The 56648-nt window shown below is 66.7% G+C and carries 50 protein-coding genes and 1 tRNA gene (2 of these 51 only partly in view); 23 read left to right on the top strand and 28 right to left on the bottom strand.

The window, feature by feature from the left end:
• Positions 1-203, top strand: the 3' end of a protein-coding gene (locus WT24_RS21245; RefSeq protein ID WP_060035770.1) for a CHAD domain-containing protein. The gene continues 1414 nt to the left of window position 1, outside the view; only the last 203 of its 1617 coding nucleotides appear in the window; the start codon falls outside the window, past its left edge; its stop codon occupies positions 201-203.
• Positions 204-256: 53 nt separating this feature from the next.
• Positions 257-1093, top strand: a complete 837-nt coding sequence (locus WT24_RS21240; RefSeq protein ID WP_060035809.1) for a TOBE domain-containing protein — start codon at positions 257-259, stop codon at positions 1091-1093.
• 165 nt (positions 1094-1258) lie between these two features.
• On the opposite strand, the gene WT24_RS21235 is transcribed toward WT24_RS21240, so the two are convergent.
• The 4 genes from WT24_RS21235 to WT24_RS21220 all read right to left on the bottom strand — a co-directional run bounded on the left by WT24_RS21235 (position 1259) and on the right by WT24_RS21220 (position 4324).
• Positions 1259-1960 (bottom strand): sulfate/molybdate ABC transporter ATP-binding protein, encoded by a 702-nt coding sequence (locus WT24_RS21235; protein WP_060035769.1) that lies wholly within the window; start codon positions 1958-1960, stop codon positions 1259-1261.
• A 64-nt stretch (positions 1961-2024) separates the two neighbouring features.
• Complete coding sequence (gene modB / locus WT24_RS21230) at positions 2025-2702, bottom strand: molybdate ABC transporter permease subunit (protein WP_059501220.1); 678 nt, start codon at positions 2700-2702, stop codon at positions 2025-2027.
• A 10-nt stretch (positions 2703-2712) separates the two neighbouring features.
• Complete coding sequence (gene modA / locus WT24_RS21225) at positions 2713-3507, bottom strand: molybdate ABC transporter substrate-binding protein (RefSeq protein WP_059793877.1); 795 nt, start codon at positions 3505-3507, stop codon at positions 2713-2715.
• 118 nt (positions 3508-3625) lie between these two features.
• Entirely contained in the window at positions 3626-4324 is a 699-nt protein-coding gene (locus WT24_RS21220) for a phosphatase PAP2 family protein (RefSeq protein WP_059501218.1), read from the bottom strand.
• A 257-nt stretch (positions 4325-4581) separates the two neighbouring features.
• Between WT24_RS21220 and WT24_RS21215 the strand changes: the two genes are divergently transcribed.
• Positions 4582-5691 (top strand): PHB depolymerase family esterase, encoded by a 1110-nt coding sequence (locus tag WT24_RS21215; RefSeq protein ID WP_059501217.1) that lies wholly within the window; start codon positions 4582-4584, stop codon positions 5689-5691.
• Positions 5692-5765: 74 nt separating this feature from the next.
• On the top strand, positions 5766-5942 hold the full coding sequence (locus WT24_RS33260; RefSeq protein WP_080747669.1) for a DUF3563 family protein: 177 nt from the start codon (positions 5766-5768) through the stop codon (positions 5940-5942).
• A gap of 109 nt (positions 5943-6051) precedes the next feature.
• On the opposite strand, the gene WT24_RS21210 is transcribed toward WT24_RS33260, so the two are convergent.
• The 5 genes from WT24_RS21210 to WT24_RS21190 form a co-directional block, all read right to left on the bottom strand.
• Positions 6052-6471, bottom strand: coding sequence for an organic hydroperoxide resistance protein (locus WT24_RS21210; RefSeq protein ID WP_048988685.1), 420 nt, complete (start codon positions 6469-6471; stop codon positions 6052-6054).
• Between the two features lie 155 nt (positions 6472-6626).
• Positions 6627-7079, bottom strand: a complete 453-nt coding sequence (locus WT24_RS21205; RefSeq protein ID WP_060035768.1) for a MarR family winged helix-turn-helix transcriptional regulator — start codon at positions 7077-7079, stop codon at positions 6627-6629.
• 192 nt (positions 7080-7271) lie between these two features.
• Positions 7272-8081, bottom strand: coding sequence for a BPSS1780 family membrane protein (locus WT24_RS21200; RefSeq protein WP_059501215.1), 810 nt, complete (start codon positions 8079-8081; stop codon positions 7272-7274).
• Positions 8072-9070, bottom strand: a complete 999-nt coding sequence (locus WT24_RS21195) for a homoserine kinase (RefSeq protein ID WP_059501214.1) — start codon at positions 9068-9070, stop codon at positions 8072-8074. Before WT24_RS21195 ends, WT24_RS21200 begins: the two co-directional genes overlap by 10 nt.
• 99 nt (positions 9071-9169) lie before the next feature.
• Positions 9170-9565, bottom strand: a complete 396-nt coding sequence (locus WT24_RS21190) for a hypothetical protein (RefSeq protein WP_006479446.1) — start codon at positions 9563-9565, stop codon at positions 9170-9172.
• Positions 9566-9694: 129 nt separating this feature from the next.
• Between WT24_RS21190 and WT24_RS21185 the strand changes: the two genes are divergently transcribed.
• Entirely contained in the window at positions 9695-11221 is a 1527-nt protein-coding gene (locus tag WT24_RS21185; RefSeq protein WP_034205241.1) for an AMP nucleosidase, read from the top strand.
• Between the two features lie 114 nt (positions 11222-11335).
• On the opposite strand, the gene WT24_RS21180 is transcribed toward WT24_RS21185, so the two are convergent.
• Positions 11336-11626, bottom strand: coding sequence for a hypothetical protein (locus tag WT24_RS21180; RefSeq protein WP_059501212.1), 291 nt, complete (start codon positions 11624-11626; stop codon positions 11336-11338).
• 380 nt (positions 11627-12006) lie between these two features.
• Positions 12007-12765 carry a TIGR00730 family Rossman fold protein gene (locus WT24_RS21175; RefSeq protein ID WP_059501211.1) on the bottom strand — a complete coding sequence of 253 codons (759 nt, stop codon included), beginning with the start codon at positions 12763-12765 and terminating at the stop codon, positions 12007-12009.
• Between the two features lies 1 nt (position 12766).
• Here WT24_RS21175 and polA point away from each other — a divergent pair, with 1 nt between their 5' ends.
• From polA to WT24_RS21160, 3 genes are all read left to right on the top strand, one after another.
• Positions 12767-15520 carry a DNA polymerase I gene (gene polA, locus WT24_RS21170; protein ID WP_060035767.1) on the top strand — a complete coding sequence of 918 codons (2754 nt, stop codon included), beginning with the start codon at positions 12767-12769 and terminating at the stop codon, positions 15518-15520.
• A gap of 277 nt (positions 15521-15797) precedes the next feature.
• Complete coding sequence (locus tag WT24_RS21165; protein WP_059501209.1) at positions 15798-17132, top strand: NAD(P)/FAD-dependent oxidoreductase; 1335 nt, start codon at positions 15798-15800, stop codon at positions 17130-17132.
• Between the two features lie 368 nt (positions 17133-17500).
• A complete protein-coding gene (locus WT24_RS21160) occupies positions 17501-18376 on the top strand; it encodes a dienelactone hydrolase family protein (protein ID WP_059501208.1) in 876 nt (291 codons plus the stop codon).
• Positions 18377-18460: 84 nt separating this feature from the next.
• Here the strand turns inward: WT24_RS21160 and WT24_RS21155 are convergent, their stop codons facing one another.
• Both WT24_RS21155 and WT24_RS21150 read right to left on the bottom strand, forming a co-directional pair.
• Positions 18461-19330: a sulfurtransferase gene (locus WT24_RS21155; protein WP_059501207.1), complete on the bottom strand. Its 870-nt coding sequence runs from the start codon at positions 19328-19330 to the stop codon at positions 18461-18463.
• A gap of 116 nt (positions 19331-19446) precedes the next feature.
• Positions 19447-20553: an aromatic ring-hydroxylating dioxygenase subunit alpha gene (locus WT24_RS21150; RefSeq protein ID WP_059501206.1), complete on the bottom strand. Its 1107-nt coding sequence runs from the start codon at positions 20551-20553 to the stop codon at positions 19447-19449.
• A gap of 270 nt (positions 20554-20823) precedes the next feature.
• Here WT24_RS21150 and WT24_RS21145 point away from each other — a divergent pair, with 270 nt between their 5' ends.
• The 4 genes from WT24_RS21145 to folE2 all read left to right on the top strand — a co-directional run bounded on the left by WT24_RS21145 (position 20824) and on the right by folE2 (position 24949).
• Positions 20824-21117 (top strand): exodeoxyribonuclease VII small subunit, encoded by a 294-nt coding sequence (locus WT24_RS21145; RefSeq protein WP_006479428.1) that lies wholly within the window; start codon positions 20824-20826, stop codon positions 21115-21117.
• A complete protein-coding gene (locus WT24_RS21140) occupies positions 21114-21998 on the top strand; it encodes a polyprenyl synthetase family protein (RefSeq protein WP_059501205.1) in 885 nt (294 codons plus the stop codon). Before WT24_RS21145 ends, WT24_RS21140 begins: the two co-directional genes overlap by 4 nt.
• A gap of 81 nt (positions 21999-22079) precedes the next feature.
• The gene (dxs, locus tag WT24_RS21135) at positions 22080-23984 is read left to right on the top strand and encodes a 1-deoxy-D-xylulose-5-phosphate synthase (protein ID WP_059501204.1); all 1905 of its coding nucleotides are present in this window, start codon (positions 22080-22082) and stop codon (positions 23982-23984) included.
• A gap of 155 nt (positions 23985-24139) precedes the next feature.
• A complete protein-coding gene (gene folE2, locus WT24_RS21130; protein WP_006479422.1) occupies positions 24140-24949 on the top strand; it encodes a GTP cyclohydrolase FolE2 in 810 nt (269 codons plus the stop codon).
• Between the two features lie 91 nt (positions 24950-25040).
• On the opposite strand, the gene tsaD is transcribed toward folE2, so the two are convergent.
• Positions 25041-26081: a tRNA (adenosine(37)-N6)-threonylcarbamoyltransferase complex transferase subunit TsaD gene (gene tsaD, locus WT24_RS21125; RefSeq protein WP_059501203.1), complete on the bottom strand. Its 1041-nt coding sequence runs from the start codon at positions 26079-26081 to the stop codon at positions 25041-25043.
• A 121-nt stretch (positions 26082-26202) separates the two neighbouring features.
• On the opposite strand from tsaD, the gene WT24_RS21120 reads away from it, so the two are divergent.
• The 7 genes from WT24_RS21120 to WT24_RS21090 all read left to right on the top strand — a co-directional run bounded on the left by WT24_RS21120 (position 26203) and on the right by WT24_RS21090 (position 34924).
• The gene (locus tag WT24_RS21120; protein WP_257127272.1) at positions 26203-27432 is read left to right on the top strand and encodes an NAD(P)/FAD-dependent oxidoreductase; all 1230 of its coding nucleotides are present in this window, start codon (positions 26203-26205) and stop codon (positions 27430-27432) included.
• Between the two features lie 104 nt (positions 27433-27536).
• Positions 27537-27749 carry a 30S ribosomal protein S21 gene (rpsU, locus tag WT24_RS21115; protein ID WP_006479415.1) on the top strand — a complete coding sequence of 71 codons (213 nt, stop codon included), beginning with the start codon at positions 27537-27539 and terminating at the stop codon, positions 27747-27749.
• 194 nt (positions 27750-27943) lie between these two features.
• Positions 27944-28390, top strand: coding sequence for a GatB/YqeY domain-containing protein (locus WT24_RS21110; RefSeq protein ID WP_006479409.1), 447 nt, complete (start codon positions 27944-27946; stop codon positions 28388-28390).
• A gap of 70 nt (positions 28391-28460) precedes the next feature.
• The gene (gene dnaG, locus WT24_RS21105) at positions 28461-30338 is read left to right on the top strand and encodes a DNA primase (protein ID WP_059793965.1); all 1878 of its coding nucleotides are present in this window, start codon (positions 28461-28463) and stop codon (positions 30336-30338) included.
• Between the two features lie 88 nt (positions 30339-30426).
• Positions 30427-32844 (top strand): RNA polymerase sigma factor RpoD, encoded by a 2418-nt coding sequence (rpoD, locus tag WT24_RS21100; RefSeq protein ID WP_080747667.1) that lies wholly within the window; start codon positions 30427-30429, stop codon positions 32842-32844.
• Positions 32845-32982: 138 nt separating this feature from the next.
• Positions 32983-33061, top strand: a tRNA-Ile gene (locus WT24_RS21095).
• A gap of 312 nt (positions 33062-33373) precedes the next feature.
• Positions 33374-34924 carry a phospholipase D family protein gene (locus tag WT24_RS21090; protein ID WP_060035766.1) on the top strand — a complete coding sequence of 517 codons (1551 nt, stop codon included), beginning with the start codon at positions 33374-33376 and terminating at the stop codon, positions 34922-34924.
• Between the two features lie 7 nt (positions 34925-34931).
• Here WT24_RS21090 and WT24_RS21085 read toward each other — a convergent pair whose 3' ends face one another.
• Positions 34932-36428, bottom strand: coding sequence for a PLP-dependent aminotransferase family protein (locus WT24_RS21085; RefSeq protein WP_060035765.1), 1497 nt, complete (start codon positions 36426-36428; stop codon positions 34932-34934).
• A gap of 236 nt (positions 36429-36664) precedes the next feature.
• Between WT24_RS21085 and WT24_RS21080 the strand changes: the two genes are divergently transcribed.
• Positions 36665-37315 (top strand): pyridoxamine 5'-phosphate oxidase family protein, encoded by a 651-nt coding sequence (locus WT24_RS21080; RefSeq protein ID WP_060035764.1) that lies wholly within the window; start codon positions 36665-36667, stop codon positions 37313-37315.
• Positions 37316-37457: 142 nt separating this feature from the next.
• Here WT24_RS21080 and WT24_RS21075 read toward each other — a convergent pair whose 3' ends face one another.
• A complete protein-coding gene (locus WT24_RS21075; RefSeq protein ID WP_060035763.1) occupies positions 37458-39293 on the bottom strand; it encodes a protease pro-enzyme activation domain-containing protein in 1836 nt (611 codons plus the stop codon).
• Positions 39294-39358: 65 nt separating this feature from the next.
• Between WT24_RS21075 and WT24_RS34535 the strand changes: the two genes are divergently transcribed.
• A complete protein-coding gene (locus WT24_RS34535; protein WP_156441854.1) occupies positions 39359-39781 on the top strand; it encodes a hypothetical protein in 423 nt (140 codons plus the stop codon).
• A gap of 143 nt (positions 39782-39924) precedes the next feature.
• Here WT24_RS34535 and WT24_RS21070 read toward each other — a convergent pair whose 3' ends face one another.
• The 5 genes from WT24_RS21070 to WT24_RS21050 all read right to left on the bottom strand — a co-directional run bounded on the left by WT24_RS21070 (position 39925) and on the right by WT24_RS21050 (position 47095).
• Complete coding sequence (locus WT24_RS21070; RefSeq protein WP_257127539.1) at positions 39925-40482, bottom strand: histidine kinase; 558 nt, start codon at positions 40480-40482, stop codon at positions 39925-39927.
• A 62-nt stretch (positions 40483-40544) separates the two neighbouring features.
• Positions 40545-41237 (bottom strand): response regulator, encoded by a 693-nt coding sequence (locus WT24_RS21065; protein WP_059501193.1) that lies wholly within the window; start codon positions 41235-41237, stop codon positions 40545-40547.
• Between the two features lie 101 nt (positions 41238-41338).
• A complete protein-coding gene (locus WT24_RS21060) occupies positions 41339-42769 on the bottom strand; it encodes an efflux transporter outer membrane subunit (protein WP_059501192.1) in 1431 nt (476 codons plus the stop codon).
• 4 nt (positions 42770-42773) lie between these two features.
• Positions 42774-45917, bottom strand: a complete 3144-nt coding sequence (locus WT24_RS21055; RefSeq protein WP_060035761.1) for an efflux RND transporter permease subunit — start codon at positions 45915-45917, stop codon at positions 42774-42776.
• 20 nt (positions 45918-45937) lie between these two features.
• Complete coding sequence (locus WT24_RS21050) at positions 45938-47095, bottom strand: efflux RND transporter periplasmic adaptor subunit (protein ID WP_060035760.1); 1158 nt, start codon at positions 47093-47095, stop codon at positions 45938-45940.
• 260 nt (positions 47096-47355) lie between these two features.
• Between WT24_RS21050 and WT24_RS35110 the strand changes: the two genes are divergently transcribed.
• Complete coding sequence (locus tag WT24_RS35110) at positions 47356-47580, top strand: hypothetical protein (protein WP_060035759.1); 225 nt, start codon at positions 47356-47358, stop codon at positions 47578-47580.
• 51 nt (positions 47581-47631) lie between these two features.
• On the opposite strand, the gene WT24_RS21040 is transcribed toward WT24_RS35110, so the two are convergent.
• From WT24_RS21040 to WT24_RS21015, 6 genes are all read right to left on the bottom strand, one after another.
• Positions 47632-47997: a VirK family protein gene (locus WT24_RS21040; RefSeq protein WP_257127538.1), complete on the bottom strand. Its 366-nt coding sequence runs from the start codon at positions 47995-47997 to the stop codon at positions 47632-47634.
• A gap of 185 nt (positions 47998-48182) precedes the next feature.
• Positions 48183-48794: an ankyrin repeat domain-containing protein gene (locus WT24_RS21035; protein WP_059793900.1), complete on the bottom strand. Its 612-nt coding sequence runs from the start codon at positions 48792-48794 to the stop codon at positions 48183-48185.
• 77 nt (positions 48795-48871) lie between these two features.
• A complete protein-coding gene (locus tag WT24_RS21030) occupies positions 48872-50407 on the bottom strand; it encodes a catalase (RefSeq protein WP_059501187.1) in 1536 nt (511 codons plus the stop codon).
• Positions 50408-50631: 224 nt separating this feature from the next.
• Complete coding sequence (locus WT24_RS21025; RefSeq protein WP_060035758.1) at positions 50632-52119, bottom strand: efflux transporter outer membrane subunit; 1488 nt, start codon at positions 52117-52119, stop codon at positions 50632-50634.
• Between the two features lie 13 nt (positions 52120-52132).
• Positions 52133-53719, bottom strand: coding sequence for an MDR family MFS transporter (locus WT24_RS21020; protein ID WP_059793904.1), 1587 nt, complete (start codon positions 53717-53719; stop codon positions 52133-52135).
• On the bottom strand, positions 53712-54830 hold the full coding sequence (locus WT24_RS21015) for an HlyD family secretion protein (RefSeq protein WP_059793906.1): 1119 nt from the start codon (positions 54828-54830) through the stop codon (positions 53712-53714). The genes WT24_RS21020 and WT24_RS21015 overlap by 8 nt, the downstream gene beginning before the upstream one ends.
• 91 nt (positions 54831-54921) lie before the next feature.
• Between WT24_RS21015 and WT24_RS21010 the strand changes: the two genes are divergently transcribed.
• Positions 54922-55755, top strand: coding sequence for a CerR family C-terminal domain-containing protein (locus tag WT24_RS21010; protein ID WP_060035757.1), 834 nt, complete (start codon positions 54922-54924; stop codon positions 55753-55755).
• Positions 55756-55782: 27 nt separating this feature from the next.
• Here the strand turns inward: WT24_RS21010 and WT24_RS21005 are convergent, their stop codons facing one another.
• On the bottom strand, positions 55783-56648 hold the 3' portion of the coding sequence (locus WT24_RS21005; protein ID WP_060035756.1) for a mechanosensitive ion channel family protein. The gene runs 1597 nt beyond the window's last position; 866 of the gene's 2463 nt are visible here — the last part of the coding sequence; its start codon lies beyond the right edge, outside the window; its stop codon occupies positions 55783-55785.

Below are 56648 nucleotides of genomic sequence, written 5' to 3'. Positions count from 1 at the left end.
CGCTGGCGCGCGTACAGAGCGTGCTCGGCGAGGCGAACGACGCGATGGTCGCGCTGCATCATCTCGAGCAACTCGCGGCGCCGCCGTACCAGCTCGGTTTCGTGCGCGGCTACGGCGCCGCGCTCGAACAGCGGGCGGCACGCGACGCCGAGGCGCTACTGGCCAGCCTGCGGGCGCCGAAGCTCGGCGGCAAGCCGGGCTGAGCGCCGCGCGTCGCCCCTATAATGGCCGCCCGTTTCCCGCACGCATGCCGATGATGACCGACGCACCGCATTCTTCCTCGTCCGCCGGGCCGCTCGAACTGGGCGGCGAGCTGTGGCTGCGCGCCGGCGAACAGACGCTCGGCGGCGCGACGCGCATCGCGCTGCTCGCGGCGATCGGCGACACCGGTTCGATCACGCGCGCGGCGAAGGCCGTCGGTCTCAGCTACAAGGCCGCGTGGGACGCGGTCGACACGATGAACAATCTTGCCGGCGAGCCGCTCGTCGCGCGTTCGACGGGCGGCAAGGGCGGCGGCGGCACGACGCTGACGCCGCGCGCGACGTCGCTGATCGCCGCATTTCGCACGATCGAGCGCGAGCATCGCCGCTTCATCGAGGCCGCGAGCGCGGCCGTGGCCGGCTTCGACGTCGACTGGGCGCTGATCGGCCGGATCGGGATGAAGACGAGCGCGCGCAACCAGTGGTTCGGCAAGGTCGCGTCGATCGTGCGCGGCACCGTCAACGACGAGGTGACGCTTGCGCTGCCGGGCGGGCAATCCGTCGTCGCCGTGCTCACGCACGAAAGCGCCGAGGCGCTCGGGCTGCGGGAAGGCGCGAGCGCGTGCGCGCTGGTGAAGGCGTCGTGGGTCGTGCTCGCGGTCGACGATGGCGGGGCCGAGCTGAAGGTGTCCGCGCGCAACCGGCTGCGCGGCAGCGTCGAAGCTGTCGCGGCGGGCGCGGTGAACAGCGAGGTGACGCTGGCGCTCGACGGCGGCGGGACGCTGACGGCCGTCGTGACCAACGACAGCGTCGACGCGTTGCAGCTCGAAGCCGGCCGGCGCGCGATCGCGCTGTTCAAGGCGTCGAGCGTGATTCTGGCGGTGACGGGCTGACCGGGCGGGCAGCGCGGCTCGCCGCAGGGGCGGGGCGAAGCCGGTGCCGCATTCGTCTGCATCGCACCGGCTTCGTTTCCGCTTTCAGCATGTGCCGCGGGCGCGGCGTCTCTCAGGCTTCAACGTGGCGGCCAGCGCCACGGTCACGACCACGGCGTCGCGCGTTCAGGTGACGCGCGTCGGCCACTCGGCGTGCGGCGCACTCGCCTGCACGCGTCCTTCGCTCAACTGCACGACCTGGTCGCCGAAAGCGGCGACGTCGTCGGGGTCGTGCGAGATCAGCACCATCGGGATGTCGAGCCGCGCCTGCAGTTCGGCGAGCTCATGACGCATGCGCTGGCGCATCGCGCCGTCGAGCGCCGCGAACGGTTCGTCGAGCAGCAGGATGCGCGGCTGCGCGACCAGCGCGCGCGCGAGCGCCACGCGCTGCTTCTGCCCGCCCGACAACTGCGACGGGTACTGCCCCGCGAGCGATTCGAGGTCGAACGCGCGCAGCCAGTACGCGACCTCCGGCGGCGCCGTTTTCGCACGCGGGTTGCGCAGCCCGGACGTGAGCCCGAACGCGATGTTCTGTCGCACGTTCAGATGCGGAAACAGCGCGTAGTCCTGGAACAGGTACGCGACACGGCGTTCGCGGGTCGGCACGTCGATGCGGCGCGCGGCGTCGAACAGCGGTTCGCCGTTCAGCACGATCGCGCCTTCGTCGGGCGTCAGCAGTCCCGCGACCGCTTGCAGCGTCATGCTCTTGCCCGCGCCCGACGGTCCGAACAGCACGACGCGCTGCGTCGCCGCCGTGAACGACATGTCGAGCGTGAAGCGCCGCTCGGCGTTCGCATAGGTCTTGCGGATATCGACGACGAGGCTCATTCGACCCTCCGCCGAGGCAGGCACGCTGCCGGACGGCGCCGGCGATACGGACGGGACGGGTGCTTCATGTCAGTTGGCTCCGCCTGGCGCGCGACGGCACGAGCCAGCCGGTCGCGAGCAGCACGAGCACGCAGGTGATCGACGTCACCAGCACGAGGAAGTTGGCCGTGGCGTCGTCGCCGGCCTGCACGGCTGCGTAGATTGCGACCGACAGCGTCTGCGTGCGGCCGGGCAGGTTGCCGGCGATCATCAGCGTCGCGCCGAATTCGCCGAGCGCACGCGCGAACGCGAGCAGCGCCCCCGCGAGGATCCCGCGCGCGGCGAGCGGCAGCGTCACACGGAAGAACACCGCCCCTTCGCCGAGCCCGAGCGTGCGCGCGGCGCGCTCCAGATGCGGATCGACGCCCTCGAACGCCGCGCGCGCCGATTTCAGGATCAGCGGAAACGCGACGACCATCGACGCGATCACCGCACCCTGCCACGTGAACACCAGCGCGATGCCGAGCGTGTCGAGCCACGCGCCGAACACGCCGCGCCGGCCGAGCAGCACGAGCAGGTAATAGCCGAGCACCGTCGGCGGCAGCACGAGCGGCAGCGTCAGCACGGAATCGACGACGTCGCGCAGCGGCGAGCGCCAGCGCGCGAGCACGAACGCGGCCGCGACGCCGAGCACGATGTCGAGCGCGGTCGCCCAGCCGGCCACCTTCAGCGACAGCAGCAGCGGGACCCAGGCGTCTTGCATCGCGATACGCTCACTTGGCGGGCTTGAAGCCGAACGTCGACAGCACGGCCTGGCCCTGCGGCGACGCGACGAAATCGATGAACGACTGCGCCTGCGCGGCGTGGCGACTGTCCTTGACCACGGCGATCGGATAGGTGATGGCCGTCTGGGTCGGCACCGTCAGCGCGACCTTCACGCGGCCCGGCATGATCGCGGCGTCGGTGCCGAACACGAAGCCCGCGTCGACCTCGCCGCGCGCGACGTAGTCGAGGCTCTGGCGCACGTTGGCGGCGAGCACGCCCTTCGCGCTGACGGCGTCCCACACACCGGCCGCGCGCAGTGCGCCCTCGGTGTAGCGGCCGACCGGCACCGAGGCCGGGTCGCCGTACGCGATGCGCTTCACGCCGGGCGCGGCGAGGTCGTTCAGCGACGTCGGCGCGGCCGCGCGGCTATCCGCCGGCACGATCAGCACGAGCGAGTTCGCGGCGAAATCGCGGCGCGTGCCGGGCACGATCACCTTCTCGTTTACCGCGCGATCCATCGCCTTCTGGTCGGCCGACGCGAACACGTCGGCCGGCGCGCCCTTGGCGATCTGCTGCATCAGCACGTCCGATGCACCGAAATTGAACAGCACCTTGGTGTCGGGATGCTGCTTCTCGTACGCGTCGCCGACGGCCTTGAATGCATTCGTCAGGCTGGCGGCCGCCGACACGACCAGTTCGTCGGCGGCGGAAGCGGGCGCGCTGAACGCGACCCCGGCGGCAAGCGTGGCGATCGGCAGCAGGCGAAGCAGGGCGCGGCGAAGCGGACGGACGGTTGAGCGCATGGGATTCGTTTCGAATGGGGTGGAAACCGTAATCGTAATATAGGGCGGGTTATAACGCTCGGCATACTGCTCATGCGAAGGTGCGCATGAAACGGTCAGACGTGGAAAGCGGCGCCCGTCACGCGTGAAGCGTATGCGGCGCCGATTGGGTGCGCTGCAGCGACGACGGCTGCGACGCAGGGTGGTAGTTCGGATTGGCCTTCCAGCGCGCGCGGACGAACGGGCGCTCGTGGCCCGACAGTTGCAGCGCGACCTTGGTGACCCAGCGGTGCGACGGCACCGTGAGGCCGTGCAGCGCCACGGTGACGAGCGCGAGGCTCGCGACGACCGCCGGCACCGACCAGCGGTGCGGCGCCGCGCGCCACGAGCCGGCGATGAACGCGAGCGCGGCGATCGCGCCGACGATGCAGCCGGTGATCGATTCGGACGGCGAATGCGCGGCGAGTGCGACCCGCGACACGCCGACCGCGACGCCGGCCGCGAGCCCGAGCGCGATGCCGGCGATCCGCACCGGCGTGCGCGTGCGGATCAGCGCGAGGAAAATCGCCACCGGATACACCGACGTCGACAGCATCGCATGCCCGCTGAACCCGGTGAAATCCCACGCGCGGATGCCGATGCCCCAGCCGAGGAACGCGATCTTCGTGAGCGCCACCACGCCGATCGCGGCCGCGAGCACGCCGAGCCATGCGGCCGCGCGCTGCCACGAGTAGCCGAGCGCGAGCCAGACGGCGATCGTGATCGCGAGCGGCAAGGTCAGGCCGGCGCCGCCGAACGCGGTGATCATGATCCACAGGTGAGCGGGCAGGTCGAACATCGGGAAGGGGCGGACGAAGCGGGGACAATGCTTAAATCAACGCGCGAGCCGGGAAGAACGACTACAACGGATACAAGCGACGAAGCCTCAGTATAGCGCCGCGTCCGCATGAGGCCCGTTTTTTGCACCATCGGGAACGATCGGCGCGCAGGAAAAATCCTGGAAACAATGCTATGGTGCATTGCACAAAGTCGAACGATGCATCCGTTGCGGTGCTCTGATGGCGCCCCTATTTTTCCTGACTGCGAGCCCGATCGATGACCAAAAGTCTGACCAAGGTGTGGCTGGGCGGCATGAAACGCATGCTGTCTCCGGTCGCCAAGCGAGCGGCGCGCGATGCGCAGCGCATCACCCGCGATGCACTCGAGGCCGTGGCCTCTCCTGCCGTGCCCGATCCGTCCCAGCCGCGCGAATCGCGCGTGCGGCCGCGCGCGGCCGCCTGGGCGGCGGGCGAATGGACGCGCGGCGAACATCCGATGGCGCCGGCGCTCGGCCGCCTCGTCCAGAACCTCGCGTACGGGCTCTATGTGCCGCCCGGCCGCCGGCGGGACGCGATGCCGCTCGTCGTGATGCTGCACGGCTGCAAGCAGTCCGTCGACGAATTCGCGCAGGGCACGCGGATGAACCTGTTGGCCGACAAGCACGGTTTCGCGGTGCTGTATCCGGAGCAGTCGCTGCGTGCGCACGCGCATGGTTGCTGGCACTGGTATGAGGACACCGACCGCGCGGGGCGGGGCGAGGCGGACGCGGTGGCGTCGCTGGTCGACGCGCTGGTCGACGAGCACGGCTTCGACGCGTCGCGCGTCTATGTCGCGGGGCTGTCGGCTGGCGCGGGCCTCGCGTCGCTTCTTGCGCTGCACCATCCGGACCGCTTCGCGGCGGTCGCGTTGCACTCCGGCCCCGCGCTGGGCGAGGCGAATTCCGGCATCACGGCGATGGACGTGATGCGGCGCGGCCTGCGGCAGAACCCGGCGGCGGCGGTCGATACGCTGGTCGACGCCGGCGCGTATCCGGGCATGCCGGCCTTGATCGTCCAGGGCGACGGCGATCGGGTCGTCGCGCCGAAGAATGCCGACCAACTGGCCGTGCAGTTCATGCGCCTGAACGGGCTCGCCGACAGCCGGGGTGCATTGCGCGGCGGCGAGCGGGTCGAGACGCGCGAAACGGGCGCCCGGATTACCGACGTATGCCGCGACGGCGAGCCGGTCGTGCGGCTTTGCCACGTGAAAGGGCTCGATCACGCATGGGCCGGCGGCGACGAAGCCGTGCCGTTTCACGCGGCAGTCGGCCCCGACGCAAGCGCTATGATCTGGGCCTTTTTCGAAACCAATCGTCGCACTGTGGCGACCGAACGACGCACCGTTTGATCGATGCTGGCCAAAGACTAGGGTTTTCCCTATAATTCGGGAAAACCCTAGTCCAGACCTTTGCGAGATCGAACATGTACCTGCTGAGCCACCTCTTCCTGATGCTGACCAAGAATGCTGAAAAGGCCGCGAAAGAACGCGCCGACGCGTACCTGGCCGAAGCCACCGACATCTACGATCTCGAATTCCGCATGCGCAAGATCGATCGCGACGCGGCACTGAACCGCCCGTATTCGTTCGGCGCGCGCTAAGCGGCGCACGCGGGCCTGCCGGCCCGCCATTTCGACGATTCGCGCAAAAGGGCGCGTGCGGCATGGTGCCGCACGCGCCCTTTTTGCATTCTGCTGAACCTGCGTCGCGTCAGACGACCGTCAGGCGCACCGGTACGTTGTTGCGTGTGGCGTTCGAATACGGGCACACGTGGTGGGCCTTGTCGACCAGCGCCTGCGCGTCGGCCTTGTCGAGCCCCGGCAGCGATACGCGCAGTTCGATGTCGAGCCCGAAGCCGCCGGCATCGTTCGGGCCGATGCCCACTTCCGCCGTGACCTGCGTATCGGCCGGCAGCGTCTGCTTGTTCTGACCCGCGACGAATTTCATCGCGCTCAGGAAACAGGCCGAGTAACCTGCGGCAAACAGTTGCTCCGGATTCGTGCCTTCCGCACCCGTGCCGCCGAGTTCGCGCGGCGCGGCGAGCTTCACTTCCAGCTTGTGGTCGGCGGATACCGCGCGGCCGTCGCGGCCGCCCGTGCTTGTGGCGCTGGTCTTGTACAGAATGTTCATCGTGCAGTTCCTGTCGGGAAAAGGGGAGAAAAGCAGTCCGGCAAGACGGGGCGTCGCCGGCCACGAGAAAAATATAGAACACAAATCATTAGTGTGCAAATGAAATTTGAAAGAAAAACCCGATGGCGCCGCTCAGATCGCTCGGCGCTCGAACGTCAGCGTTCGTTGGCTGCCGACAGCGCGTCGCGCAATTGCTGGAGATCGGCGCGCAGCCTGATCAGGAACTCGGGGGTTTGCTGCATCGCGCAAAAGAGATCGGCGGGCACCGAGCGCGCGCGATCCTTCAGCGCACGGCCTTCCGGCGTCAAGCGCACGTTGACGACGCGCTCGTCGGCCGCGCTACGCACGCGTTCCACGTAGCCGAGCGCTTCCAGCCGCTTGAGCAGCGGCGTGACCGTGGCCGGATCGAGATCGAGCCGCGCGGCGATGTCTTTCACGGCCATGTCGTCGCGTTCCCATAGCACGAGCATCGCGAGATATTGGGGATAGGTCAGCGACAGCTTGTCGAGCAGCGGCTTGTACGCCTTCGTCATCGCGTGCGAAGTCGAGTAAAGCGCGAAGCACAGTTGCTCGTCGAGCGTCTGGGGCAGCGGAGGCAGGCGATCCATGATTCGGGGAAACGCGGCGGATGCGCGAACGATTTGTACGCAAATTATTTTGCGCCCAAAAGACCGGATTGAATAGGGGCGACCGGATGCGGGTCGATAGCGGAAAAAGGAGAGAGGTCAAGGCGCGCCGGGCGACGAGCCGGCGCGAGAAACGGCGAGATGGCCGGCGACATGCGCCGGCCGGGAGAAGGGTCAGCGGCCCGACATCGTCGTGGTCGCGCCCGGTTCCTGCACGCCGAAGCAGCCGCGATAGGTCGCGTAGAACGAGCAGTACAGCATCGTGACGATGATGATCGTCACCGGCATCATGATCGTCAGCGCATACGCGCCGGCGCCGAGCGCCTGCAGCAGCAGCGACAGCGCGAGCGACGTGCCGAGCGCGACGCCGAACCACAGCGCGCCGTACACGACGAACGCGCCGCGATTGCGCCAGCAACTGACGACGCTGAAGAACAGCGCCTTCGCGGGCGGGACGTCATGCCACGCAACCAGCACCGGCGCGAACCAGAACAGCATCGAGACCGGCAGATAGAGCAGCGTCGCGAAGAACAACGCGCCGAGCGTGCCTTGCGCGGCCAGCGTCTCGGGCGTCGTGTTCGCTTCGTCGGCCGCGCCCATCATCACGTGGAACAGCGCGCCGCCGTCCACGAACGACGAAGCGGCGAACACCAGCACCATCGACGCGACGTAGATCGCGCCGAGCGCGAGCAGCCGCTGGGTCGCGACGGTGCCGTACGAGCGAAAGCCGTCGACGAGAATCGTCGGCATCACGGTCTTGCCGGCCACCGTGTCGCGGCACGCGGCCATGAAACCGACCGCGATGCCGGGAATGAACACCAGCGGCAGCGCCGAGCCGATCACGGGCACCTTCGACACCAGCGTAATGGCGAGCAGGTACGTGAAGAACAGCGTGATGAACGCGAGCGGATTCCGGCGGAACAGCCAGATGCCTTGACGGAACCAGACATAGCCCGTTTTCGCGGGCACTTCGATCAGTTGCATGCGGTTTGGATCTCGGGAAGCGCGGGCGTATGCGCGATACGCTCCCGCAGGATGCGTTCGAAATGGCCGGGGTCGTGCGGCTTGAGCATCTCGGCCGCGCGCGGCAGGTAGAAGTCGTACAGGCGCGACACCCAGAAGCGGTATGCGCCGGCGCGCAGCATGTCGCTCCAGTGGCGCCGTTCCTCGGCCGTGAACGGCCGGACCGTCTGGTATGCGCGCAGCAGCGCATCGGCGCGCGCGACGTCGAGCACGCCGCTCGCGAGGTCGACGCACCAGTCGTTGACGGTCACCGCGACGTCGAACAGCCACTTGTCGCAGCCCGCGAAGTAGAAGTCGAAGAAGCCGCCGAGGCGTACCTCGTGGCCCGTGCCGGGCGCCGCATGGGCGAACAGCACGTTGTCGCGGAACAGGTCGCAATGGCACGGCCCGCCCGGCAGCGCCGCATAGTCGTCCGACGCGAAGAAGCCGGCCTGGTGCGCGAGCTCGCCTTCGAGCAGCGTGCGTTGCGCGTCCGTGATGAACGGCACGATGGCCGGCACGTTCTCCTGCCACCACGGCAGGCTGCGCAGGTTCGGCTGGCTGCGCGGGTAGTCGCGCCCGGCGAGGTGCAGACGCGCGAGCATCTGCCCGACCTCGATGCAGTGTTCGACCCCCGGTGCGAGTTCGGCCGCGCCGTCGAGCTTCGTGACGATCGCGGCCGGCTTGCCGTGCAGTTCGCCGAACAACGCGCCGTCGTCGCGCGGGACCGGGTCCGGCACCGGCACGCCGTGGGCGGCCAGATGGCGCATCAGGTCGAGATAGAACGGCAGTTGCTGCGCCGTGAGCTTTTCGAAGATCGTGAGGACGTATTCGCCGCGCGTCGTCGTCAGGAAGAAATTGCTGTTTTCGATACCGGACGGAATACCGCGGAACGCAAGCACGTCGCCCAGTTCGTAGTGGCGCATCCATTGCGCGAGATCGGAGTCGGAAACAGCGGTGAAAACGGCCATGCGGGATGCGTCAGGTCAGGGTGTCGGCACGCGGGCGGCGTGCATCGCGACAGCAGGTGAAGGGGCGGCGCGGCGCGATCGGTGCGCGGCGCCACGGAATCAGTAGCGCAGGTTCAGCGACGGCAGGCGCGTGATCGGGATGCCCGCGTCGTGCGGCTTCGGCGACGTGTCGGGCGTCGAGCTCATCTGGTAGCGCGTGCCGAAGTTCGACTTCACGTCGATCTCGACCGGCTTGCCGCGGTCGCGGTACTCGGTGACTTCGGTGCCGTTCTTGCTCTTTTCGTGGAAGCTCGGCGTGCGGCGGATGTCGGCGAAGTCGACTTTCGACGTGACTTCGGCGCCCGGCCGGTTGATCTTGCGGAGATCGGGCAGGCCGGCGGCTTCGTTGGCCTCGGCCCGGGCCTGCGCGTCGGCGTCAGGCGTGCCGCCGGCGGCGTGAGCGACGCTGGCGGCGGCAAACGCGACGGCAGCGGCGACGAAAATGAGCGGCTTCATGATGAGTCTCCAGTGAACCCACCGATTTTAGCAAATACTGCGCGCCATCCGGCCCTGGCGCGCGCAGGGGCAGCCATAAAGGCGACGGGGTTCCGTGGTAATGTCGTCGGATCAGACGAGGTGATGAAAATGAAGAACGATTTGAGCCGCCGGCACCGTGTGCTGTCGCCCGAAAGCCCGTCGGTCGAGGCTTTCGACGATCCGATCGCCGCCGTTGCGCGGCTGTCCGCCATTTACGACACGAATACGGGCTTCCTGCGCGATGCGTTTGCGCGCTATCGCCGCCACGAACCGATCACCGAGCACGTGCGCGCGTGCTATCCGTTCGTGCGGATCCGCACCGACGTCAACACGCACGTCGATTCGCGCCGCTCGTACGGCTTCGTCGCGGGCCCCGGCGTATTCGAGACGACGGTCACGCGCCCCGATCTCTTCGCGAACTACTACCGCGAGCAACTGCGCCTGCTGTCGAAGAACCACCATGTGAAGATCGAGATCGGCGTGTCGTCGCAGCCGATTCCGATCCATTTCGCCTTTCCGGAAGGCATTCATCTCGAGGGCGAACTCGATCGCGACCGCCTGCTCGCGATGCGCGACATCTTCGACACGCCCGATCTGTCGTATCTCGACGATCGTATCGTCAACGGCACGTTCGAACCGGCCCCGGGCGAGCCGCATCCGCTCGCGCTGTTTACGGCCGCACGCGTCGACTTCTCGCTGCACCGGCTGCGCCACTACACGGCGACGTCGCCCACGCACTTCCAGAACTACGTGCTGTACACGAACTACCAGTTCTACATCGACGAGTTCGTGAAGCTCGGCCGTACGCTGATGACGGAAAGCGACGACCCCGAGGTGCGCGCGTACCGCAGCGAGTACAGCGCGTTCGTCGAGCCGGGCGACGTCGTCACGTACAACGCGAACCTCGGCGGCGAACCGGCCGAGGGCACCGCACCGCCGCGCCTGCCGCAGATGCCCGCGTATCACCTGAAGCGCGCGGACGGCAGCGGGATCACGATGGTCAACATCGGCGTCGGCCCGTCGAACGCGAAGACGATCACCGATCACATCGCGGTGCTGCGTCCGCACGCGTGGGTGATGCTCGGTCACTGCGCGGGGCTGCGCAACACGCAGCGTCTCGGCGACTACGTGCTCGCGCACGGTTACGTGCGGGAGGATCACGTGCTCGACGCCGACCTGCCGCTGTGGGTGCCGATTCCGGCGCTGGCCGAAGTGCAGCTCGCGCTCGAGCGCGGCGTGGCCGAGGTCACGCGGCTCGAAGGCGCGGAACTGAAGCGCGTGATGCGCACCGGCACGGTCGCGAGCGTCGACAACCGCAACTGGGAGCTGCGCGACCATCGCGAGCCCGTGCAGCGGCTGTCGCAGAGCCGCGCGATCGCGCTCGACATGGAAAGCGCGACGATCGCCGCGAACGGCTTCCGCTTCCGGGTGCCGTACGGCACGCTGCTGTGCGTGTCGGACAAGCCGCTACACGGCGAACTGAAGCTGCCGGGCATGGCCGACACGTTCTATCGCGGGCAGGTCGACCAGCATCTGCAGATCGGCGTGAAGGCGATGGAGATCCTGCGCACGAACGGGCTCGACAAGCTGCATAGCCGCAAGCTGAGAAGCTTCGCGGAAGTGGCGTTTCAGTAACGACACCGCGCAACGGCGTCCGTCACGACAAAGGCCGCACGCGAACCCGGGTTCGCGTGCGGCCTCGTTCTTTTCGTTTCGATACGAAGGCCGGATGGCCCCGTACTTGGGCGCTCAGCACTCGCCCTTTTTCGCGTGCCCCGGCGGGCAGTGATAGCCGCCATGACCGCGATGACGCTCGTGATCTTCCCACTCGCGGCGTTCCCAGTAGCGGCGGCCATCCCAGTAGCGGTCGCCGTGCCAGCCGACGATGACCGCCGGCGCTGGTGCGACCACGACGGGTGCGGGCGCGACGACGACCGGCGGGGGCGTGCCGATGTTGACGTCGACGTTGACGGCGTGAGCGAGGCCGGACAGCGAAAGGCCGAGGCCGGCGAAGGCGAGGGCGATCAGCGAGCGTTGCATGTTCTTTTCCGTGGTGGGGTGATGAATGGGCCGGCGCGACGCGATGGAAGCGAGGGGGACCGTTCCACCGGGGGATCGCCGCGCCGACACGATGAAGTGTGCTGGCGCGCGATGGAAAAGGCGAGTCGTGATTATTACGGAGGATTGGCGGTGCGCAGGCGGGCGACCGGTCATCCATTTGACAGTGACGGGCCGCCGGTATGGGCGATCCCGCGACATGGCGCAGCGCCGACTGCGGGGATTTGACATTCGACCGCGCGCGGCGGCGAACGGGCATTAACCTCGCGTTACAAAATCACGCCCGGCGGGCCGCCGGATCGCGAGGTCCATAGTTGAAAAGCACGACACCGGCCGTCGGGCCGGCTGTCGTCATTGACCGGTTACAAATAGAACATCCGGTCTTCTTCCGGGCGCGGCGGATGATCTTCGTCATCCGAGCCTTCTTCCTCGCCGCTGTCCTCGTAGAACGCGAGCACGGCATCCAGCACCTGGTCGGGATCGTCGATCACCTGCATCAGATCCATGTCTTCCGGATTGATCAGGCCCATCGGAATCAGTTGATCGCGGAACCATTGCAGCAGCCCCTGCCAGAACTCGCTGCCGACGAGGATGATCGGCACGAGGCGCGACTTCTTCGTCTGGATCAGCGTGAGCACTTCGGACAGCTCGTCGAGCGTGCCGAAGCCGCCCGGCATCACGATCACCGCATCCGAATTCTTCACGAACGTGACCTTGCGCGTGAAGAAGTGGCGGAAGCGCAGCGAGATGTCCTGATAGTGATTGCCCGCCTGCTCGTGCGGCAGCTCGATGTTCAGGCCGACCGACGGTGCCTTGCCGGCGTGCGCACCCTTGTTCGCGGCTTCCATGATGCCGGGGCCGCCGCCGGAGATCACGGCGAAGCCGGCGTCCGACAGCTTGCGCGCGATCTGCGCGGCGAGCTTGTAGTGCGGCGTGTCGGGTTTGAGGCGGGCAGAACCGTAGATGCTGACGGCCGGGCGGATCTCCGACAGGTACTCGGTCGCCTCGATAAACTCTGCCATAATCGTGAACATCTGCCACGATGCGCGCGCCTTCTTGGCCGTCGCGCGTTCTTGATCTGCGAGCGAACGCAGACTCGGAATCACTTTTCTCTTGTTCATAATGCCTGAAGAACGAAATCTGGAAGGTAAGACCCTGCTATTGGTTGACGGTTCGAGCTATCTGTATCGGGCTTACCATGCGATGCCTGATTTGCGTGGCCCTGGCGGGGAGCCGACCGGAGCGCTCTACGGAATCATCAACATGCTGCGCCGTATGCGCAAGGAAGTCAGTGCAGAGTATAGCGCTTGCGTGTTCGATGCAAAGGGCAAGACGTTCCGCGACGACCTTTATGCCGACTATAAGGCAAACCGTCCGTCGATGCCGCCCGACCTCGCATTGCAGGTCGAGCCGATCCACGGCGCCGTGCGCGCGCTCGGCTGGCCGCTGCTGATGGTCGAAGGCGTCGAGGCCGACGACGTGATCGGCACGCTCGCGCGCGAAGCGGAGCAGCACGGAATGAACGTGATCGTGTCGACCGGCGACAAGGATCTCGCGCAGCTCGTGACCGAGCGCGTCACGCTCGTCAACACGATGACCAACGAGACGCTCGACCGCGACGGCGTGATCGCGAAGTTCGGCGTGCCGCCCGAGCGGATCATCGACTACCTCGCGCTGATCGGCGACACCGTCGACAACGTGCCGGGCGTCGAGAAATGCGGGCCGAAGACGGCCGTGAAATGGCTGTCGCAATACGACAGCCTCGACGGCGTGATCGAACACGCGGCCGAGATCAAGGGCGTGGTCGGCGACAACCTGCGCCGCGCACTCGATTTCCTGCCGCTCGGTCGCAAGCTCGTGACGGTCGAGACGGCCTGCGATCTCGCGCCGCATCTCGAATCGATCGAAGCATCGCTGAAGAGCGACGGCGAGGCGCGCGAGCTGCTGCGCGACATCTTCGCGCGCTATGGCTTCAAGACCTGGCTGCGCGAAGTCGACAGCGCACCCGCGGAAGGCGGCGGCGCCGATGCGCCGGAAGGCGAGCCGGCACCGGTGATCGCGACCGACGTCGTGCGCGAATACGACACGATCCAGACGTGGGAGCAGTTCGACGCGTGGTACGCGAAGATCGATGCGGCCGCGCTGACCGCGTTCGACACCGAGACCACCGCGCTCGACCCGATGCTTGCGCGGCTCGTCGGCCTGTCGTTCTCGGTCGAGCCGGGCAAGGCGGCCTACCTGCCGGTCGCGCACCGCGGCCCCGACATGCCCGAGCAGCTTCCGCTCGACGAAGTGCTCGCGCGCCTGAAGCCGTGGCTCGAATCGGCCGATCGCAAGAAGGTCGGCCAGCACCTGAAGTACGACGCACAGGTGCTCGCGAACTACGACATCGAACTGAACGGCATCGAGCACGACACGCTGCTCGAATCGTACGTGGTCGAATCGCATCGCACGCACGACATGGACAGCCTCGCGCTGCGTCATCTGGGCGTCAAGACGATCAAGTACGAGGACGTGGCCGGCAAGGGCGCGAAGCAGATCGGCTTCGACGAAGTGGCGCTCGCGCAGGCCGCCGAATACGCGGCCGAAGACGCCGACATCACGCTGCAGCTGCATCACGCGCTGTATCCGCAGGTCGCGCGCGAGCCGGGCCTCGAGCGCGTGTATCGCGAGATCGAGATGCCGGTGTCGCTCGTGCTGCGCAAGATGGAGCGTACGGGCGTGCTGATCGACGATGCGCGCCTGCAGGCGCAGAGCACCGAAATTGCGACGCGTCTGATCGAGCTCGAAGGGCAGGCGTACGAACTGGCGGGCGGCGAATTCAATCTCGGCTCGCCGAAGCAGATCGGGCAGATTTTCTTCGAGAAGCTGCAGTTGCCGGTCGTGAAGAAAACGCCGAGCGGCGCGCCGTCGACCGACGAGGAAGTGCTGCAGAAGCTGGCCGAGGACTACCCGCTGCCGAAGCTGCTGCTCGAGCATCGCGGGCTGTCGAAGCTGAAGTCGACCTATACCGACAAGCTGCCGCGCATGGTGAACCCCGCCACCGGCCGCGTGCACACGAATTATGCGCAAGCGGTCGCGGTGACGGGCCGCCTTGCGTCGAACGACCCCAATCTTCAGAACATTCCGGTGCGCACGGCCGAAGGCCGGCGCATCCGCGAGGCGTTCATCGCCGCGCCGGGCCACCGGATCGTGTCGGCCGACTATTCGCAGATCGAATTGCGGATCATGGCCCATATCTCGGGCGACGCGTCGCTGCTGCGCGCGTTCTCGCAGGGCGAGGACATCCACCGCGCGACGGCCGCCGAAGTGTTCGGCGTGACGCCGCTGGAGGTCAATTCCGACCAGCGCCGGATCGCGAAGGTGATCAACTTCGGGCTCATCTACGGGATGAGCGCGTTCGGGCTCGCGTCGAACCTCGGCATCACGCGCGACGCGGCGAAGCTCTATATCGACCGCTATTTCACCCGCTATCCGGGCGTCGCGCAGTACATGGAAGACACGCGCGCGACCGCGAAGGAGAAGGGCTACGTCGAAACCGTTTTCGGTCGCCGCCTGTGGCTGCCAGAGATCAACGGCGGCAACGGGCCGCGCCGCCAGGCGGCCGAGCGCGCGGCCATCAATGCACCGATGCAGGGCACGGCGGCCGACCTGATCAAGCTGTCGATGATCGCGGTGGACGACTGGCTCACGCGTGACCGGCTTGCGTCGCGGATGATCATGCAGGTGCACGATGAACTGGTGCTCGAGGTGCCCGAAAGCGAGCTGTCGCTGGTGCGCGAGAAATTGCCGGAAATGATGTGCGGCGTCGCGAAGCTGAAGGTGCCGCTGGTCGCCGAAGTGGGCGCCGGCGCGAACTGGGAAGAGGCACACTGACGCACCCCCGAGCGCGCCCCGTTTCCTGCGGCATATTGTTGCAGGGATGCCAAATATCGAGATGGTTTGCTTGTGGTCAACGCGCAAGCTCCCGGACAATGCATGTCAGTCATGTCATTGACGCGGGGCGGCGCGCCCGCGTTCCGGATCGGCCGCATCGAGGTGTTTCGAACTGCACATCGATGATGTCCGAACCGGTTAATCCACCGGACGGCGCGAATGCATCGCGTTTGCTTCATCCGGCGGCAGCAGTTTCGAATCGCAAAGGGGGAATCGGATGCATCGGATCATCATCGTAGGCGGAGGCGCGGGCGGCCTGGAACTGGCGACGCGGCTCGGCGATCGTTACGGCGCGCGCGGCAATCGTCCCGCGCGTGCGCTTGTCACGCTCGTCGACCGCAATCCGACACACATCTGGAAACCGCTGCTGCACGAGGTCGCGGCCGGCAGCATGGACCCGTTCACGCAGGAGCTCGAATATGCGGCGCAGGCGCGCTGGCACGGCTTCGAGTTCCAGCAGGGCGAGTTGTCCGGGCTCGACCGCGCGGCGAAGCGTCTCATGCTGTCGCCCCTCAACGACAGCGACGGCGCGGAACTGTTGCCGGCGCGCGAGCTGGAATACGACACGCTCGTGATCGCGATCGGCAGCACGACCCACTTCTTCGGCGTGCAGGGCGCACCGGAAAACGCGATCGCACTCGATACGGTCGGGGAGGCCGAACGCTTCCGCAAGCGGCTGATCGCGGCATGCATGCGTGCCGAGCACCAGGCGCCGGTGCCGACCGCGCCCGGCGGGGCGGCCGAGCCGCGCATCCAGGTCGTGATCGTCGGCGGCGGCGCGACGGGCGTCGAGCTGTCGGCGGAACTGCGCAATACCGCGCAGGTGCTGTCCGCGTACGGGCTGCACAAGCTCGATCCGCGCAACGACGTCGGCATCGTGCTGATCGAATCGGGGCCGCGGATTCTGCCGGCACTGCAGGAGCGCGTGTCGGCGGCGACGGCCGAACTGCTCGAGAAGCTCGGCGTGCGGCTGATGCTCGGCGAGCGCGTGACCGAGGTGGCGCCCGGGTTCGTGCATACCGCGAGCGGCAAGGTCGTGCGCGCGGACCTGACGGTCTGGGCGGCCGGCATCAAGGCGCCGTCCGTGCTGTCGCACCTCGATGGCCTCCAGGTCAACAAGCTCGGGCAGCTCGACGTGCGCCGCACATTGCAGACCTTCACCGACGACAACGTGTTCGCACTCGGCGATTGCGCGGCCTGCGCATGGCCCGGCAACGAGCGCAACGTGCCGCCGCGCGCGCAGGCGGCGCACCAGCAGGCGAGCTTCCTGCTGAAGGCGATCGGCTGCCGGCTCGAGGGGCGCCCGCTGCCCGAATTCACGTATCGCGATTTCGGTTCGCTCGTGTCGCTCGGTCACTTCAGCGCGGTCGGCAATCTGATGGGCGGGCTGATCGGCGGCAACATGCTGATCGAAGGGCTGTTCGCGCGCTTCATGTACATGTCGCTGTACCGGCTGCACGTCGCGGCGCTGCACGGTTATCCGCGGATGATGCTCGACACGGTTGCGCACTGGCTGCGGCGCACGACGCTGCCGCGCGTGAAGCTGCACTGAGCGCGTACTCGTGTACTCGCATGCGGAGCGGGTGGAGAATGCGCACGTCGCGCGCGTTCGCCGCCCGTTTTTCTTTTCGATTCGCAAGGATTCGGTCGCGCGATGCACGTCGATAGGCGCAACCGCGCGGTGATTCGGCAGGCCGTTGGCAGGCTGCCACGCGGTGTCGATTCGATCGCCGCTACGCGTCGTAATCGAGTCTTACACATCCGACAGTTGACGCGACAACGGATTATTGGGCATCTTGTCCGGGTTTTCGTTTGCGGCGGAGTGCCAACCGCCGCGACATCCGCGCCGCGCGCCGGTGCGATGCCCCGTCATGGCGTATCCGCGATCGTGACGGCGGCGCCCAATCGAGGAGTGCATTCATGTTGAAACCCGAAGTCGACAGCCTGGTCCCCCATGTCCCGTTCTCGCGCCGCAAGTTCATGCAGGCCGCGCTGGGCGGCACCTTCGCGGCGGCCGTGCTGCCCGTGTCGGCGCAGACGGTCACGACCGACAGCGCAGGGCTGGACGTCGACACCATCGAGATCCGCTCGGGCGATGCGAGCGTGCCGGCTTATCGCGCCCAGCCGGTCGACAAGACGAACCTGCCGGTCGTCATCGTGATTCACGAGATTTTCGGCGTGCACGCGCATATCGCCGACGTGTGCCGGCGCTTCGCGAAGCTCGGCTATCTCGCGATCGCGCCCGACCTGTTCGCCCGGCAGGGCAACGCGGCGAAGTATCCGACGATGAAGGAGCTTTACGACCACATCATCAGCAAGGTGCCGGACCGGCAGGTCACCGAGGATCTCGATGCGACCGTCGCGTGGGCCGGCAAGAACGGCGGCGACCTGACGCGTCTCGGCGTGACCGGGTTCTGCTGGGGCGGCCGCCAGGCGTGGCTGTATGCGGAACACAATCCGCACGTGCGGGCGGCCGTGGCGTGGTACGGATTCGTCGAAGGCAAGACCGACGAGATGACGCCGTTCAACCCGGTCGACCACGCGTCGTTGCTGAAGGTGCCCGTGCTCGGGCTGTACGGCGAGAAGGATCAGAACATCACGCAGGCGTCGCTCGCGGACATGCGCAAGGCGATCCAGGCGAGCGATTCGAAGCTCGCGCGCGAATCGGAGATCGTCGTGTATCCGGATGCCGGTCACGCGTTCTTCGCCGACTACCGGCCGAGTTACGTGAAAAGTGATGCCGAGGACGGCTGGAAGCGCGCGATCGAGTGGTTCCACAAGTACGGCGTGATGTAAGCGGCGAGCGAAGGCAACTGCCGCCGCGGCACCGGCCGCCGCGGCATCGGCCGCCGCTTCATCCTCGTCGCGCAGCGCGGGGGCTCAAGGATTCGGGCCGGTCGCGATCGGTCGCGACGGATCGGCGCTCCACTCGCTCCACGAGCCGGGGTACAGCGACGCGCCGTGCAGGCCCGCCACTTCCAGCGCCAGCGCGTTGTGGCATGCGGTGACGCCGGAGCCGCATTGCAGGATCGCGCGGTTCGGCTCGGTGCCGGCCAGCACGGTCGTGAATGCCTCGCGCAATTCATGACCGGTCTTGAAGCGGCCGTCGGCGGTCAGGTTGTCCTTGAAGAAGCGGTTGCGCGCCCCGGGAATGTGGCCACCCACCCGATCGATCGTTTCATTTTCGCCGCGATACCGATCCGGTGCGCGGGCATCGATCACGACGCGCGAGGGCGACGACACGTTCGCGAGCACGGCCGCTGCATCGACCGTCGACTCGAGCGGCGTGGCTGAGCGGAAGTCGCCGGCGGCCGGTTGCGGCACGTCGGTCGTCAGCGGCTGGCCGGCCGCTTCCCAGGCCTGCAGGCCGCCGTCGAGCACGGCAACCGAATCATGGCCGAGCCAGCGCAGCAGCCACCACAGGCGCGCCGCGTACGCGCCGCCTTGCGCGTCGTACGCGACGACCTGCTGACCCTGCTTGAGGCCGCGGCTGGCGAGCAGCGTCGCGAGCGCGTCGCGGGTCGGCAGCGGATGGCGGCCATTGGTGCCCGTCTTGCGGCCCGACAGGTCGCGGTCCAGATGAAGATAGTGCGCGCCGGGGAGGTGGCCGGCCGCGTAGGCGGCTTCGCCGGCGCCGGGATCGGCGAGATCGAAACGGCAGTCGAACAGCGCGACGCTGCCGGGCGCCGCGGCCAGGCGCTCGGCGAGATTGGCGGCGGAAATGAGTGTGGTGTAGTGAGTGTGTGGCATGACGGCTCCCTGGAGTGCAAATGGCCTGACACTCCAAGTCTAAACAAAAAAAGACGGGCCGAAGCCCGTCTTTTCGTTTGCCGGCGGCCGTGCGGCGCCAACGCGCCGCACCTGCGTCAGAGCTCGCCGAGGTGGCGCCGCAGGAACTCGTGGAAGTGCTGCATGCCGTCTTCCATCGGGCTCTGGTACGGGCCCACCTGCGACTCGCCGCGGGCCATCAGCGCGCGGCGGCCTGCATCCATCCGCATCGCGATCTCGTCGTCCTCGACGGCCGTTTCCATATACGCGGCACGCTCGGCCTCGACGAATTCGCGTTCGAACAGCGCGATTTCCTCGGGGTAATAGAACTCGACGATGTTGGTCGTCTTCTGCGGCCCGCGCGGAATCAGCCACGACACGACCAGCACGTGCGGATACCACTCGATCATCAGGCCCGGGTAGTAGACCATCCAGATCGCGCCGAACTCCGGCGGCACGCCGTTGCGGAACTTCAGCACCTGCTCGTGCCATTTCCGGTAAGTCGCGCTGCCCGGTTTCGCGAGGGCGTTGTGCACGCCGACCGTCTGCACGCTGTACCAGTCGCCGAACTCCCATTTGAGATCGTCGCACGACACGAAGCTGCCGAGGCCCGGATGGAACGGGACGACGTGATAATCCTCGAGGTAGACCTCGATGAACGTCTTCCAGTTGTAATCGCACTCGTGCACTTCGACGTGATCGAACTGGTATTCGGAGAAGTCGAAGTGATGCTTCGTGCCGAGATGGGCGAGGTCGCGCGCGACGTTGCGCCCCTCGGCCTCGAACAGCAGCCCCTGCCAGTTCTGCAGCGGGCTCTTGCCGAGGTTCAGGCACGGCTTGTCGGGGAAGTGCGGCGCGCCGAGCAACTGGCCTTCCAGATCGTACGTCCAGCGGTGCAGCGGGCACACGATGTTCTGCGCATGGCCGCGCCCGTTGAGCATGATCGCCTGCCGGTGGCGGCACACGTTCGACAGCAGTTCGATCTGGTTCGTCTGGTTACGGACCAGCACGCGGCCTTCCTTCTCGGACGGCAGCGCAAAATAGTCTCCCGCCTCGGGCACCATCAACTCGTGCCCGACGTAACGAGGTCCTTTCTTGAAGAGGGTTTCGATCTCGCGCTCGAGTAGCGCCTCATCGAAATATGCAGTGACTGGAAGCTGGCTGTGAGCCGACTTCAACTGAAGCGCATCGCTCAGATTGGACATTCCCACTCCCGGTGTTAGCGTGAAAGCAGTGAACAACCCAACCATCGAAAAATCGATTTAGGGAAACGGAGAATTATACCCGGTTCGCCCCGCAAGGCTAGGATTAAGTGCCTGATTTGTGTCAATTTTTTGTCGGACGACCGTCGAAAGGCGCACACTGTGCGTCGGAGATGGGGCCGGAATTGTGCGCGGGCGCCCACGACGGCAGGTCGGAAAATTCTCTTTTGCCGTAGAATGTCCGACTTGTTTTGAAATTTGACACCCTCGTCCATGGCGAAAACCGCATCCCCAGGCGCCACGCCGCCCGGCAATGGCACCGAACCGTTGCCGGACAATTACGAGATGGCGCTCGCGGAGCTCGAGACGCTGGTTGCCCGGATGGAAGGCGGCGCGTTGAGCCTAGAGGATTCGCTGGCGGCGTATCGTCGCGGTGCGACCCTCGTTGCGTTTTGCCAACAGCAGCTCGAGAAAGTGGAGCAGCAGGTTCGCGTGCTCGACGGCGCGACGCTGAAGCCGCTTTCGTCCGGAACGGCCGCCACGGACGGCGAAGACGACGATCTATGACATTCGAACAATGGATGCGGTCCGTGCTCGACCGTGTCGAGGACGCACTCGGCCACTATCTGCCGGCTGAAACCGCGACGCCCGCGAAACTTCACGAGGCGATGCGCTACGCGGTCCTCGGTGGCGGCAAACGCGTTCGCCCGCTGCTGTGCCATGCAGCAGGCGAGCTGACCGGTGCGACGGAGGCGGCGCGCAACGCCGCGGCGGCGGCGCTGGAGATGATCCACGTCTACTCGCTCGTGCACGACGACATGCCGTGCATGGACGACGACGCGCTGCGTCGCGGCAAGCCGACCGTGCACGTGCAGTACGACGAGCCGACGGCGCTGCTGGTCGGCGACGCGCTGCAGTCGCAGGCGTTCGTGGCGCTGACCGACGCCGCTGCGCTGTCGCCGGTGCAGCAGGCGGCGCTCGTGCGCGAGCTGGCACTCGCGAGCGGCTCGATCGGCATGGCCGGCGGGCAGGCGATCGATCTGGCGAGCGTCGGCCTGAAGCTGACGCGCGAGCAGCTCGAGACGATGCACCGGATGAAGACGGGCGCATTGCTGCGCGCGGCCGTGCGGATGGGCGCGCTGGCCGGCGAGACGCCGTCGGCGGAAACGATGGCCGCGCTGGATGTGTACGCGGGGGCCGTGGGTCTGGCCTTCCAGGTCGTCGACGACATTCTCGACGTCACGACCGATTCGGCGACGCTCGGCAAGACGGCCGGCAAGGACGCGGCGAACGACAAGCCGACCTATGTATCGATCCTCGGTCTCGAGGCGTCGCGCGAGCTGGCAGCGCAGCTGCGCGCCGAAGCGCATGACGCGCTGAAACCGTTCGGCGCACGCGCACAGCGTCTCGCCGAACTTGCCGACCTGGTAGTGAACCGGGTCAGCTGACGCGAAAGCCCGCCGCCGCGCACATGCCACGGTGCGCGCAAAAGAATGCGGGCGCGTTTGATTTCCTACAATGGAACGACGATGTACGACTTGCTGAAAACCATCGACGACCCGGCGGATTTGCGCCGCCTCGATCGTCGCCAACTGCAACCGCTCGCGGATGAACTGCGCGCGTTCGTGCTCGACAGCGTGTCGAAGACGGGCGGCCACTTGTCGTCCAACCTCGGGACGGTCGAGCTGACGATCGCGTTGCACTACGTGTTCAACACGCCGAACGATCGCATCGTCTGGGACGTGGGTCACCAGACCTACCCGCACAAGATCCTGACGGGCCGCCGCGACCAGATGCATTCGCTGCGTCAGTACGACGGCATCTCGGGCTTCCCGCGCCGCAGCGAATCCGAATACGACACGTTCGGCACCGCGCACTCGAGCACGTCGATCTCGGCCGCGCTCGGCATGGCGATCGGCAGCCAGCTGAACGGCGACGACCGCTTCTCGATCGCGGTGATCGGCGACGGCGCGATGACGGCCGGCATGGCGTTCGAGGCGATGAACAACGCGGGCGTGTCGGAAGATGCGAAGCTGCTCGTGATCCTGAACGACAACGACATGTCGATCTCGCCGCCGGTCGGCGCGCTGAATCGCCATCTCGCCCGCCTGATGTCGGGCCGCTTCTATGCGGCTGCGCGCGCAGGCGTCGAGCGCGTGCTGAGCGTCGCGCCCCCGGTGCTCGAACTCGCGCGCAAGCTCGAGGAGCATGCGAAGGGCATGGTCGTGCCGGCCACGCTGTTCGAGGAATTCGGCTTCAACTACATCGGCCCGATCGACGGTCACGATCTCGATTCGCTGATCCCGACGCTGCAGAACATCCGCGAACTGCGCGGCCCGCAATTCCTGCACGTGGTGACGAAGAAAGGCCAGGGCTACAAGCTCGCCGAAGCCGATCCGGTGCTCTATCACGGCCCCGGCAAGTTCAATCCGGCCGAAGGCATCAAGCCGTCGGCCACGCCCGCGAAGAAGACCTACACGCAGGTGTTCGGCGAGTGGCTGTGCGACGAAGCCGAGCGCGATACGCGCGTGGTCGGCATCACGCCCGCGATGCGCGAAGGCTCGGGCATGGTCGAATTCGAGAAGCGTTTCAAGGATCGCTACTACGACGTCGGCATCGCCGAGCAGCACGCGGTGACGTTCGCGGGCGGTCTCGCGACCGAGGGGCTGAAGCCCGTCGTCGCGATCTACTCGACGTTCCTGCAGCGTGCTTACGATCAGTTGATCCACGACGTCGCGCTGCAGAATCTGCCGGTCGTGTTCGCGATCGACCGCGCGGGCCTCGTCGGCGCGGACGGCGCGACGCACGCCGGCGCGTACGATCTCGCGTTCATGCGCTGCATCCCGAACATGACGATCATGGCCGCATCCGACGAAAACGAATGCCGCCAGATGCTGCACACGGCGCTGCAGCAACCGAACCCGACCGCGGTGCGCTATCCGCGCGGCGCGGGCACGGGCGTGGCGACGGTGAAGGAATTCACCGAGATCCCGCTCGGCAAGGGTGAAGTGCGTCGCCGGACGTCGCAGCCGGAAGGCAAGCGCGTCGCGATCCTCGCGTTCGGCACGATGGTCGCACCGTCGCTCGCCGCCGCCGAGGAGCTCGATGCAACGGTCGCGAACATGCGCTTCGTGAAGCCGGTCGATGCGGCGCTCGTGCGCGAGCTGGCCGAGACGCACGATTACCTCGTCACGGTCGAGGAAGGCTGCGTGATGGGCGGCGCGGGCTCGGCCTGCGTCGAAGCCCTGATGGAGAGTGGGGTTATCCGACCCGTAATACAATTGGGCCTCCCTGACCAGTTCATCGATCACGGCGACCCCGCGAAGCTGCTGTCGCAATGCGGCCTCGACGGCGCGGGCATCGCGAAATCGATTCGCGAACGCTTTCTGAGCCCGGCGGCCGATGTCGCCGATCAGGCAAAGCGCGTCGCATGAGCAGGCACCGCCCGCGGGCGGTGCCGATGCGACTGGCGTAACCGGTCTTCATTGATGCGGAAAACATGGGCCTGCGGGCCCATGTTGCTTTTCCGGCTGCCGCGTGACGCGGCGTGCGCGTCGTCGGACGCGCGGCTTACAAGGATTGAACCAAGATGAACCAGATGAACCCCGCCTTCGTGATGCCCGACGTGCAGAGCACGGTGGATACCCGTCAGATCCCGATTCAGCGCGTGGGCGTGAAGGCGGTCCGGCATCCGTTGACGGTGTGCACCGAAAGCGGCGACGTGCAACCGACCGTCGGCGTCTGGAACCTCGACGTCCGTCTGCCGGCCGATCAGAAGGGCACGCACATGTCGCGCTTCGTCGCGCTGCTCGAAGAGAATCGCGCGCCGCTGACGGTCGAGCGCTTTCGCGCGATGCTCGCGTCGATGCTCGTGAAGCTCGAAGCCGAGGCCGGCCGCATCGAAGTCACGTTCCCGTATTTCGTGAACAAGACGGCGCCGGTGTCGGGCGTGCAGAGCCTGCTCGACTATGAAGTGACGCTCGCGGGCGAAAGCCGCAACGGCGACACGCGCCTGTTCCTGAAGGTGCTCGTGCCGGTGACGAGTCTGTGCCCGTGCTCGAAGAAGATTTCGCAATACGGCGCGCACAACCAGCGCTCGCATGTGACGATCGATGCGGAGTTGGCCGCCGATCTGCCGGTCGAGGCGCTGATCCGCATCGCCGAGGAAGAGGCGTCGTGCGAACTGTGGGGGCTGCTGAAGCGTCCGGACGAGAAGTTCGTCACCGAGCGTGCGTACGAGAACCCGAAGTTCGTCGAGGATCTCGTGCGCGATGTCGCGCAGCGTCTCGATGCGGACGAGCGGGTGGTTGCCTACGTGCTCGAAGCCGAGAACTTCGAGTCGATCCACAATCACAGCGCGTATGCGCTGATCGAGCGCGACAAGCGGCACGCTGCATAAACGCCGCGGCGTTTCGTCGCGCCAATGAGAAAGGCAGCTCGGAATCGAGCTGCCTTTCTGTTTTCCGGCTTGCGGCGTTGTGTTGCGCGATTCAGCGTGCGAGCGACGCGAGATCCCAGCGCGGCTTCACCGTGAACGCGTAGTCGGCATTCGCCTGCTCGGGCCAGCGGCCGAGCCGCAGCGCGCCCGCGAGCGCGATCATCGCGCCGTTGTCGGTGCAGAGCGCGAGATCGGGATAGTGCACGTCGAAGCCGCGCTTGGCCGCGGCAGCCGACAGGGCCGCGCGCAACTGGCGGTTCGCGCCGACGCCGCCCGCGACCACGAGGCGCTTGAGCTTCGTCTTCTTCAGTGCGGCGAGCGACTTCGCGACGAGCACGTCGACGGCCGCATCGACGAAGCCGCGAGCGAGGTCGGCCTTTGCCCGTTCGAGTGCTTCGCCCTCGAGCTGCGCCGCTTCGAATTTCTTCATCTGCGTGAGCACGGCGGTCTTCAAGCCGCTGAAGCTGAAGTCGAGATCGCCCGAATGCAGCATCGGGCGCGGCAGCACGACCGCGCCCGGCGTGCCCGTTTCCGCGAGTTTCGAGACTTCGGGGCCGCCCGGATAGCCGAGGCCGATCAGCTTCGCCGTCTTGTCGAACGCTTCGCCGGCCGCGTCGTCGAGCGTTTCGCCGAGCGTCTCGTAGACGCCGACGTCGGTCACGCGCATCAGTTGCGTGTGGCCGCCGGAAACCAGCAGCGCGACGAACGGGAACGGCGGCGGCTCGTCGACCAGCAACGGCGACAGCAGATGGCCTTCGAGATGGTGGATGCCGACGGTCGGCTTGTTCCAGGCGAGCGCGAGCGCATTCGCGATGCTCGCGCCGACCAGCAGCGCGCCGGCGAGGCCGGGGCCCTGCGTGAACGCGATCGCGTCGATGTCCTCGCGGCGCGTGCCGCTTTGCGCCATCACGTCCTCGAGCAGCGGCAGCGCGCGGCGGATGTGGTCGCGCGACGCGAGCTCGGGCACGACGCCGCCGTAGTCGCGGTGCATCGCGATCTGCGAATGGAGCGCGTGCGCGAGCAGGCCGCGCTGCGTGTCGTAGAGCGCGAGGCCGGTTTCGTCGCAGGAGCTTTCGATGCCGAGAACGAGCATGGGTACGGGCGGGGCGCGCCGTTTCGGACGCGCCGCAGATAGGTCGACGTAACCGGAAAGTATAGCAGGCGAGGGCAGGCCGGCGCTGGCAGCGGCCCGGCCACGATGCCGGGCAGGTACAATCCGCGCCATGGAAACCTATGACATCGCCGTGATCGGCGCGGGCGCTGCCGGCATGATGAGCGCCGCGGTCGCCGGGCAGCTCGGCCGCCGCGTCGTGCTGATCGATCACGCGCCGCGGCTCGCCGAGAAAATCCGCATCTCGGGCGGCGGCCGCTGCAACTTCACGAACCTGTATGCCGGGCCCGACAACTATCTGTCGTCGAATCCGCATTTCGCGCGCTCGGCGCTGGCGCGCTATACGCCGCGCGACTTCCTCGGGCTGCTCAAGCGCCATCGCGTGACCTGGCACGAAAAGCACAAGGGTCAGCTCTTTTGCGACCACGGCAGCGACGCGATCATCGACGTGCTGAAGCACGAGTGCGACGCGGGCGGCATCGCGTGGCGCCGGCCCGTCGTCGTCGACGCGGTGCGCCATACGCCGTCCGACGGCTTCACGCTCGATACGCAGCAGGCCGGCCCGATCGGTGCGCGTGCGCTGATCGTCGCAACCGGCGGCCTGTCCATCCCGAAGATCGGTGCGACCGACTTCGGCTATCGGCTCGCGAAGCAGTTCGGCCACAAGCTCGTCGATACGCGGCCCGCCCTCGTGCCGCTGACGTTCGCGCCGCAGGACTGGGCGCCGTTCGCGCCGCTGTCGGGCGTATCGCTGGAAGTGCGCGTATCGACCGGCGACAAAAAGCGCGGCGGCGAATTCGTCGAGGATCTGCTGCTGACCCATCGCGGGCTGTCCGGGCCGGGCATCCTGCAGATCTCGAGCTACTGGCAGCCCGGCGACCCGATCCGCGTCGACCTGCTGCCGCAGCGCGACACGGTGGCCGATCTGCTCGACGCGAAACGCACGTCGAAGCGCCAGATCGGTTCGCTGCTCGCCGACTGGGTGCCGTCGCGCCTCGCGCACGCGTGGCTCGACACGCATCGCGTCGCGGCCGACGCGCGGCTCGCGGACCTGCCCGACAAGACGCTGCGCCAGATCGGCGACGCGCTGTCCGGCTGGACGCTCACGCCGAACGGCACCGAAGGCTACAAGAAGGCCGAAGTGACGAAAGGCGGGGTCGATACGCGCGAGCTGTCGTCGGCGACGATGATGAGCGCGCGCGTGCCGGGGCTGTTCTTCGTCGGCGAGGCGGTGGACGTGACGGGCTGGCTCGGCGGCTACAACTTCCAGTGGGCGTGGGCGTCCGGCACGGCGGCCGGGCAGGCTGCGGCCGAGTATGCGCGCGGCGCCTGACGCACCGGCCCGCGCCGTTGCGCCGGGGGCGGCTCCGTGCCTTTGGGCAGTCGCTCTGCTATACTCGGTAGTCTTTCCCTGCAAACCTTTATTCGTGTCGGATCATGACGATCATTCGCGTTAAAGAGAACGAGCCGTTCGAAGTTGCAATGCGTCGCTTCAAGCGCACGATCGAGAAGAACGGGCTGCTGACCGAGCTTCGTGCGCGCGAGTTTTACGAGAAGCCGACCGCGGAACGCAAGCGCAAGAAGGCCGCGGCGGTGAAGCGTCACTACAAGCGTATTCGCAGCCAGACGCTGCCGAAGAAGCTGTACTGAACGATTGGGCGCCGCGCGGTTCGCTGAGCGGCGCACCGGCGACTCCGCGCGATCGGGTGCGATCGCGCAGCCGATCAGGCGGCGAGTCGCCGATGCCGGATTCGAGCAACCCGCTTGAGACACTGTCCCAAGCGGGTTTTTGTGTTGACGTCCGTTCGCGGGCGTCGGATTCACGTTTCCATCCCGGGTGAAAGATGAGTTTGAAAGAGCAGATCAGCGAAGACATGAAAGCCGCGATGCGCGCGAAGGAAAGCGAGCGTCTGGCAACGATTCGCCTGCTGATGGCCGCGATCAAGCAGCGCGAAGTCGATGATCGGGTCACGCTCGACGACGCGGGCATCACGGCCGTGATCGACAAGATGATCAAGCAGCGCAAGGATTCGATCAGCCAGTTCCAGGCGGCCGGCCGCGACGATCTCGTCGCGAAGGAGCAGGCCGAGCTGACCGTGCTGGGCGGCTACATGCCCGCGCAACTGTCCGACGCCGAAGTGGCGGCCGAAGTCCAGGCGGCCGTCGCGCAAACCGGCGCTGCCGGCCCGCAGGACATGGGCAAGGTGATGGGCGTGCTGAAGGGCAAGCTCGCCGGCCGTGCCGACATGACGGCCGTTTCCGCGCAGGTCAAGGCCGCGCTCACGAAGTAAGACCCGTTCCCGGCGCGCCCAGCGATGCGTGCGCCGGGCGCCGTATCCTCTTTTTTCGCTCGATCCCACGGTGATTCCGCATTCGTTCCTGCAGGATTTGCTGAACCGCGTCGATATCGTCGACGTGGTGGGCCGGTACGTGCAGCTCAAGAAGGGCGGCGCCAATTTCATGGGGCTGTGCCCGTTCCATAACGAGAAAAGCCCGTCGTTTACCGTCAGCCCGACCAAGCAGTTCTATCACTGCTTCGGTTGCGGCGCGCACGGCACCGCGATTGGCTTCCTGATGGAACACGCGGGGCTCACGTTCCCGGAAGCCGTGCAGGAGCTCGCGCAATCCGTCGGCCTGACCGTGCCGCACGAGCCGTCGATGCGCGGCGGCGGTGGGGGCGCAGGCGGGGGCGGCGACTATCCGGCGCCCGTGTCGAAATCGGTGGCGACCGCGCTGTCCGACGCGATGACGGCCGCGTGCGACTACTACCGCAAGCAGTTGCGCGGCGCGACCGTCGCGATCCAGTACCTGAAGAACCGGGGGCTGACCGGCGAGATCGCCGCACGCTTCGGTCTCGGCTATGCGCCGGACGGCTGGCAGAACCTCGAGGCCGCGTTCCCCGACTATCGCGACGAGTCGCTCGTCGAGGCGGGGCTCGTGATCGTCAGCGAGAAAACCGATGCGCAGGGCGTTGCGCGCCGCTACGACCGGTTCCGCGAGCGGATCATGTTTCCGATCCGCAACGTGAAGGGGCAGGTGATCGGTTTCGGCGGCCGCGTGCTCGGCAGCGGCGAACCGAAGTACCTGAACTCGCCGGAAACGCCGCTGTTCAACAAGGGCAGCGAGCTGTACGGGCTGTTCGAGGCGCGGCTCGCGATTCGCGAGCGCAAGTACGTGCTGGTCGTCGAGGGCTACATGGACGTCGTCGCGCTCGCACAGCTCGGGTTTCCGAACGCGGTCGCGACGCTCGGCACCGCGTGCACGCCGATTCACGTGCAGAAGCTGCTGCGTCAGACCGACACGGTCATTTTCAGTTTCGACGGCGATTCGGCCGGGCGGCGCGCGGCCCGGCGCGCGCTCGAAGCATGCCTGCCGCATGCGGGCGACAACCGCACGATCCGGTTCCTTTTCCTGCCGACCGAGCACGATCCGGACAGCTACGTGCGCGAGTTCGGCGCGGACGCGTTCTCCGAGCAGGTCGAGCGCGCGATGCCGCTGTCCCAATTTCTGTTGAACGAAGCAATCGCCGGCAAGGCGCTCGATCAGCCGGAAGGCCGCGCGAAGGCGCTGTTCGATGCGAAGCCGCTGTTGCAGGCGCTGCCTGCGAACGCGTTGCGCGCGCAGATCATGCACATGTTCGCCGATCGCCTCGACATCCCGTTCGAAGAGGTCGCGGCGCTGTCGGACGTGGATACGCGTATCGCGGCGGCGCCGCGCCAGGCGCCCGCGCGCAGCGAGCGGCGCCGCGTGACGGACAGCGAAAAGCGCGCGTTGCGCACGCTGGTGATGCATCCGCGCGTCGCATCGCAGCTCGACGACGAACAGATTGCGACCCTGCGCGCGCTGCCGCGCATCGGCGAGCTGTTCGCGGAAGTCGTCGATCATGCGCGTGCGCTGGGCGACGGCGCGGAGTTCCGGCTGCTGTCGGATGTCCTGAGGACGTCCTCGAACGCGGCGACTTACGAGGAAATCTTCCGCGAAATTCTGGACTATGATGAAAACGTCCGCGATTTGCTGTTACAGAATCCGGAAGACGAGACGGTGCCCGAGCGGCAGCGTGAGCAGGAGCGGATTGCGGGGGAGGAGCTGCAGGCAGCGGTGCTCAAGATGCGCTATGACGCCTGCTGCGACCGGCTGGACAGGCTGGCGCGGCAATCCACCTTCACCCCCGAGGAATTGGCCGAATTGACGGAATTGAACCAGCAGCGAACCGACATGAAGCGTCGGCTCGGGCTGTAGGCGGCCGGGGCGCTTAGAGAGGGTTCCCCAGCGTGCTATAATATAAGGTTTCCAGCGGTTTGTTTTCCAAGCAGAGGCGAGAATCGCGATGGCAAAGACGACAGGCGGAAAGAAAGCAACAGGCAAGGGCTCGACGGAGCCGACCAAGAAGGTCACAGCGGCCAAGTCTGCTTCTTCCGCCAGGACAACGTCTTCAGCCACGTCAGCTCCTGCGGGAAAGAAAACCGCGGCCGGCACTGCTCAGGCTGCGCCGGCGCCGGCAGCCAGAACACGGGCTGCCGCCAGACCCGACTCCGGGCCGGCCAAGCCGGCGGCGAAGCGGGCAAGTGCGAAAAGCGCAAGGGACACGACTGCCGACGCGGACGAAACGGCAGTACGTACTACTCATGCACCCACGGTTCAACCGGCTGTCGTCCAGCAGCCGCGAGTCGATATAGCCGGTACGGCGAACTCCATGACCAAAAAGCTGAACGAAGTATCCGTCGAAGACGACGCAAATCAGAGCGACGAGCAGCCCGCAGCCGCGGCTGCACCGGGCAAATCCAAGGTGCGCGATCGTCGCGCCAAGGAAAAGGCGCTGCTGAAGGAAGCGTTCGCGACGAGCACGCCGGGCACGGCCGAGGAGCTCGAAGAGCGCCGCGTGAAGCTGCGCGCGCTGATCAAGCTCGGCAAGGAGCGCGGCTTCCTCACGTACGCCGAAATCAACGACCACCTGCCGGACAACTTCACCGAGACCGAAGCCCTCGAGGGCATCATCGGCACGTTCAACGACATGGGCGTGGCGGTATACGAGCAGGCGCCGGACGCGGAAACGCTGCTCCTGAACGACAACGCGCCCGCCGCGTCGTCGGACGATGAAGTCGAAGAGGAAGCGGAAGTCGCGCTGTCCACCGTCGATTCGGAATTCGGCCGTACGACCGATCCGGTCCGGATGTACATGCGCGAGATGGGCACCGTCGAGCTGCTCACGCGCGAAGGCGAAATCGAGATCGCGAAGCGGATCGAGGACGGCCTGCGCCACATGGTGATGGCCATCTCCGCGTGCCCGACCACGATCGCCGACATCCTCGCGATGGCCGAACGCGTCGCGAACGAAGAGATCCGCGTCGACGAGCTCGTCGACGGCCTGCTCGATCCGAATGCTTCGGACTCCACCGATACGGACGGCTTCTCCGCGAAGGAAGCGGAAGCCATCGAGAACGAGGACGAGGAAGCCGAAGAGGAAGAGGAAGAAGAGGAAGAGGAGGAAGACGACGGTGCCGCGCAGGCATCGGCCAACGCCGCCCAGCTCGAAGCCCTCAAGCGCGCGTCGCTCGAAAAGTTCGCGCAGATCAGCGAGTGGTTCGACAAGATGCGCCGCGCGTTCGAGAAGGAAGGCTACAAGTCGAAGGCCTACCTGAAGGCGCAGGAAACGATCCAGAGCGAGCTGATGACGATCCGCTTCACCGCGCGCACCGTCGAACGCCTGTGCGACACGCTGCGTGCGCAGGTGGACGAAGTGCGCCAGGTCGAGCGTCAGATCCTGCACATCGTCGTCGACAAGTGCGGCATGCCGCGCTCGGAATTCATCGCGCGCTTCCCGGGCAACGAGACGGATCTCGACTGGGCCGAGAAGATCGCCGCGGAAGGCCATCCGTACAGCGCGGTGCTGTCGCGTAACGTTCCGGCGATCCGCGAACAGCAGCAGCGTCTGCTCGACCTGCAGGCGCGTGTCGTGCTGCCGCTGAAGGACCTGAAGGAAACCAACCGCCAGATGGCGGCCGGCGAACTGAAGGCGCGTCAGGCGAAGCGCGAAATGACCGAGGCCAACCTGCGTCTCGTGATCTCGATCGCGAAGAAGTACACGAACCGCGGCCTGCAGTTCCTCGACCTGATCCAGGAAGGCAACATCGGCCTGATGAAGGCGGTGGACAAGTTCGAATACCGTCGCGGCTACAAGTTCTCGACCTATGCGACGTGGTGGATCCGTCAGGCCATCACGCGCTCGATCGCCGACCAGGCGCGCACGATCCGTATTCCGGTTCACATGATCGAGACGATCAACAAGATGAACCGCATCTCGCGGCAGATCCTGCAGGAAACCGGCCTCGAGCCGGATCCGGCCACGCTCGCCGAAAAGATGGAGATGCCGGAAGACAAGATCCGCAAGATCATGAAGATCGCGAAGGAGCCGATCTCGATGGAAACGCCGATCGGTGACGACGACGATTCCCATCTCGGCGACTTCATCGAGGACACCAACACGGTCGCGCCGGCGGATGCCGCGCTGCATGCCAGCATGCGCGACGTCGTGAAGGACGTGCTCGATTCGCTGACGCCGCGCGAGGCGAAGGTGCTGCGGATGCGTTTCGGTATCGAGATGAGCACCGATCACACGCTCGAGGAAGTCGGCAAGCAGTTCGACGTCACGCGCGAGCGCATCCGTCAGATCGAGGCCAAGGCGCTGCGCAAGCTGCGTCACCCGAGCCGTTCCGACAAGCTGAAGTCGTTCCTCGAAGGGAACTGATTTCCAGCCTCCGTGCCGCGAACGCCGCCGGTATCCGCATGATGCCGGTGGCGTTCGTTCCCTTTGTCGTCTTTGTTGTTACAATGCCGGCCCGGCCTCGTTGTCGGGGCAGCGTGTAGCACGCTTTGCTTCTCGTCTGGGCCCCTAGCTCATGCTTGGTTAGAGCAGCGAACTCATAATTCGTTGGTGCCGGGTTCGACTCCCGGGGGGCCCACCAGATTCGCTTCCACGGTTGTCCGGGGAAGCCTCGAAACCCGCGATGCCGCACGGCGTCGCGGGTTTTTCTTTGGTGCGCCGCCTGAATGTGTCGAACGTATTGAACGCGTTCGTGCCGGCGCCGCCTGTCGCATCTTCGCCACCGCGGAAACACCGAAAGCGTGCCGCCCCGATATCAATCGAAGTATGCTGTAGCGCGATCCGGTCGCACGCTGGTCCGCAGCGCGCGTACCGTGGACCCGTGCCGCGCTTCGTCCGGCAGCCAGCCAGAACAAACACAATCCGACTTCGCCCGACCTTGGGGGCGGCCAACATGATCATGCTGCGTTCGTGGGGTGCGATTCTGTCGTTGCTGATGCTCGTTGCGTGCGCGAGCCTGCCGCCGCTGGCCGATCGCACGCCGACGCATGCATTCACCGATACGGACAATACGCGGCTGGGCGTCGCGTTCCAGCAGCAGGCCGCCGCCCATCCGGGGCAGGACGCGTTCCATTTGCTGACCGATCCGGTCGATGCGCTGGATGCGCGCGTGCTGCTCGCCGACCGTGCCGACCGCTCGCTCGACCTGCAGTACTACATCTGGCACGACGACCTGACCGGGCACGAACTGGCCGATGCGATCATTCGCGCGGCCGATCGCGGCGTGCGCGTGCGCGCGCTGCTCGACGATCTCGGCACCAACGCGGACGACCGCAAGCTGCTCGAGATCAGCTCGCATCCGAACATCGAGATCCGGTTGTTCAATCCGGTCGCTACGCGCCGGTTCAAGAAGATCGGCACCGTGTTCGAGTTCTCGCGCGTCAACCGGCGCATGCACAACAAGGCGATGATCGCGGACAACCAGGCGGCGATCGTCGGCGGCCGCAATATCGGCGACGAATATTTCGGTGCATCATCGATGCTGGAGTTCGGCGATCTCGACGTCGTCGTTCACGGCCCGGTCGTGAAGGACATCTCGACGGAATTCGATACGTTCTGGAATTCGCCGTATGCGTATCCGATCGATACGCTGGTCGGGCACGATGCGGCGCCGGGCGGGCTCGATCGCGAACGCGAGCGGTTGCGCGACTACCTGAGGGCGATGGAGGACAATCCGTACGTGCTCGAGGCCCGGCAGCGACTCGACCGGATCGTCCACGGGCAGGGCACGGAGTTGTCGTGGGGGCATGCGACGGTGTTGTACGACGATCCGTCGAAGATCGCGCACGCGCCGAAGGACAGCGACGGGCACCTGATGCCACAGTTGCGCGCGCTTGCGTTGCAGCCCCGGCACGACCTGCTGATCGTATCGCCGTATTTCGTGCCGGGCAAGGAGGTGGTCGCGCGGTTGCGCGCGCTCGTGGCGAGCGGCGTGCGCGTGACGGTGCTGACCAATTCGCTCGCGTCGACCGACGTGGCGGCCGTGCATGCCGGCTACCGGCGCTATCGAAGCGATCTGGTGAACGCGGGCGTGCGGCTTTACGAGCGCCGGCCATCGGGCGACAAGAGCATTTCGAAGCAGGTCATCGTCGGCTCGTCGCGCGCGTCGCTGCACGCCAAGACCTACGTGTTCGATCACACGAGCATCTTCATCGGGTCGATGAATCTCGATCCGCGCTCGCTGAACCTCAATACGGAGATCGGCGTTTACTGCGAGAGCCCGGCGATTGCGTCGCAGGTCGCCAACGATCTGGAGGCGCGGCTCGACCAGATTGCATGGCGTGTCGACGCGAGAACCGATCCGGCCGGCAGAGGGCGGCTCAAGTGGATTCAGACGGACGTGGACGGGAAGATCACCGAGATCGATCACGAGCCGGAGGTATCCGTCCCGCGGCGCATGGAAGTGTGGTTTCTCGGGCTGTTTCCGATCGAATCGCAACTGTGAGCGACGTTCAGCGCCGCGCGCGGCGGTGCCGATCGATGATGTCGGCGAATTGCATTGCCGCCGTCTCGATCGTCGCGTCGCTCAGCCCTGAATAGCCGAGGACGAAGCCGTTGTACCGGCGGCCGTCGCCGCGGCGGCCGTTGCCGCGGTGGCCGTCGCCGATGCAGTAGTGGCTCAACGGTTGCAGCAGCAAGCCGCGGGCGGCTGCGGCACGCGCGACGTCGGTATCGCGCAGCGGCACCGCGAGATCCGCGGAAAGATGCATGCCGCCCGGGCTTTCCCGCACGCTCAGCGACGTGCCGAGATGGCGCGCGAGCGCCGCTTCGAGGCTGCTGCGCCGGGCGGCGTAGAGCGCCCGCATCTTCCGCAGGTGCCGCGCAAACAGGCCGCTGTCGATGAATTCGGCCATCGCCAACTGGTCGGCCGAGTGACCGCGATGGACGAGTTCGCGCAGCGTGCCGGTGAAGCGCTCGACGAGCACCTGCGGCACCACCATGAAACCGAGCCGAAGAGCAGGAAACATCGTCTTGCTGAACGTGCCGAGATAGCACACCGGGGCATCGGCATGCAGGCCCTGGATCGCGGGCAGCGGCTGGCCGCCGTGACGGAATTCGCTGTCGTAGTCGTCCTCGATGATCCACGCGCCGCATGCGCGGGCGCGCTCGACGAGCGCCGCGCGTCGCCGGGGGCTCATCAGCGCGCCGAGCGGGTACTGGTGCGACGGCGTCGTGTAGATCAGCCGCGGCGGGCGGGTGCGCCACTGCTCGTCGGTCGGCGCCATGCCTTCGCGATCGACCTCGATCGGCACGGGATTCAGGCCGGTCGACCGGAATGCGGTCCTCGCGCCGTTGTAGCAAGGATTCTCGAGCCAGCCGTAGTCGCCGGGATTCGCGAGCATGCGCGCGCAGAGTTCGAGGCTGCTCTGCGTGCCGTCGGTGATGAATACCTGGCCCGTGTCGCAGCGCACGCGGCGCGAGACGCGAATGTACGCGGCCACCGCGCGCCGCAGTTCGGGTAGCCCTTCGACCGGCCCGTACGCGAGCCGGGCGGGCGTGATGGTCTTCCATGCACGCTCGATGCACCGGCGCCACTGGGCAACCGGGAATTCGTCGAGGGAAGGGAGGCCGGGAACGAACGGCAGCATGCGTTCGGGCTCGGGGTCGGCGTTCTCCAGCCCCTGCACGCGCGCCGACAGGTGAACCGGTGCAGGGCCGTCCTCATGGACGGCGCTCGGCCGGCTGCATCCGTCCCATAACGTGATCGTGCCGTTGCGCGTGGCCGCGACGAAGCCTTCCTCGGCCAGGCGCTCGTACGCATAGACCGCGGAATTGCGCGCGATGCCAAGTTCGGCCGCGAGCACGCGCGTCGACGCGAGCCGCGTGCCGGGCGGCAGGTGCCCGTCCAGCAGCATGTCGCGCAGGCTCCGGTAGAGGGCTTCTTGCTGGCTATGTGTCGTCGCGCCGTCCTGTCTGGAAAGCGATGAGATGAGCAGCGCGAGATCCATGGGCTGGTTCCAGAAATTTTTCTTGTGCTGGTTCTTTCGAAGATGCCGCACGCATCGTATCGTTCATGTTCTCGCGGGGCAGGCCGGTGCACGCGCATTCTTGGCGATCGGCGCGGCTTTGCGATACGCGCGTATTTTGCTCGATTCGGCAAGCGACTGTCGATGGGTCGGACAACCGCGCGCTCACGCCCGGATACGGCACGATGCCGATACCATTCATTTCGCACTACAGATCTATGAACGACCGGACTCATCTCTCTTCCACGCCACGTACGACGGTTCGCCGCCTGCCCGAGCTGGCGAGCCACGATCGCACGATGCTCTACCGCATCGTGGACGACGCGTACGTCTGTCACATCGCGTTCTGCGATGGGCAGAACACGCACTGCATCCCGACCGCGCACTGGAGAAAGGGCGACGAGCTCTATATCCACGGGTCCAACGGCAGCCGGATGATCAAGGCGCTGTCGGCCGGCGCGCAGGCTTGCGTCGCGATGACGCTGCTGGACGGCCTCGTGCTGGCCAGGTCCGCGTTCAATCATTCGATGAATTATCGATCCGCGGTGATCTACGGGCAGTTCGACGTGGTGGAAGGCAGCGAGGAAAAACTCGCTGCGCTGGATGCATTGATGGACAAGATCGCGCCGGGCCGCAAGCACGAAGCGCGGCCGGGCAATTCGAAGGAAATCAATGCGACCGGCGTGCTGCGGATTTCGATGTCGGAAGCGGCCGTGAAAATCAGCGATTCGCTGCCGTCCGACAAGGAAGAGGATCTCGGGCTGGCGGTCTGGGCTGGGATCTTGCCGTTGAAGACGACGCGCGGCGCGCCGGTGCATGCCGACGGTAACGTGCCGGTGCCGGATTATGTCCGGAACTGGGCCGATTGAGCGGCGCGACGAGGCCGCATCGGAAGAGGCGAGACGGCACGGCTCGCAGAGGACCCGCGAAGGCTGCGCAGCCTTCGCGGGTCGTCGGATGCGGTTGCGTACGAGACGTCGCGCTTGCGCATCCGGTTCGGTCAATGGCTCGTCAGCGCGCGAAATCCGACGTGCTCTGGATGAACGCGTTCAGCTTCGAGATGTTCACGCTGCCGAAGCCCGTCGTCGCATCCCAGCCTGCCTTCGCCTTGTAGCCGTAAGTGCCGCTGCCGTTGTTGCCGGACGTGACGTCGTGCAGCAGCGCCGTGTTGCTCGGGAAGTACTTGTAGATGCTCGACGCGGGGAACCCGAGCGTATTGTTGTTGGCCGACTGCAGCCGCGCCCAGATGCCCGCGAAGATCGGCGCGGCGAGGCTCGTGCCGCCTTCGTTGTTCAGGTAGCCCGAACCCCACAGCGTGTCGGACGTCTGGCCGTTCACGACGAGAATCGCGCCCGTGCGCAGGTCGGCGTCGAAGCCGACGTCGGGGAGCGCGCGCTTGGTCGAGCCGGTGAGGGTCGACGACTGCCACGTCGGCGCGGCCTCGTACTTGCTGTAGCCGCCGCCCGTCGACCATACGGTGCCCGGCTGCCAGCTCGGATCGTTCCAGACGATTTCGCTGTTGTACGCATTGGTCGACGTATTGGTGAACAGCGTCGTGCCGCCCACCGCGATCACGTACGGCGACGTGGCCGGCTCGCTCACCGTGTAGGTCGAACGCGACGGCTTGCCGCTCGCGCATTCGTACGCGCCGTGGTCGCCTGCGGAAACCGAGAAGGTTTGCCCTTGCGCGACCGCCTGCTTGAAGATGGTGTCGTCGGTGGCCTGCGAGCCGGTGCTGTACGCGGACGATTCGCATACGCCGAGCGATACGTTGATCACTTTCGCGACGTTGTCGGTCACGGCCTTGTTGTACGCGGCCGTGATCGCGGTGAGCGTCATCGACGGCGCGGTATAGAACACGACCTGCTTCACGCTGCCGCCGGCCGTGCCGACGATCGACTGGCTGTCGAGGTTCCATTCGACGGTGCCGTCGGTGTCGGTGTACGAACTGCCGGCCGGGCCCGTCTTCACGATGCTGCTGCTGATCGTGCCGAGGCCGTTGTTCGCGGCGAACGTATTGAGGTCGCTCACCGTTTGCGACAGATCGCCTTCGGAGATGATGCCGACCGTGGTCTGCGAGGCCGTCGGCGTGCCGTCGCCGCCGTAGATCGACGAGAATTCGGTCGGGTTGTGCGGCACCGCCGACGCGCCGGCCGGGATCGTCAGGTTGCTGGTGTTGCCTTGCGGCTTGCCGCCCGCGCCCGTATGCATGAGCTCGACGTTCTGCAGGCCGAGCACCGCGCCGACGATGTTGCCGATCGCGTTCGGCACTTGCGCGGCGTCGGTATTTGCATAAACGCTGCGGCCGTTGCGCGTGAAGCGCTTGAGGGTCGTGCGGAACGCGGACTGGACGGTTCCCGCGGTGCCGGACGCGGAGACCAGCAGCCGGTTCGGCGCGACCACGATATTCACGAAGCCGGCCTTGCGCAGATGCGCGACGACGGACGCGACCTGCTGGTCGGTCGGCGCATATTGCGCGGCGAATTGTGCAGGCGTCAGGAACTGCCGGTAGTGCGGCGAACCGGGCGTATGCAGGTCGCGCAGGTACTGGTCGAGCTGTGCTTCGTTGCGCAGGTTCAGCCCGAGCACGATGTCCACCGATTCGCCGGGCGCCATGTCGATCGCGGCGGCCGCCGCGGCAGCCGTGCTCGCCGCGGGCGCGCCGGCCGTGCCGGCTTCGTTCTGCTGCACGAGCGGCAGGAAGCCCTTGGTGCGCGTTTCCGTCCAGCCGGCCGCGGGCGCGGCATGGGCGGTCGCCATGCCGAACGACGCGGCTGCGGCCGCGGCGGCGAGTGCGAGATTGACGGTGCGAATGTGCTTTTGTTTCTTGTTTGCAACCTGATTCATTTGAATTACCCCTCCGGTTGAACAACGAACGGCACGAACAACGATGGTCGACAGCGGTGCGGGTCATGCACCGCCGCTTTCTGTCGCATGCGGGCGGGTGGCACGGACGCGACAGGGCCTTTCGCCCGATCCGGAAAGCGGTTTTTTCTCCGGGGGCGAAATACGAAAAACGCGGTAACGGAAAGGCTGCGCCGCAGGGCGGCGCAGTCGCGCCGGATTCGGCGCGGGCGGGAATGCTAGAGCAACAGCTTCGTTGTCCTGCTCATTTGATTCGATCCTTCGGCCCGCTGCCGGATGGCAGCCGTCCAGTGAAATGCATCGGGATGCTGCACGCGCCGGCGGGCGAACGCATCATTCGGCGGCGCGTACTTCGGTGCAGCGGAAGCGAAAAAAACGTGGAGCGGAATCGTTTGCGTGGCAGGCAATCCGTCGGATTGCTTGCATCGGACGGTATCAAGAACGAAAGTACGATGTCAAACTTTTTTTGATTATATGAAACAAAGTTAAAGCTGATAAAGCGCAATGATTTTGAAAAGATCGGCGGTATTTTGTAATGTTCGAAACCGGCAACGCAGGTAATGCCGAAAGCGACTCGCCGATCCTTTCCGATGCGTGTTGCAATGGCCAGTCGTTATCGAGGAAATGCTCGAATCGGCGGGGCCTGTCGTTCGGCGACCTGAAGGTCGTCGACGATCCGGAACAGCGCGTCGACATGCCGAAGCAGCGCATCGCGCGAGGACGCGTCGGCATCGGTGGCGAGCGTCCTGATGGCGTCGAGCCGAGTTTCGAGTTCGGCGAGCCGGGTGCGCGTGACGCGACTGTTGCCGGAGAAGGTGGCCGTCGCATCGGATGAATTCGCAGGTTTCATTGAATGAGTCATCGCATTGAAATGCTCGATGAAGCGCGACAGGTCGGCCGGACAGCCGGCACGGGAAACCGTGCGCGCCGACGGATCGCCGGCGACGGTCCGGGCGGCGGTGTCCGCCATGGCGTCGAGCGTCGCGAGCATACGGTGGATCAGCCTGAGCAGGTCGAACGCGGCGGCCAGCAGGCAGACGAACAGCGCCGTCGCCGGCACCAGGTAAGTGGACGCACTGCGGAGCATGACGTCGGTCGTCGCGTCGCGCAGCAGCGCGGCCGGCGCATGCAGTGCGTGGACGAAGAACGCGACGGTGCAGGCGAGCAGCACGACGACGCTCGCGGCGAGGCCGAACGCCCGCCCGATCTGCCGGCCGGGCCGTGCCGACAACGTCACCGCACGCCTCGCAGTCGGTAGCCGACGCCGCGCATCACTTCCGGCATGCCAGGTGCGCCGGCCTGTTCGAGTTTCTTGCGCAGCCTGCAGATGTGGCTGTCGACCGTGCGCTCCAGCGCGCTCACGTCGGCCATGCACGCGTCGAGCAACTCGCCGCGCGTGAATACGCGGCTCGGCGATCTCGCCAGGTGCGCGAGCAGCCGGAACTCCGTCAGCGTCAGCGTGATCGGCACCTCGGTGCCCGCCGTGCGCACGCGGGCCAGATAGCTGTCGGTGTCGACCTCGAGGTCGCCGACGCGCAGCATGCGCGTGGTCGGCGGCGCGGCGGAGCGGCGCAGGATCGCGCGCAACCGCGCGACGACTTCGGCCGGGTTGAACGGTTTGACGATGTAGTCGTCCGCGCCGGCGTGCAGGGCCTGCAGCCGGTCGAGGTCGCGATCGAACGCGGTGACGACGACAACGGGCGTATTGTCGCGCCGTCGCAACTCGGCGAGCACGTCCCAGCCGTTTTTCTGCGGCATCTTCACGTCGAGCAGAATCAGGTCGGGCTTCAGGCGCGGCTGCACGTCGAGCGCCGCTTGCCCGTCGGCGACGCGGTAGGTGCGAAAGCCGTCGTGCTTCAGGTATGCATCGAGGATGTCCGAGATGTCGGGCTCGTCTTCCGCGATCAGTATCAGGGAATTCGTCATGGGATGTACCGTGCGATGTCGAACAGTCGGGGCGGCCCGTGGCCGGGCCGGGGCACGCCGTTGCGCCACGCTGCCGCACGGGGCGCAACGGCGTCGTTCGTTCAGTTCTGCGCTAGGCGCTTCGACGGTGCGACGTCCTGGTCCGTCAGACCGCCGCCGAGCGCCTTGTACAGCGCAACGGCATTGCCGAGCTCGTCGCGGCGCAGGTCGAGCAGCGTCTGCCGTGCCGCATAGAGCTGCCGCTGCGAATCGAGCAACTCCAGCCGCCCCTCGACACCCGCGCGATAGCGCAGGTTCGACAGGTCGGTGCGGCGTTCGGCCGAAGCGACCACGCGCGTCTGCGCGTCGATCTGGCGGCCGAAGGTTTCGCGCCCGGCGATGCCGTCGGCTACTTCGCGGAACGCGGCCTGGATCGCGCGTTCGTATTCGGCGATCGCGCTGGACTTGCGCACTTGCGCGAGACGCAGCTCGGAACGCAGCCGGCCACCCTGGAAGATCGGCACCGTGACCTGCGGCGCGAAGCTCCACACGCGCTGGCCGCCGTCGAACAGGCTGCCCATCGCGGGGCTGAGGAAACCGATCGACGACGTCAACGACAGGCGCGGAAAGAACGCGGCGCGCGCGGCGCCGATGTCCGCATTCGCGGCGACGAGATTTTGTTCGGCCTGCTGGATATCCGGGCGACGGAACAGCAGCTCGGACGGCAGGCCGGCCGGCAATTGCGTCATCACCGGTTGCTGCTGAAGCGGCAGCGGCTCGGGCAGATCCTTGGGCAGCTCGGCGCCGACCAGCAGGCGCAGCGCGTTGCGCGCCTGCTCGACGGCGCGCGTGCGCGCTTCGAGGTCGGCCGTCGCGCTCGCGACCTGGCCTTCGGCCTGCGCGATGTCGACGCCGCTCGCCTGATGCGCTTCCTTCAGGCGGCGCGCGAGATCGAGCGATTGTCGCCAGTCGGCGAGCGTGCGCTCGGACAACTGACGCTGCTCGTGCGCGAGGCGTTCGGCGAAATACGCGTCCGCCACGCCGCCGACGAGCGAGATCTGCACCGCGCGGCGGCCGTGATCGGTTGCCAGATAGCGCGCGAACGCGGCATCCGATTGCGACTTCACGCGGCCGAACAGGTCGATCTCGAACGCGCTGATACCGACGTTCACGCCGTACTGGTTTTGCGTCGTGCCGAACAGCGGTGGATTCGACTGCGTGTCGTCCGACGTGCGCTGGCGCGTGAAGTTCGCGCCGGCGCCGATCGACGGCAGACGCGCGGCGCGCTGGATGCCGTACTGCGCTTCGGCGGCCTCGACGTTCAGCGCCGCCACGCGCAGGTCGCGGTTGTTGTCGAGAGCGAGCTCGATCAGGCGCTGCAGGCGACGGTCGCCGAACATCGTGCGCCAGCCGAGATCGGCGGCGTTCGCGTGGAGATCGGCGGCAGCGGCGGCCGTGTAGGCCGTCGGCACCGGCATCGAGGGTTTGACCAGCGTCGGCGTGAGCGAGCAGGCCGACAGCGCGAGGACGAGGGGCAGAATAAGCAGTCGCATGGCATCAACCTTCCTGTCCGTGAGTCGGGGCCGCCGGCTGCTTGCGGGAAGCCCGCCATGCGCCGATGCGCTCCTGGATGCTCATCACGAACACAAAGAAAACGGGGACGAAGAAAATGGCCAGCACCGTGGCGGTCACCATGCCGCCGAACACGCCGGTGCCGATCGCGTGCTGCGTCTCGGCGCTGGCGCCGGTGGCGATCATCAGCGGCACGACGCCGAGGCCGAATGCGAGCGAGGTCATCAGGATCGGGCGCAGGCGCAGCTTCGACGCCTGCACGGCTGCCTCTATCAATCCCTTGCCTTCCTCGCGCAATTGCTTCGCGAACTCCACGATCAGGATCGCGTTCTTCGCGGACAGGCCGATCACGGTGATCATCCCGACCTTGAAGAACACGTCGTTCGGCAAGCCGCGCAGCAGCACCGCACCGATCGCGCCGATCAGGCCGAGCGGCACCACCAGCATCACCGACAGCGGAATCGACCAGCTTTCGTACAGCGCGGCGAGCACCAGGAACACGACGATCATCGACAGCACCATCAGCATCGGCGCCTGCGACGCCGACTGGCGTTCCTGCAGCGACTGGCCGGTCCACTCGACCGCGAAGCCCGGCGGCAATTGCGCGGCGAGACGTTCCATCTCGGCCATCGCCGCGCCGCTCGACTGGCCGGGGGCGGCGGTGCCGGAGATCCGCGCGGACGGGTAGCCCTTGAAGCGCACCATCTGCAGCGGCGTCTCGGTCCACACCGGGCGCACCACTTCGGAAAGCGGCACCATGCCGCCGGCCGCGTTGCGCACGTACAGCTTCATCACGTTGTCGATCTGCATGCGCGCCGGCGCGTCGGCCTGGATGATCACCTGCTGCATGCGGCCGGCGTTCGGGAAGTCGTTCACGTAGGTGGAGCCCATCGCGGTCGACAGCGTGTCGCTGAGCGTCGCGAACGACACGCCGAGCGCCTGCGCCTTCGCGCGATCGATTTCGAGGCGGATGCTCGTGCCGGCGGGCAGGCTGTCCGGGTACACGCCGGTCACGACCTTGCTTTGCGCGGCGAGTTCGAGCAGCCTGGCTTCCGCAGCCTTGAGCGCGGCCGTGCCCTGGTTGGCGCGGTCTTCCAGGCGCATCGAGAAGCCCGAGCTGTTGCCGAGTTCGTCGATGGCCGGCGGCAGCAGGCTCATCACCGTACCTTCGGTCACGCCGGCCATCGCCTGCTGCGCGAGCATGCCTTCCTCGAGCGTCGACGCGCCGCCGCGATTCTTCCAGTCCTTCATCACGGACCAGTTGATCGCCGCGTTCGGGCCCTGGCCCGAGAAGCCGTAGCCGATCACGGAAATGCTCGACTGGATTGCCGGACGCGAAGCAAGATGCCGCTCCAGCGTCCTGACCACGTCGTGCGTGCGCTCGGCGGTAGCGTCAGCGGGCAGCAGAAAGCTGGTGATGAAGTAGCCCTGATCCTCGTCCGGCAGGAACGACGACGGCAGGCTGCGGAAGCCGAACACCAGCGCGCCCGCAATCGCGACGAACACCAGCATCACGCGGCCCGTGCGGCCGACCAGGCGGCCGACGCGCGTCTCGTACCATTTCGTCAGGCGGTCGAAGCGGCGGTTGAACCAGCCGAAGAAGCCGCGCTTCTCGTGGTGGCCCGGCGCGAGCGGCTTGAGCATCGTCGCGCACAGGGCCGGCGTGAGCGTCAGCGCCAGCAGCGCGGAGAACAGGATCGACACGGCCATCGACAGCGTGAACTGCTTGTAGATCACGCCCACCGAGCCGCTCGCCATCGCCATCGGCAGGAACACCGCGGTCAGCACCAGCGTGATGCCGACGATCGCGCCTGTGATTTCCTTCATCGCCTTCGACGTCGCGTCCTTCGGCGACAGTCCTTCTTCGGCCATCAGGCGCTCGACGTTCTCGACGACGACGATCGCATCGTCGACGATGATGCCGATCGCGAGCACCATGCCGAACATCGTCAGCACGTTGATCGAAAAGCCGGTCAGCAGCATCACCGAGAAAGTGCCGAGCATCGCGACCGGCGCGACGATGGCCGGGATCAGCGTATAGCGCACGTTCTGCAGGAACAGGTACATCACGAGGAACACGAGCACCATCGCCTCGAACAGCGTGGCCAGCACTTTCTCGATCGAGATCTTGACGAACGGCGACGTGTCGAGCGGGATCGAGTAGGTCATGCCCGACGGCATCGACTTGCTCAGTTCGGCCATGCGCGTGCGGATCGCGTCCGCCGTCTTCACGGCATTGGCGCCCGGTGCGAGCTGCACGCCGGCGAGCGTGGCCGGCCGGTTGTTCTCGCGGCTCACGAACATGTAGTTTTGCGAACCGAGCTCGACGCGCGCGACGTCGCCGAGCACGACCTTCGAGCCGTCCGCGTTCGCGCGCAGCACGACCTTCGCGAATTCCTCCGGCGTGGTGAGCTGGCCCTGCGCGGTGAGCGGCACGGTCACGCGCTGGCCCGGCAGCGCGGGCAGCGCACCGAGACTGCCCGGCGCGATCTGCACGTTCTGCTGGCCGATCGCGGTCGTCAGATCGCTCATCGACAAACCGAAATTGATCAGCTTCTGCGGATCGACCCAGATGCGCATCGCGCGCTCGGAGCCGAACTGCAGCACACGCCCGACACCGTCGATGCGCCGCAATTCCTCGGACACGCTGCGCGCCATGTAGTCGGCGAGCGCGCCTTCGTCGAAGCGGCCGCTGTCGGAGCGCAGGCCGATCAGCATCAGGAAGCCGGACGACGCGGATTCGACGATCAGCCCGTTCTGGCGCACGGCGGCAGGCAGGCGTGGCTCGATCGACTTGATCTTGTTCTGCACGTCGACCTGCGCCATCTCGGGATCGGTGCCGGGCTTGAACGTGACGGTGATCTGCGCGCTGCCGGACGTGTCGGCCGACGATTCGAAGTAGAGCAGGTTCTTGACGCCGGACAGCTCGCGCTCGATGAGGCTCAGCACGCCGTCGTTCATCGTCTGGGGCGTGGCGCCGGGATAGTTCGCGGTGATCGTGACGGACGGCGGTGCGACCGACGGGTAGCGTGCGACCGGCAACTGCGGGATCGCGATCAGCCCCATCAGGATGATGAAGAGGGCGATCACCCACGCAAACACCGGGCGGCGGATAAAGAATTCAGCCATGGCGGGAGGCTCCTCGTGACTCAGTGCGCGGACGCGACGGCCGCGTCAGGCGACTTCCAGTCGGTTGCGGCAGCCGCCGCGCCGTCGGTCAGGCGTTCCATGCCTTCGACGACGATCTTCTGGCCGGCCTGCAGGCCCGACTTGATGCGGTAGCTGCGGTTCGTGAGCTCGCCGACTTCGACGGCCTTCAGGTGCGCGTTGCCCTTCGCGTCCAGCACCCATACCTGCGGCTTGCCGCCGGCGCGCACGACGGCCTGTTGCGGCACCATCACGGCGTTTGCGTAGTGGGCGCGCGGAATGCGGGCGCGCACGTACATGCCCGGCAGCAACTGGCGCTTCGGGTTGTCGACCAGCACGCGCAGCAGCACGTCACCGGTGCCCGGATCGACGTTGACGCCCGAAAACAGCATGCGGCCCTTGACGTCGTAGCGCGTGTCGTCGTCGCGCAGCACGTCGACCGGCAGGCCGTTGCCGTCGGACGCTTGCGGTTGAGCCGCGAGCGCGCCGCGCAGCGCGTCGAGCGAGGCGGCCGGCTGGCGCACGTCCACGTATACCTGGTCGATCTGCTGGATGCGCGCCATCGGCTGACTGTCGCTGCTCGACACCAGTGCACCTTCGGTCACGAGCGCCTGGTCGATGCGGCCGGCGATCGGCGCTTCCACGGTTGCGAATTTCAGGTCGAGCTGGCGTCGCGCAAGCGTCGCGCGGGCCTGCGCGACGTCGGCCGCGGCCTGGTCGCGTTGCGATACGGCGTCGTCGTACACCTGGCGGCTGATCGCATCGGCCTCGACGAGCGGCTTGAAGCGTGCGGCCTGCACCTTCGCGCGTTCGAGTGCGGCCTGCGCGCGCTGCAGCGATGCGGCGGCTGTGTCCATCTCCGCCTTGAACGGCGCCGGATTGATCTGGAACAGCGGCTGGCCCGGACGAACTTCGGTGCCCTGTTCGAACAGCCGGCGTTGCACGATGCCGCTCACCTGCGGCCGGATCTCGGCCACGCGCACGGCCGCGACGCGGCCGGGCAAGTCTTCGGTCACGTCGACGCGCGTGGCGGCCACGGTCATGGCCGCCACCGGTGTGGCCGGCGCGGCGGCCTGCTGTTCGGATGGCCCGCAACCCGCCAGCATTGCCGCCACCAGCGCGCATACGGCGCCGTGGCAGCATCGTTTCTGATTCTTCATAGCGACTCCAGGAAGCGCAGGCAGCCCACTGCCTGCTTTGACGGACCGGAGTCTGACGCGCGTAGTTGGTGTCTTTGATGCGGAAAGATGGAGATTCGATGGAGGTGGCGAAGGGCACCGAAAAACGATGGCGGCGGGGGCGGACGACGCTTGGCGGCACGCTGGCTGGGGACGACGGGTCTGCCGGGTGCCCGGCGTCGTGTCGGCGGCGGGGCGCGCGTGGATGCTGCCGAAAGCGGTGCGTGGCGACGAGCGCGCCATTGGCCGATCGCTATCGGGATCCGGCGCGGGCATCGCGCGATATCGAGGCGGACCCGGCCAGCGAATGGGCTGCGCCTTTCTTCATGCGGTACGGGATCGACCATCCCGATCCGGAGCGGATCGCATTCTATCGTCTGCTCGACGAGTATTTTCGAGTCGGAACGTGGGCGCGGACGACGCACGGATCGATTTTTCCTGTTCCGTACGTCAACCGAATTTCGTAGTACTCCTGCTGTTTCCGTGCGAATTTCCGCATTCGCTACGAAGTTCCGGCGTCAGTCGCGATCCCGCCACGCGTACGCGAAACGAAGGCCGTCGCCGAGCGTGCACTGGAAAACCTGCGCGGGTGCGACGGGCTGGTACGTGGTGGGCGAAAGCGAGCGTACCGTCACCGTCGCGCTTTCGTCCTGCATCACGCGGTACTGGATCAGCTCGAGTACGGTCGCGCCGCTCGGCTGGACGGTGAGGTGCTGGTTGGCGAACGCGAGCGTATTGCCGCCGACTTCCATGAAGTCGCGTATCGCGAAGCCGCCGGACACGGTGGGCGCCGCTGCCTGGGTAGCCGCCTGCTGCGCGTGCTGGCACTGGTTCGGCGAAAAGATTGCGGTGACCGCCGCGCCGGCAAAGAGCCGCGTGCGCAACTGACGATACGAATTGGCGCTGTCCGGTTGGGGGCTCGCGGCGGCGGCAGCGAGACTGTTGTCGCGCCGGCGGCAACCAGAACAATGGCGAAGCGATTCAGCATTTTCCCGTCTCCGTGCGATGAAACCAACGGCACGATAGCACGGCGCATCCGCATCGTTCAGACGGTCGATCCGTAGTCGCACTACCGTTTGGCGCCGGCATCCCGCAGTGCGTCCGCGGCATACGTGTTGTCGTGCGTCAGCGCGAGTTGAAGCAGCGATTGGCCGCGTCGGTCGACATGGTTCGGATTCGCGCCATGCGCGACGAGCAGCGGAATCAGCTCGAAGCGGTTGAACAGCGTCGCGAACCCGAGCGCGGTTTCGCCGGCGCCGTTCGTCTGGTCGATCGGGCAGTGCGTGTCGATCAGGCGCCGCGCGATGTCGGGTTCGTTCTTGAAGAGGGCGCCCATCAGCGCCGTATTGCCGTGACGATCGCCAATGCACGCATTGGCGCCCGCCGACAACAGGTAGTCGAGCGCCGCAGGCTGCCCATCGTACGACGCGAGGATCACGGCCGTATAGCCGTGGCTGTCGGTGGCGTCGATGGGATAGCCGGCGTCGTGCAACGCGCGCAGGATATCGACGCGGCCGACGCGCGCGGCGTCGAACCAGTCGTCGTCATAGCGGCGCAGCGCGGCAGGGTCGGCCTTGCCGTATGCAGGCCGGTCGGGCAGGTGCGCGCAACCGGCGAGCGCGGCCAGCGCGAGCGACGCCGCGGCCGCGCGGATCGCGTGGGTGAAGCGTTCGGATCGCATGAGGATGTCCTGATGAGGTGGCCGGGCCGACGTGCGCGGGGCGAGCGCACACGTCGGCAGCGACCGTCGTCGCGGGATCAGTTGTCGCTCAGCTTCGCCGCGAGCGATTGCACTTGCTGGACGTTCGCGTGAACGGCCTGCGCGAGGCGCGTACCGTAATCGGCGTCGGCCTTGTAGAAGTACGACAGCATCGCGTACTGGTTGTGCGCGTTCTTCACCTGACCGAGATCGCCGGACAGCGCGGTGACGAGGTCGTCCTTGTCCTGCTGCGACAGGCTGCGGTAGTACTCGCCCGCCTGACGGAACGGCAGCTTCTTGCGGATCGCTTCCTGCTGCGTCGTGCCGCCGAGCGCCATGCGGACCGACTTGTACTGCGGATCCTGCGCGAGTTCGTTCAGCGTCGACGGTTCGTAATTCACCTCGCCCTTGCGGTCGCCGGCATTCATCTTGCCGTCCTGGTTGTTGTTGACGACCGGTACGACCGGGCGGTTGATCGGCAGATCCATGTAGTTCGCGCCGAGCCGGTACATCTGCGTGTCGGCGTACGCGAACAGGCGATCCTGCAGCATCCGGTCTTCGGACGGTTCGATGCCCGGCACGAGCCGCGACGGCGCGAACGCCGATTCCTCGGTCGACTGGAAGTAGTTGTCGGGCACGCGGTTGAGCGTCATCGTGCCGATCTTGCGTTCAGGCACGCCGGTCCAGACCTTCGTATCGTCGAGCGCGTCGAAGTCGAAGCGGTTCAGGTCCTTCGGCGCGAGCACCTGCACGTACAGATCCCACTTCGGGAAATCGCCCTGTTTCAGCGCGCCGTACAGGTCGTTCGTCATCATGTTCCAGTCGCGGCCGATCGATGCGGCGATCTCCTGCGGCCGCAGGCCGTGCACGCCTTGCTGGCTCTTCCAGTGGAACTTCACGTAGTGCACGTCGCCCTGCGCATTGACGAACTTGAACGCGTGCACCGCGAAGCCGTCCATGCGGCGATACGAATCGGGCATGCCGGCGTCCGTATACAGCATCGTCAGCATGTGGGTCGCTTCGGGCGTGTGCGCGAAGAAGTCGAACGCGAGGTTCGGATCCTGCACGCCGGTCACCGCGCTCGGTTTGTTCGCGTGCACGAAGTCGGGGAACTTGATGCCGTCGCGGATGAAGAACACCGGCCAGTTGATGCCGACCATGTCCCAGTTGCCCTGCTGCGTATAGAACTTCACCGCGAAGCCGCGCGGGTCGCGCGCCTGCTCGGGCGAGCCGCGATAGCCCATCACGGTGGAGAAGCGCACGAACACGGGCGTGCGGGTGCCGGGCGTGAAGACCTTCGCTTTCGTCAGGTCGGAGATGTCGGCGCTCGGCACGAACTCGCCGAATGCGCCGGTGCCGCGTGCATGCACGACGCGTTCCGGAATGCGCTCGCGATCGAAACGCTGCAGTTTCTCGATGAGTGCGGAGTCCTGCAGCAGCACCGGGCCGGCGGGGCCGGCCGTTTGCGAATTCTGGTTGTCGCCCACGGGCGCGCCGGTGTCGCGCGTGAGTTCGGCGGCATGCGGAGCAGCGGAGAGTGCCACGCAGATCGCGGCGACTGCGTGCCGCAGCACGCGATGGGAAGATGAGGACATGACGATGGAACTCCTTGAATCCGATCGGTGGTGGGGAAGCCGACTGAATTAGAAGAGATCGTCAGACGATTGGCTAATTGATATTCGATATGTTTTCGATAGCCGTGGGGTCGATGCCGCGCGAACCCTTCGTTGCGCACGAAACGAAACCGTATCGTTGCGTGCGCAGGGAGTCGTTGCGGCGCGCATGATGCATCGGTCGTGCATGATTTCTGGCGGCGCCGTCAACCGGCGCTCGTTTGCCATCCGAGCCCGAGGCTCTTTTGTATCGACACGTAGTTCTTGATCAGTTCGGCTTGCCCGGCGATCACGTTCTGCTGCGCGGAGAGCGCTTCGCGTTGCGTATCGAGCAGGTCGATCATCGACGCGACGCCCGCGCGATAGCGCTGGTCCATCAGCGCGCGCGAATGCACGGCCGACGTCTGCACCTTCGTCAACGCGACGACGTGCTCGCGCTGATGCCCGTAACGCTGCAGCGCGGTGTTGGCATCCTGCAATGCGCCGAGCACGGCCTTCTGATAATTCGCTTCCGCTTCGTCGCGCGACGCTTCGGCCGCGCGTACCGCGCCGCGCGTGCGTCCGAAGTCGAGAATGTTCCATTGCAGGTACGGCGCACCGATCCATGTGAAATTCTGCTTGCGGAACAGGTGGCCGGGGTCGGTCGCGCTGAAACCGAGATCGCCGAGCAACGTCACCTTCGGGAAATAGTCGGCGACGTGCTCGCCGATCTGCGCATGACTCGACGCGAGCCGGCGTTCGGCCGCGCGGATGTCGGGGCGCTGTTTCAGCAACGTGGCCGGGTCGCCGATCGCGACGCTGCCGGGCAGCGTCGGCAACGCTGCGTCCGGGGTCGACAGCACGGCGTCGAGCGCGCCCGGCGCGCGGCCCGTCAGGATCGCGAGACGGTCGAGCGATTCGGTTACCTGCGCATCGAGCGGGATCAGCGACGCGCGCGTGTTCTCGACCTGCGTCGTCAGCCGCTCGATGTCCGCATCGGCCGCGACGCCGCGCGCGCGGCGCTGCTGCGTGAGTTCGAGCATCTGCTGCTGCAATTGCGCGGTGCGCCGCGACAACGCAAGTCGTTGCTGCTGGTCGCGCAGGTCGACATACGCATTCGCGACTTCGGCCGCGATCGACACCTGCGTGTCGGCGAGATCGGCATCGACGGCTTCGGCCTGCGCGGAAGCGGCTTCGACCGCGCGGCGCGTGCCGCCGAACAGGTCGATTTCCCAGGTCGCGTCGAAGCCCGCCGAATAGAGTTGCAGCGGCCCCGAGCCGCCGAGCGACGGCGACGTGCCGCCCGACTGGCCCGAGCCGCTCGACGGCAGCAGCGAACCGAGCGCGCCGACGTCCGGTTCGCGCATGCGGATGGCCGCGACGGTGGCCGACGATTTCGGCATCTGCGCGGCGCGCTGCTGCGAGAGCTGCGCGCGCGCCGCGCGCAGGCGTGCCTGCGCGGCGTGCAGATCGGGGTTGTACACGAGCGCCGCGGTGATCAGCTCGTCGAGCTGCCGATCGTTCAGCGCGTGCCACCACGCGCTCGGCGCGGGTGCGGTGGTGTCGACGCCGGTGGCCGGCGCACGCACGAAGATCGGTGCATCGGGTGCGGCGGGCGCGCCGCGGTAGTCGGGGCCGACCGTGCAGCCGGCGAGCAGGCACGCGGCCGCGCACAGGGTGAGCGCGGGGCGGCGGAGCAGGGGGAAGGATTTCATCGCGTATGACGGGTCAATGGCCGGACGACATCGGTTGCGGCCCGCGCGGCGTTCTCAGCAGCAGCGCGAGCGGCACGCAGGCGAGCAGTGCGAGGCCCAGCAGATAGAAGGTTTCGGAATAGGTCATCACGACGGCCTGGATCTGGATCTGCTGCGCCAGTTGGCCGAGCGCGCGCATGTTCGAATACGCGAGATCGCCGGTGTGCGCGAACCAGTTGGCCGCATAGGCCGACAGTCGATCCTGACCGATGGGCGAGTTCGCGGTCACCGATTCGCGCAGCGCGGCCGTATGGAAGGTCGTGCGCCGATCGATCACGGTGCCGATGATCGCGAGCCCGATCGAGCCGCCGAGGTTGCGCGCCATGTTGTAGAGCCCGGCCGCATCGCCCGAGTCTTCGCGCGCGACGGCCGCCATCGACGCCTGGTTGAGCGGCATCATCGCGAGCATCTGCGCGAGGCCGCGGATCAGTTGCGACCACACGAAATCGTGGCCGACGCTCTGCGCGGTCAGGCTGATGTCGAGCATGCAGCTCAGGCAGAACAGCAGCAGCCCCGTGATCACGAGAATGCGGAAATCGACCTTGCCGAGCAGACGCGGCAGGATCGGCATCACGAGAAAGGCCGGCAGCCCGGACAGCAGCATGATCGCGCCGGCCTGTTCCGCGTTGTAGCCGGCGACGATCGCGAGGAACTGCGGCAACAGGTAGGACACGCCATACAGCCCGGCGCCGACGGCGGACACGATCACGATCACGCTCGCGTAGCGCGGGTTGCGCATCAGCGACAGCCGCATGATCGGCCGTTTCGCGAAGCGCTGCGACAACGCGATCAGGATCATCCCGACCAACGACACGATGCTCAGCGTGACGATCATCTGCGATTCGAACCAGCGTTCGCGCTGGCCTTCCTCTAGCACGACGGTCAGCGAGCTCAGGCCGATCGCGAGGCCGAGGATGCCGAGCCAGTCCGCGTTGAAGAACGCACTCCATTGCGGTCGGTCCGACGGCAGGCCGAACACCAGCAGCGCCATCAGCAGCAGGCAGACGGGCAGGTTCAGGAAGAAGCACCAGCTCCAGTCCACGTTCTCCGCGAGCCAGCCGCCGAGCACGGGGCCGAACAGCGGCCCGAGCAGCACGATCAGGCCGAACATCGTCATCCCGACCGGCAACTGCGACAGCGGCAGGCGCGTGCGGATGATCGTCTGCGCGGTCGGGATCAGCGCGCCGCCGGTGAAGCCCTGGCCGATCCGGCCGGCGATCATCATCGGCAGCGAATGCGACCACCCGCACATCATCGAGAACGCGATGAACAGCGCGGAGTTCGTCAGCAGGAAATTGCGCAGCCCGAACACGCGCGTGAGCCATGCGGCGAGCGGGATCATCACGATTTCCGACATCAGGTAGCCGGTCGAGATCCACGTGCCTTCGGTGCCGGTCGCGCCGATTTCGCCCTGGATCTGCGGCAGCGCGGAGTTCGTGATCGAGATGTCGAGCGTCGCCATCAGCGCGCCGAGCGCACCGGCCGCGACCGCGATCCAGTCGGTCACGCTCGCGCGGCCTTCGTGCGGCGGCGTGGGTATCGTGGCGGGCGTATCAGCCATGATGCTGCTCGTCGCGGGCCGAACGCGTATCGACGTCGACCGTCACCGACAGCCCGGGCAACAGCATGCGTTGCGCGCGGGCATTCGCGGCGAGACGGATGCGCACGGGCACGCGCTGGACGATCTTCGTGAAATTGCCGGTCGCGTTCTCGGGCGGCAGCAGCGCGAACTGCGCGCCGGTGCCGGGCGCGAAGCTGTCGACGACGCCGGACAGCGGGCCGTCCGGCAGCGCGTCGACATGCAGCTCGACGGGCTGGCCGACGCGCATGTTGCCGATCTGCGTTTCCTTGAAGTTCGCGACGAGATAGATCGAGTCGACCGGCACGACGGTCAGCAGGCGCGTGCCGGGCTGCACGTATTGCCCGACGCGCACCGTGCGGTCGCCGACGCGGCCCGCGAGCGTGCTGCGTACGATCGTGTTGTCGAGGTCGAGCTGCGCCTGGGCGGCGCTGGCCTGCGCGGCCTCGAGCTGCGCGCGCGCCTGCTGGAGCTGCGCGGTGAACGACGCGATCTGCGTGCGGGCGGCGGCGATCGACGCGTTGTTCGCGGCGAGCGTCGCGCGCGCCTGGTCGCGCGTGCTTTTCAGGTCGGCCACGCGTTCGTGCGTTTCGGCGCCGGTCGCCGCGAGCGGCGCATAGCGCGTGTACTCGTCGCTCGCGTGTTGCGCGTTGATCCGCGACACCTTCGCCTGTGCGTCGGCCTGTTCGAGATTCGCGCGCTGCTGGCTGATGTCGGCTTCGGCGCGCGCGATATCGGCGCGACGGGCGTCGACGGTCGCCAGCGCTTGCGCGAGCGCCACCTGGTACTGCCGGACGTCGAGCCGTACGAGCGGATCGCCGGCCTTGACGGGCTGGTTGTCGCGCACGTAGACGTCGGTCACGTAGCCGGCGACCTTCGGCGCGGCAGTCATGCTGTCGGCCTGCAGGTACGCATCGTTGGTGCTTTCGATGAAGCGGCCGATCGTCCACCAGCGGCCGAGCCACACCGCGCCGCCGACGGCCGCGAGCACGGCGACCGCGAGCAGGATGCGCCGCTTCGTTCCGCCGTTGCGCGGCGTTGTTCCGTTTTCCTGACGATCTGCTTTCTGTGGCGGGTCTTGTGGCGTCGACATGCGGGATCCAATTTATTCCAAGTGGAAGAATTATTCCAGTTGATAAAATTGTGTCAAGTAGAATGTCGATCGATCGAATGACGAGGAAGGCATGAACGAAGCGAAGAAGCTGCGCCGCACGTCGGCGGGCGGCTACGCGCGCGGCGACGAAACGCGCCAGCGGATCATCGAGGCGGCGATCGAACTGTTCGGCGAGCGCGGGTTCGCGGGCGCGTCGACGCGCGAGATCGCCGCGAGGGCGGGCGTGAACGCGCCGGCGCTCCAGTACTACTTCGAGAACAAGGAAGGCGTGTACCGCGCGTGCGTCGAGACGATCGCCGAGAGCGGCTGGCAGGTGTTCGCGCCGGCGGTCGGCCATGCGCGGGCGATGCTCGACGCTCATGCGAGCGTCGACGAACTGATCGAAGCGTTCATCGGGCTGCTGCGTGCGTTGTCGGACCGGATGTTCACCGCGCCGAAGACGATGAACCAGCGGATGTTCTTCGCGCGCGAGCAGGGCGGCCAGGAACCGGCGAGCGCAAGCGAAATCCTGATGACGCGCATGCGCAAGCCGCTGAACGACGTGTGCGCCGAGCTGATCGGCCGCATCACGGGGCGGCCGGCCGACGATTCCGTCACGCGGTTGCGCGCGCTGAGCCTGTTCGGGCAGCTCACGGTGTTCCACATCGCGCAGCGTTCGGCGCTGCAGTTGCTCGAATGGGAGGCGTTCGACGGCGCGCGCGCGGCGCTCGTGACCGAAACGATCGCCGACCAGACGCGCGTGCTGCTCGAGCAATGGCATGCGCAGCGCGATGCGGGTGCCGCCGAGGGGGAATCCGCGCCGAAGCGCGGGCGGGGTGCCGCGGCGAAACGCGCGGCGAAGCCGGTGGCGGCGCCTCCCGCCGCGAAAAGCACGGCCCGCGTGAAGAAGCCTGCCGCGCGTTGAGCGCGACGGATCACTTGCTCCCGACGATCAACCCGGCTTGCGCTCCGCTGCGTCGGGCGACGGCGGCCGGGCTGCCGTATCGGCGGCATTCCGCGTGTCGGCGCGCAGGTCGTTTTCATCGTGGCCGACAGGCCGCGATCCGTCCGCATAGGCCACGACGCTGCGCTGCGGATTGGCGATCCGGATTCCGCGTTCGCGGAACGTCTCCGCGATCCGCCGGTTGAATTCGCGCTGCACGCTCCAGCGCGCCGAGTCCGTGCATTGCATCTGTCCGGCCAGCGCGAGCGCCGCGCCGTCGACCTGGTCGATGCCCCAGTAGCTGAAGTCCGACAGAATGCCGTCGTGGTACTTCGGGTCGTCGCGCAACGCGGCGCCGATTTCCTTCAGCGTCGCGATCGCGCGATCGATGTCCTCGTCGTACGCGATGCTGACCTTGACCGCCGCGTTGCCGAGCCCTCGATTCGTATTGTTGACGGTCGTCACCGAGCTGAACGGGATCGTGTACAGCGACCCGTCGCCGGCGCGCAGCCGCACGGTGCGGATCGACAGGTATTCGACCGTCCCCGATACGCCGGCGAGCGTGACCCAGTCGCCGACCTGCATCGCGTTTTCCATCAGCAGGAAGATCCCGGTGATGAAATCCTGCACGAGCTTCTGCGAGCCGAAACCGAGCGCGACGCCGAAGATGCTGGCGCCGGCCAGTAGCGGGCCGACGTTCACGCCGAGTTCGCTGAGGCCCGTCAGCACGACGACGAGCGCGATCATCACGAACAGCAGCGAGCGCAGCATCGGCAGCAGCGTGCGCAGCCGCGCGGCCCGCACCAGGTTGCCTTCGCGCGTCCAGCGTTGCAGGCGGCGCTCGATCGCGATGTTGGCCGCTTCCCACACGACGA

Source organism: Burkholderia sp. MSMB1078WGS, from assembly GCF_001528895.1.
GTDB lineage: Bacteria > Pseudomonadota > Gammaproteobacteria > Burkholderiales > Burkholderiaceae > Burkholderia.
Note: the sequence above shows the minus strand (reverse complement) of the source record. Positions and strands in the feature narration are given on the sequence as shown.

What these genes read in the sequence shown, in the direction of transcription:
- WT24_RS21240 (WP_060035809.1), top strand. Translation starts at nt 257, where the DNA reads ATGACCGACGCACCGCATTCTTCCTCGTCCGCCGGGCCGCTCGAACTG.
- WT24_RS21235 (WP_060035769.1), bottom strand. Translation starts at nt 1,960, where the DNA reads ATGAGCCTCGTCGTCGATATCCGCAAGACCTATGCGAACGCCGAGCGG.
- modB (WP_059501220.1), bottom strand. Translation starts at nt 2,702, where the DNA reads ATGCAAGACGCCTGGGTCCCGCTGCTGCTGTCGCTGAAGGTGGCCGGC.
- modA (WP_059793877.1), bottom strand. Translation starts at nt 3,507, where the DNA reads ATGCGCTCAACCGTCCGTCCGCTTCGCCGCGCCCTGCTTCGCCTGCTG.
- WT24_RS21220 (WP_059501218.1), bottom strand. Translation starts at nt 4,324, where the DNA reads ATGTTCGACCTGCCCGCTCACCTGTGGATCATGATCACCGCGTTCGGC.
- WT24_RS21215 (WP_059501217.1), top strand. Translation starts at nt 4,582, where the DNA reads ATGACCAAAAGTCTGACCAAGGTGTGGCTGGGCGGCATGAAACGCATG.
- WT24_RS33260 (WP_080747669.1), top strand. Translation starts at nt 5,766, where the DNA reads ATGTACCTGCTGAGCCACCTCTTCCTGATGCTGACCAAGAATGCTGAA.
- WT24_RS21210 (WP_048988685.1), bottom strand. Translation starts at nt 6,471, where the DNA reads ATGAACATTCTGTACAAGACCAGCGCCACAAGCACGGGCGGCCGCGAC.
- WT24_RS21205 (WP_060035768.1), bottom strand. Translation starts at nt 7,079, where the DNA reads ATGGATCGCCTGCCTCCGCTGCCCCAGACGCTCGACGAGCAACTGTGC.
- WT24_RS21200 (WP_059501215.1), bottom strand. Translation starts at nt 8,081, where the DNA reads ATGCAACTGATCGAAGTGCCCGCGAAAACGGGCTATGTCTGGTTCCGT.
- WT24_RS21195 (WP_059501214.1), bottom strand. Translation starts at nt 9,070, where the DNA reads ATGGCCGTTTTCACCGCTGTTTCCGACTCCGATCTCGCGCAATGGATG.
- WT24_RS21190 (WP_006479446.1), bottom strand. Translation starts at nt 9,565, where the DNA reads ATGAAGCCGCTCATTTTCGTCGCCGCTGCCGTCGCGTTTGCCGCCGCC.
- WT24_RS21185 (WP_034205241.1), top strand. Translation starts at nt 9,695, where the DNA reads ATGAAGAACGATTTGAGCCGCCGGCACCGTGTGCTGTCGCCCGAAAGC.
- WT24_RS21180 (WP_059501212.1), bottom strand. Translation starts at nt 11,626, where the DNA reads ATGCAACGCTCGCTGATCGCCCTCGCCTTCGCCGGCCTCGGCCTTTCG.
- WT24_RS21175 (WP_059501211.1), bottom strand. Translation starts at nt 12,765, where the DNA reads ATGAACAAGAGAAAAGTGATTCCGAGTCTGCGTTCGCTCGCAGATCAA.
- polA (WP_060035767.1), top strand. Translation starts at nt 12,767, where the DNA reads ATGCCTGAAGAACGAAATCTGGAAGGTAAGACCCTGCTATTGGTTGAC.
- WT24_RS21165 (WP_059501209.1), top strand. Translation starts at nt 15,798, where the DNA reads ATGCATCGGATCATCATCGTAGGCGGAGGCGCGGGCGGCCTGGAACTG.
- WT24_RS21160 (WP_059501208.1), top strand. Translation starts at nt 17,501, where the DNA reads ATGTTGAAACCCGAAGTCGACAGCCTGGTCCCCCATGTCCCGTTCTCG.
- WT24_RS21155 (WP_059501207.1), bottom strand. Translation starts at nt 19,330, where the DNA reads ATGCCACACACTCACTACACCACACTCATTTCCGCCGCCAATCTCGCC.
- WT24_RS21150 (WP_059501206.1), bottom strand. Translation starts at nt 20,553, where the DNA reads ATGTCCAATCTGAGCGATGCGCTTCAGTTGAAGTCGGCTCACAGCCAG.
- WT24_RS21145 (WP_006479428.1), top strand. Translation starts at nt 20,824, where the DNA reads ATGGCGAAAACCGCATCCCCAGGCGCCACGCCGCCCGGCAATGGCACC.
- WT24_RS21140 (WP_059501205.1), top strand. Translation starts at nt 21,114, where the DNA reads ATGACATTCGAACAATGGATGCGGTCCGTGCTCGACCGTGTCGAGGAC.
- dxs (WP_059501204.1), top strand. Translation starts at nt 22,080, where the DNA reads ATGTACGACTTGCTGAAAACCATCGACGACCCGGCGGATTTGCGCCGC.
- folE2 (WP_006479422.1), top strand. Translation starts at nt 24,140, where the DNA reads ATGAACCAGATGAACCCCGCCTTCGTGATGCCCGACGTGCAGAGCACG.
- tsaD (WP_059501203.1), bottom strand. Translation starts at nt 26,081, where the DNA reads ATGCTCGTTCTCGGCATCGAAAGCTCCTGCGACGAAACCGGCCTCGCG.
- rpsU (WP_006479415.1), top strand. Translation starts at nt 27,537, where the DNA reads ATGACGATCATTCGCGTTAAAGAGAACGAGCCGTTCGAAGTTGCAATG.
- WT24_RS21110 (WP_006479409.1), top strand. Translation starts at nt 27,944, where the DNA reads ATGAGTTTGAAAGAGCAGATCAGCGAAGACATGAAAGCCGCGATGCGC.
- rpoD (WP_080747667.1), top strand. Translation starts at nt 30,427, where the DNA reads ATGGCAAAGACGACAGGCGGAAAGAAAGCAACAGGCAAGGGCTCGACG.
- WT24_RS21090 (WP_060035766.1), top strand. Translation starts at nt 33,374, where the DNA reads ATGATCATGCTGCGTTCGTGGGGTGCGATTCTGTCGTTGCTGATGCTC.
- WT24_RS21085 (WP_060035765.1), bottom strand. Translation starts at nt 36,428, where the DNA reads ATGGATCTCGCGCTGCTCATCTCATCGCTTTCCAGACAGGACGGCGCG.
- WT24_RS21080 (WP_060035764.1), top strand. Translation starts at nt 36,665, where the DNA reads ATGAACGACCGGACTCATCTCTCTTCCACGCCACGTACGACGGTTCGC.
- WT24_RS21075 (WP_060035763.1), bottom strand. Translation starts at nt 39,293, where the DNA reads ATGAATCAGGTTGCAAACAAGAAACAAAAGCACATTCGCACCGTCAAT.
- WT24_RS34535 (WP_156441854.1), top strand. Translation starts at nt 39,359, where the DNA reads ATGCACCGCCGCTTTCTGTCGCATGCGGGCGGGTGGCACGGACGCGAC.
- WT24_RS21065 (WP_059501193.1), bottom strand. Translation starts at nt 41,237, where the DNA reads ATGACGAATTCCCTGATACTGATCGCGGAAGACGAGCCCGACATCTCG.
- WT24_RS21060 (WP_059501192.1), bottom strand. Translation starts at nt 42,769, where the DNA reads ATGCGACTGCTTATTCTGCCCCTCGTCCTCGCGCTGTCGGCCTGCTCG.
- WT24_RS21055 (WP_060035761.1), bottom strand. Translation starts at nt 45,917, where the DNA reads ATGGCTGAATTCTTTATCCGCCGCCCGGTGTTTGCGTGGGTGATCGCC.
- WT24_RS21050 (WP_060035760.1), bottom strand. Translation starts at nt 47,095, where the DNA reads ATGAAGAATCAGAAACGATGCTGCCACGGCGCCGTATGCGCGCTGGTG.
- WT24_RS21035 (WP_059793900.1), bottom strand. Translation starts at nt 48,794, where the DNA reads ATGCGATCCGAACGCTTCACCCACGCGATCCGCGCGGCCGCGGCGTCG.
- WT24_RS21030 (WP_059501187.1), bottom strand. Translation starts at nt 50,407, where the DNA reads ATGTCCTCATCTTCCCATCGCGTGCTGCGGCACGCAGTCGCCGCGATC.
- WT24_RS21025 (WP_060035758.1), bottom strand. Translation starts at nt 52,119, where the DNA reads ATGAAATCCTTCCCCCTGCTCCGCCGCCCCGCGCTCACCCTGTGCGCG.
- WT24_RS21020 (WP_059793904.1), bottom strand. Translation starts at nt 53,719, where the DNA reads ATGGCTGATACGCCCGCCACGATACCCACGCCGCCGCACGAAGGCCGC.
- WT24_RS21015 (WP_059793906.1), bottom strand. Translation starts at nt 54,830, where the DNA reads ATGTCGACGCCACAAGACCCGCCACAGAAAGCAGATCGTCAGGAAAAC.
- WT24_RS21010 (WP_060035757.1), top strand. Translation starts at nt 54,922, where the DNA reads ATGAACGAAGCGAAGAAGCTGCGCCGCACGTCGGCGGGCGGCTACGCG.